At 62.2% G+C, this 55,167-nt stretch carries 61 protein-coding genes and 1 pseudogene (1 of these 62 only partly in view); 28 read left to right on the forward strand and 34 right to left on the reverse strand.

The genetic code is table 11. The annotated features are described in order from the left end of the window. The 11 genes and pseudogenes from U5O12_RS06595 to U5O12_RS06650 form a co-directional block, all read left to right on the forward strand. Positions 1-199, forward strand: a 199-nt coding sequence (locus U5O12_RS06595; protein WP_322577864.1) for a DUF86 domain-containing protein, incomplete at its 5' end; no start/stop codon positions are given. A 506-nt stretch (positions 200-705) separates the two neighbouring features. After that, entirely contained in the window at positions 706-867 is a 162-nt protein-coding gene (locus U5O12_RS06600; RefSeq protein WP_322577865.1) for a hypothetical protein, read from the forward strand. A gap of 33 nt (positions 868-900) precedes the next feature. Further along, complete coding sequence (locus U5O12_RS06605; RefSeq protein WP_322577866.1) at positions 901-1,050, forward strand: hypothetical protein; 150 nt, start codon at positions 901-903, stop codon at positions 1,048-1,050. 317 nt (positions 1,051-1,367) lie between these two features. Next, positions 1,368-1,535 (forward strand): nucleotidyltransferase, encoded by a 168-nt coding sequence (locus U5O12_RS06610; protein ID WP_322577867.1) that lies wholly within the window; start codon positions 1,368-1,370, stop codon positions 1,533-1,535. Continuing rightward, positions 1,532-1,648 carry a HEPN domain-containing protein gene (locus tag U5O12_RS06615; protein ID WP_322577868.1) on the forward strand — a complete coding sequence of 39 codons (117 nt, stop codon included), beginning with the start codon at positions 1,532-1,534 and terminating at the stop codon, positions 1,646-1,648. Before U5O12_RS06610 ends, U5O12_RS06615 begins: the two co-directional genes overlap by 4 nt. Positions 1,649-2,061: 413 nt before the next feature. Continuing rightward, positions 2,062-2,877 (forward strand): CPBP family intramembrane glutamic endopeptidase, encoded by an 816-nt coding sequence (locus U5O12_RS06620; RefSeq protein ID WP_322577869.1) that lies wholly within the window; start codon positions 2,062-2,064, stop codon positions 2,875-2,877. A 68-nt stretch (positions 2,878-2,945) separates the two neighbouring features. Further along, positions 2,946-3,922, forward strand: a pseudogene (locus U5O12_RS06625) (DUF6910 family protein). 23 nt (positions 3,923-3,945) lie between these two features. Continuing rightward, complete coding sequence (locus tag U5O12_RS06635) at positions 3,946-4,272, forward strand: hypothetical protein (RefSeq protein WP_322577872.1); 327 nt, start codon at positions 3,946-3,948, stop codon at positions 4,270-4,272. 92 nt (positions 4,273-4,364) lie between these two features. Further along, the gene (locus U5O12_RS06640; protein WP_322577873.1) at positions 4,365-4,643 is read left to right on the forward strand and encodes a hypothetical protein; all 279 of its coding nucleotides are present in this window, start codon (positions 4,365-4,367) and stop codon (positions 4,641-4,643) included. A 138-nt stretch (positions 4,644-4,781) separates the two neighbouring features. Then, positions 4,782-5,423 (forward strand): uridine kinase, encoded by a 642-nt coding sequence (gene udk / locus U5O12_RS06645; protein WP_322577874.1) that lies wholly within the window; start codon positions 4,782-4,784, stop codon positions 5,421-5,423. 10 nt (positions 5,424-5,433) lie between these two features. Continuing rightward, a complete protein-coding gene (locus U5O12_RS06650; RefSeq protein ID WP_322577875.1) occupies positions 5,434-6,549 on the forward strand; it encodes a DNA alkylation repair protein in 1,116 nt (371 codons plus the stop codon). A 166-nt stretch (positions 6,550-6,715) separates the two neighbouring features. On the opposite strand, the gene U5O12_RS06655 is transcribed toward U5O12_RS06650, so the two are convergent. The 5 genes from U5O12_RS06655 to U5O12_RS06675 form a co-directional block, all read right to left on the reverse strand. After that, complete coding sequence (locus U5O12_RS06655; RefSeq protein ID WP_322577876.1) at positions 6,716-7,261, reverse strand: hypothetical protein; 546 nt, start codon at positions 7,259-7,261, stop codon at positions 6,716-6,718. 27 nt (positions 7,262-7,288) lie between these two features. Then, the gene (locus tag U5O12_RS06660; protein WP_322577877.1) at positions 7,289-8,710 is read right to left on the reverse strand and encodes a transglutaminaseTgpA domain-containing protein; all 1,422 of its coding nucleotides are present in this window, start codon (positions 8,708-8,710) and stop codon (positions 7,289-7,291) included. After that, a complete protein-coding gene (locus tag U5O12_RS06665; protein ID WP_322577878.1) occupies positions 8,701-9,870 on the reverse strand; it encodes a DUF58 domain-containing protein in 1,170 nt (389 codons plus the stop codon). The genes U5O12_RS06660 and U5O12_RS06665 overlap by 10 nt, the downstream gene beginning before the upstream one ends. 8 nt (positions 9,871-9,878) lie before the next feature. Further along, positions 9,879-10,841 carry an AAA family ATPase gene (locus U5O12_RS06670; protein ID WP_322577879.1) on the reverse strand — a complete coding sequence of 321 codons (963 nt, stop codon included), beginning with the start codon at positions 10,839-10,841 and terminating at the stop codon, positions 9,879-9,881. Between the two features lie 83 nt (positions 10,842-10,924). Then, entirely contained in the window at positions 10,925-11,857 is a 933-nt protein-coding gene (locus U5O12_RS06675; RefSeq protein ID WP_322577880.1) for a M14 family metallocarboxypeptidase, read from the reverse strand. A 321-nt stretch (positions 11,858-12,178) separates the two neighbouring features. Here U5O12_RS06675 and U5O12_RS06680 point away from each other — a divergent pair, with 321 nt between their 5' ends. Next, a complete protein-coding gene (locus U5O12_RS06680) occupies positions 12,179-13,234 on the forward strand; it encodes an alkene reductase (protein WP_322577881.1) in 1,056 nt (351 codons plus the stop codon). 33 nt (positions 13,235-13,267) lie between these two features. Here the strand turns inward: U5O12_RS06680 and U5O12_RS06685 are convergent, their stop codons facing one another. Both U5O12_RS06685 and U5O12_RS06690 read right to left on the reverse strand, forming a co-directional pair. Beyond that, positions 13,268-13,531: a hypothetical protein gene (locus tag U5O12_RS06685; protein ID WP_322577882.1), complete on the reverse strand. Its 264-nt coding sequence runs from the start codon at positions 13,529-13,531 to the stop codon at positions 13,268-13,270. 125 nt (positions 13,532-13,656) lie between these two features. Further along, the gene (locus U5O12_RS06690; RefSeq protein WP_322577883.1) at positions 13,657-14,538 is read right to left on the reverse strand and encodes a TraB/GumN family protein; all 882 of its coding nucleotides are present in this window, start codon (positions 14,536-14,538) and stop codon (positions 13,657-13,659) included. A 281-nt stretch (positions 14,539-14,819) separates the two neighbouring features. On the opposite strand from U5O12_RS06690, the gene U5O12_RS06695 reads away from it, so the two are divergent. Further along, a complete protein-coding gene (locus U5O12_RS06695) occupies positions 14,820-15,431 on the forward strand; it encodes a DUF938 domain-containing protein (RefSeq protein WP_322577884.1) in 612 nt (203 codons plus the stop codon). A 9-nt stretch (positions 15,432-15,440) separates the two neighbouring features. On the opposite strand, the gene U5O12_RS06700 is transcribed toward U5O12_RS06695, so the two are convergent. Next, a complete protein-coding gene (locus U5O12_RS06700) occupies positions 15,441-16,445 on the reverse strand; it encodes a 2-hydroxyacid dehydrogenase (protein WP_322577885.1) in 1,005 nt (334 codons plus the stop codon). A 79-nt stretch (positions 16,446-16,524) separates the two neighbouring features. Here U5O12_RS06700 and U5O12_RS06705 point away from each other — a divergent pair, with 79 nt between their 5' ends. Then, positions 16,525-16,773: a hypothetical protein gene (locus U5O12_RS06705; RefSeq protein ID WP_105262314.1), complete on the forward strand. Its 249-nt coding sequence runs from the start codon at positions 16,525-16,527 to the stop codon at positions 16,771-16,773. A gap of 27 nt (positions 16,774-16,800) precedes the next feature. Here the strand turns inward: U5O12_RS06705 and U5O12_RS06710 are convergent, their stop codons facing one another. Continuing rightward, the gene (locus tag U5O12_RS06710; RefSeq protein WP_322577886.1) at positions 16,801-17,397 is read right to left on the reverse strand and encodes a 3'-5' exonuclease; all 597 of its coding nucleotides are present in this window, start codon (positions 17,395-17,397) and stop codon (positions 16,801-16,803) included. 44 nt (positions 17,398-17,441) lie between these two features. Here U5O12_RS06710 and U5O12_RS06715 point away from each other — a divergent pair, with 44 nt between their 5' ends. After that, a complete protein-coding gene (locus U5O12_RS06715) occupies positions 17,442-17,768 on the forward strand; it encodes a DUF6172 family protein (RefSeq protein WP_322577887.1) in 327 nt (108 codons plus the stop codon). 25 nt (positions 17,769-17,793) lie between these two features. Here the strand turns inward: U5O12_RS06715 and U5O12_RS06720 are convergent, their stop codons facing one another. The 4 genes from U5O12_RS06720 to U5O12_RS06735 all read right to left on the reverse strand — a co-directional run bounded on the left by U5O12_RS06720 (position 17,794) and on the right by U5O12_RS06735 (position 21,171). Then, a complete protein-coding gene (locus U5O12_RS06720; RefSeq protein ID WP_322577888.1) occupies positions 17,794-18,384 on the reverse strand; it encodes an NAD(P)H-dependent oxidoreductase in 591 nt (196 codons plus the stop codon). A gap of 57 nt (positions 18,385-18,441) precedes the next feature. After that, on the reverse strand, positions 18,442-18,828 hold the full coding sequence (locus tag U5O12_RS06725; RefSeq protein WP_322577889.1) for a MerR family transcriptional regulator: 387 nt from the start codon (positions 18,826-18,828) through the stop codon (positions 18,442-18,444). Continuing rightward, positions 18,828-19,517: an ankyrin repeat domain-containing protein gene (locus tag U5O12_RS06730; protein ID WP_322577890.1), complete on the reverse strand. Its 690-nt coding sequence runs from the start codon at positions 19,515-19,517 to the stop codon at positions 18,828-18,830. Before U5O12_RS06730 ends, U5O12_RS06725 begins: the two co-directional genes overlap by 1 nt. Positions 19,518-19,620: 103 nt before the next feature. Next, positions 19,621-21,171, reverse strand: a complete 1,551-nt coding sequence (locus U5O12_RS06735; protein WP_322577891.1) for a sensor domain-containing diguanylate cyclase — start codon at positions 21,169-21,171, stop codon at positions 19,621-19,623. A gap of 563 nt (positions 21,172-21,734) precedes the next feature. Between U5O12_RS06735 and U5O12_RS06740 the strand changes: the two genes are divergently transcribed. Next, a complete protein-coding gene (locus U5O12_RS06740; RefSeq protein ID WP_322577892.1) occupies positions 21,735-22,352 on the forward strand; it encodes a thioredoxin fold domain-containing protein in 618 nt (205 codons plus the stop codon). A 95-nt stretch (positions 22,353-22,447) separates the two neighbouring features. After that, positions 22,448-23,614 carry a dipeptidase gene (locus U5O12_RS06745; RefSeq protein ID WP_322577893.1) on the forward strand — a complete coding sequence of 389 codons (1,167 nt, stop codon included), beginning with the start codon at positions 22,448-22,450 and terminating at the stop codon, positions 23,612-23,614. 10 nt (positions 23,615-23,624) lie between these two features. On the opposite strand, the gene U5O12_RS06750 is transcribed toward U5O12_RS06745, so the two are convergent. From U5O12_RS06750 to U5O12_RS06760, 3 genes are all read right to left on the reverse strand, one after another. Next, entirely contained in the window at positions 23,625-24,239 is a 615-nt protein-coding gene (locus U5O12_RS06750) for a YitT family protein (protein WP_322577894.1), read from the reverse strand. A 44-nt stretch (positions 24,240-24,283) separates the two neighbouring features. Next, positions 24,284-25,117, reverse strand: a complete 834-nt coding sequence (locus tag U5O12_RS06755) for a M90 family metallopeptidase (protein WP_322577895.1) — start codon at positions 25,115-25,117, stop codon at positions 24,284-24,286. Between the two features lie 76 nt (positions 25,118-25,193). After that, a complete protein-coding gene (locus U5O12_RS06760; RefSeq protein WP_322577896.1) occupies positions 25,194-25,634 on the reverse strand; it encodes a universal stress protein in 441 nt (146 codons plus the stop codon). 177 nt (positions 25,635-25,811) lie between these two features. On the opposite strand from U5O12_RS06760, the gene U5O12_RS06765 reads away from it, so the two are divergent. The 6 genes from U5O12_RS06765 to trxC all read left to right on the forward strand — a co-directional run bounded on the left by U5O12_RS06765 (position 25,812) and on the right by trxC (position 31,671). Beyond that, a complete protein-coding gene (locus tag U5O12_RS06765) occupies positions 25,812-26,996 on the forward strand; it encodes a hypothetical protein (protein WP_322577897.1) in 1,185 nt (394 codons plus the stop codon). Between the two features lie 54 nt (positions 26,997-27,050). Continuing rightward, a complete protein-coding gene (locus U5O12_RS06770) occupies positions 27,051-27,950 on the forward strand; it encodes a hypothetical protein (RefSeq protein ID WP_322577898.1) in 900 nt (299 codons plus the stop codon). 108 nt (positions 27,951-28,058) lie between these two features. Next, positions 28,059-29,264, forward strand: a complete 1,206-nt coding sequence (locus U5O12_RS06775) for a YjgN family protein (protein WP_322577899.1) — start codon at positions 28,059-28,061, stop codon at positions 29,262-29,264. A 3-nt stretch (positions 29,265-29,267) separates the two neighbouring features. Further along, positions 29,268-30,362 carry a M48 family metallopeptidase gene (locus U5O12_RS06780; RefSeq protein WP_322577900.1) on the forward strand — a complete coding sequence of 365 codons (1,095 nt, stop codon included), beginning with the start codon at positions 29,268-29,270 and terminating at the stop codon, positions 30,360-30,362. A 38-nt stretch (positions 30,363-30,400) separates the two neighbouring features. After that, positions 30,401-31,225, forward strand: a complete 825-nt coding sequence (locus tag U5O12_RS06785; protein WP_322577901.1) for an alpha/beta fold hydrolase — start codon at positions 30,401-30,403, stop codon at positions 31,223-31,225. A gap of 5 nt (positions 31,226-31,230) precedes the next feature. Beyond that, complete coding sequence (gene trxC / locus U5O12_RS06790; protein WP_322577902.1) at positions 31,231-31,671, forward strand: thioredoxin TrxC; 441 nt, start codon at positions 31,231-31,233, stop codon at positions 31,669-31,671. 6 nt (positions 31,672-31,677) lie between these two features. On the opposite strand, the gene U5O12_RS06795 is transcribed toward trxC, so the two are convergent. Further along, positions 31,678-32,400, reverse strand: a complete 723-nt coding sequence (locus U5O12_RS06795; RefSeq protein WP_322577903.1) for an SOS response-associated peptidase — start codon at positions 32,398-32,400, stop codon at positions 31,678-31,680. Positions 32,401-32,474: 74 nt separating this feature from the next. Then, positions 32,475-33,446 carry a ribosome biogenesis GTPase YlqF gene (ylqF, locus tag U5O12_RS06800; protein WP_322577904.1) on the reverse strand — a complete coding sequence of 324 codons (972 nt, stop codon included), beginning with the start codon at positions 33,444-33,446 and terminating at the stop codon, positions 32,475-32,477. Between the two features lie 176 nt (positions 33,447-33,622). Between ylqF and U5O12_RS06805 the strand changes: the two genes are divergently transcribed. Further along, complete coding sequence (locus U5O12_RS06805; protein ID WP_322577905.1) at positions 33,623-34,156, forward strand: hypothetical protein; 534 nt, start codon at positions 33,623-33,625, stop codon at positions 34,154-34,156. A 67-nt stretch (positions 34,157-34,223) separates the two neighbouring features. Here U5O12_RS06805 and U5O12_RS06810 read toward each other — a convergent pair whose 3' ends face one another. Beyond that, positions 34,224-35,192, reverse strand: coding sequence for a sodium-dependent bicarbonate transport family permease (locus tag U5O12_RS06810; protein ID WP_322577906.1), 969 nt, complete (start codon positions 35,190-35,192; stop codon positions 34,224-34,226). A gap of 95 nt (positions 35,193-35,287) precedes the next feature. On the opposite strand from U5O12_RS06810, the gene U5O12_RS06815 reads away from it, so the two are divergent. After that, the gene (locus U5O12_RS06815) at positions 35,288-36,175 is read left to right on the forward strand and encodes a LysR family transcriptional regulator (RefSeq protein WP_322577907.1); all 888 of its coding nucleotides are present in this window, start codon (positions 35,288-35,290) and stop codon (positions 36,173-36,175) included. On the opposite strand, the gene gshA is transcribed toward U5O12_RS06815, so the two are convergent. Continuing rightward, positions 36,172-37,707: a glutamate--cysteine ligase gene (gene gshA, locus U5O12_RS06820; RefSeq protein ID WP_322577908.1), complete on the reverse strand. Its 1,536-nt coding sequence runs from the start codon at positions 37,705-37,707 to the stop codon at positions 36,172-36,174. The two genes, U5O12_RS06815 and gshA, sit on opposite strands and share 4 nt — an antisense overlap. A gap of 153 nt (positions 37,708-37,860) precedes the next feature. Between gshA and U5O12_RS06825 the strand changes: the two genes are divergently transcribed. Further along, positions 37,861-39,057, forward strand: coding sequence for a diguanylate cyclase domain-containing protein (locus tag U5O12_RS06825; protein WP_322577909.1), 1,197 nt, complete (start codon positions 37,861-37,863; stop codon positions 39,055-39,057). 9 nt (positions 39,058-39,066) lie between these two features. On the opposite strand, the gene U5O12_RS06830 is transcribed toward U5O12_RS06825, so the two are convergent. Next, positions 39,067-39,981 carry an SDR family oxidoreductase gene (locus tag U5O12_RS06830; protein ID WP_322577910.1) on the reverse strand — a complete coding sequence of 305 codons (915 nt, stop codon included), beginning with the start codon at positions 39,979-39,981 and terminating at the stop codon, positions 39,067-39,069. A 120-nt stretch (positions 39,982-40,101) separates the two neighbouring features. Between U5O12_RS06830 and U5O12_RS06835 the strand changes: the two genes are divergently transcribed. After that, entirely contained in the window at positions 40,102-40,956 is an 855-nt protein-coding gene (locus U5O12_RS06835) for an NUDIX domain-containing protein (RefSeq protein ID WP_322577911.1), read from the forward strand. 73 nt (positions 40,957-41,029) lie between these two features. Here the strand turns inward: U5O12_RS06835 and U5O12_RS06840 are convergent, their stop codons facing one another. The 4 genes from U5O12_RS06840 to U5O12_RS21150 form a co-directional block, all read right to left on the reverse strand. Beyond that, positions 41,030-41,980: a tRNA dihydrouridine synthase gene (locus U5O12_RS06840; protein WP_322577941.1), complete on the reverse strand. Its 951-nt coding sequence runs from the start codon at positions 41,978-41,980 to the stop codon at positions 41,030-41,032. 218 nt (positions 41,981-42,198) lie between these two features. Then, positions 42,199-42,720, reverse strand: coding sequence for a GFA family protein (locus U5O12_RS06845; protein WP_322577912.1), 522 nt, complete (start codon positions 42,718-42,720; stop codon positions 42,199-42,201). Between the two features lie 114 nt (positions 42,721-42,834). Continuing rightward, the gene (locus tag U5O12_RS06850) at positions 42,835-43,215 is read right to left on the reverse strand and encodes a hypothetical protein (protein WP_322577913.1); all 381 of its coding nucleotides are present in this window, start codon (positions 43,213-43,215) and stop codon (positions 42,835-42,837) included. 90 nt (positions 43,216-43,305) lie between these two features. Further along, positions 43,306-43,671 carry a DUF4288 domain-containing protein gene (locus tag U5O12_RS21150; protein ID WP_416221457.1) on the reverse strand — a complete coding sequence of 122 codons (366 nt, stop codon included), beginning with the start codon at positions 43,669-43,671 and terminating at the stop codon, positions 43,306-43,308. A 669-nt stretch (positions 43,672-44,340) separates the two neighbouring features. Between U5O12_RS21150 and U5O12_RS06855 the strand changes: the two genes are divergently transcribed. Then, complete coding sequence (locus tag U5O12_RS06855; RefSeq protein ID WP_416221458.1) at positions 44,341-45,360, forward strand: integron integrase; 1,020 nt, start codon at positions 44,341-44,343, stop codon at positions 45,358-45,360. An 85-nt stretch (positions 45,361-45,445) separates the two neighbouring features. Here U5O12_RS06855 and ahpF read toward each other — a convergent pair whose 3' ends face one another. From ahpF to U5O12_RS06900, 9 genes are all read right to left on the reverse strand, one after another. Then, positions 45,446-47,002 (reverse strand): alkyl hydroperoxide reductase subunit F, encoded by a 1,557-nt coding sequence (gene ahpF / locus U5O12_RS06860; RefSeq protein ID WP_322577915.1) that lies wholly within the window; start codon positions 47,000-47,002, stop codon positions 45,446-45,448. Between the two features lie 229 nt (positions 47,003-47,231). Next, positions 47,232-47,795 (reverse strand): alkyl hydroperoxide reductase subunit C, encoded by a 564-nt coding sequence (gene ahpC, locus U5O12_RS06865; protein ID WP_322577916.1) that lies wholly within the window; start codon positions 47,793-47,795, stop codon positions 47,232-47,234. A gap of 106 nt (positions 47,796-47,901) precedes the next feature. Next, the gene (locus tag U5O12_RS06870; protein WP_322577917.1) at positions 47,902-49,191 is read right to left on the reverse strand and encodes a DUF3422 domain-containing protein; all 1,290 of its coding nucleotides are present in this window, start codon (positions 49,189-49,191) and stop codon (positions 47,902-47,904) included. Between the two features lie 25 nt (positions 49,192-49,216). Further along, on the reverse strand, positions 49,217-50,728 hold the full coding sequence (locus U5O12_RS06875) for a tripartite tricarboxylate transporter permease (protein WP_322577918.1): 1,512 nt from the start codon (positions 50,726-50,728) through the stop codon (positions 49,217-49,219). A gap of 34 nt (positions 50,729-50,762) precedes the next feature. Next, complete coding sequence (locus U5O12_RS06880; RefSeq protein ID WP_322577919.1) at positions 50,763-51,251, reverse strand: tripartite tricarboxylate transporter TctB family protein; 489 nt, start codon at positions 51,249-51,251, stop codon at positions 50,763-50,765. A 70-nt stretch (positions 51,252-51,321) separates the two neighbouring features. Then, complete coding sequence (locus U5O12_RS06885) at positions 51,322-53,112, reverse strand: GspE/PulE family protein (RefSeq protein ID WP_322577920.1); 1,791 nt, start codon at positions 53,110-53,112, stop codon at positions 51,322-51,324. Further along, entirely contained in the window at positions 53,109-53,867 is a 759-nt protein-coding gene (locus U5O12_RS06890; protein WP_322577921.1) for a spermidine synthase, read from the reverse strand. The genes U5O12_RS06885 and U5O12_RS06890 overlap by 4 nt, the downstream gene beginning before the upstream one ends. Positions 53,868-53,873: 6 nt before the next feature. After that, positions 53,874-54,719 carry a TatD family hydrolase gene (locus U5O12_RS06895; RefSeq protein ID WP_322577922.1) on the reverse strand — a complete coding sequence of 282 codons (846 nt, stop codon included), beginning with the start codon at positions 54,717-54,719 and terminating at the stop codon, positions 53,874-53,876. A gap of 20 nt (positions 54,720-54,739) precedes the next feature. After that, on the reverse strand, positions 54,740-55,167 hold the final stretch of the coding sequence (locus tag U5O12_RS06900; protein ID WP_322577942.1) for an ABC transporter substrate-binding protein. It continues 718 nt past the right edge of the window; 428 of the gene's 1,146 nt are visible here — the last part of the coding sequence; the start codon falls outside the window, past its right edge — the gene reads right to left on this strand; its stop codon occupies positions 54,740-54,742.

Raw genomic sequence — 55,167 nt, forward strand, 5'->3', positions numbered from 1 at the left:
CGCAGGTGCCGACGTTTCAGGCTTCAAGGCCGACCGCAAGACGCAGGACGCGGTGATCCGCAACCTGGAAGTCATTGGCGAGGCCTGCAACAACGTCACCAAGAATCAGCCAGACTTCGCTGCGCAACGTACAACCGTGCCTTGGGGCTTTGCCTATGAAATGCGCAATGCACTGGCGCACGGCTACTTCAACGCGTAGACCTCGTAATCGTCTGGCAAACCATCCAGAACGATCTGCCGGAACGCACTCTTGCGGCAGATACCGGCGCTTCGTTGAATTGACGGGGTTTATAGGCCGCACCACCACCGCAAAAACTCAGCCAAGCCGCCCTGACTCCGTCGCCCAAGGCGCTGCAAAAGGCATTGGTGCAGTCAGCCCAACAAGCGCAGCGCCTGGCGAGATGCCTTTGGCATCAAAGTGCCAAAGCCTCAAGCCCAAAGCTACCCACAGCAGTTCCCGCAGAGCCGGTTAAGTCGTCTGGTGCTGCCCAGCTTGCGGCTGTTCAATCGCACCCCCATGCGGCCACCGGCGATCCTCCACTTCTAGTTCGAAGAACTGGCGAAACCAAACCAGCTTACTTCGTCAAAGACACCGCGCTGGACGAAGCGATGCGCAGCAAGATGGGCCCCACGCTGGAAGCCGCAGCGCGCTGTGAGTTGTTTGCCTGAAGCGCTACGGCTGAGGGGCGGCTGGCGGAGATATTGGTGTTGGACCAGTTCTCGCGCAACATCTTCCGCGACACACCGCGCGCTTTTTGCGCAAGACGCGCTGGCGCTGGTATTGGCGCAGGAGAGGGTGGCCGGCAGGGCTTTACGACCAACAGCTTGCGCCCGCGCAGCGCGCAGCTGCCTACATGCCCTATATGAACAGCGAGTCGCTGGTGGTGCACGCGAGAGGCGGTGCGGCTGTTTGCGCAGCCTGGCAAAGAGAACAACCTGAGCTTTGAGCTGCGCCACAAAGCCATCATTGACCGCTTGACCCGCTACCCCCACCTGCTGGCAACGCCATCCTGGGCCGCACCTCCACGCCTGAAGAACTGGCCTTTCTGAGCGAAGGCCCGGGTCTTCGTTCAAAGATTGCGGCAATCAAATTGCTGAACTCTTTTGGTAGCTTCTTGCGCATACTCCATATGGGCTAGAGGTCGATTTGACACATAAATTGCCTGCTCCGTTAAACTCCAGCCTATGCCCGTCCAAGCCATTCAATCCCCCGCCGTACTAAGCGACCGCCCGCGACTTCGCGCGACGCGTGGCTTTGAGCGGCGCAGCCGCGAACACCCTGCTGTTTAGTAGCCAAGCGCGCGGCAACGCACACCTAGGAAGCGACACCGACGTGGCCGTTCTGCTTCATGGCCAGCCAGGCGACTTTGTGGCAACCAAAGCTGGCGCTGGACGACGTGGCCTATGACGTACTGCTGGACTCCGGCATTCGCATCCAACCCCTGCCTATCTGGGAAGGCGAATGGGCGCACCCAGCGCATTACAGCAACCCGCGTTTGCTGGAGAACATCGCTCGCGAAGGACTAGCACTTTGACACCACAAGAGTTGATGGCCAAGGCAGACAGGGCGCTTGCCTCCGCCAAACTCTTGCTAGACAGTGGTGATGTGGATGGTGCCTGCAATCGGGCCTATTACGCGATGTTTTGATGCCGCGAGGGCAGCGCTGCTTTCCATCAATGCTCCTGTCCCGGCAGAAGTGGCACTTACCCACAGCGACCTGATTGCCGCTTTCAGCCTGCATCTGGTCAAAACCGGCAAAGTTGCAATAGAGCATGGCCGCTCGCTGAACAAGGTAGAAGACCTGCGCCTGATTGCCGACTACCGGGGAGGGCCCGTGACGCTGGAGAACGCAGCCTGGGCTTTTGGAGCAGGCCAGCTATTTTCTGATCGCCGTACAGTCACTGCAAAGCAAAGACCAACCTTAATCTCGATTTTCGAGCGTTTGGTTTGCTACGCTTTTAGTAGCTGCTCGGGCGGATTCCACGGGAACCAGAGCCACTCTTCTCCCATACTTCAGGCATCCTGCTTCCAAACCAGCCACCAGCCCCCCAACGCCTGCCATGCAAAACCCTCCCGCACAGCCTGGTTGGCTACAGACCGTTTCGACCGGCTGGGCGGCCAGGGCGCCGGTTCCCTTCTTCAACAACCGGCCCGCCCGCATCACGGGCTTGCAGTGGCTGCTGCTGATGGCGGCAGTGGTGGCGGGCTCGCTGGTTGTCACGCTGCCCATTCCCTGGCCTTGGTTGCCGGTGGGCAGGGTGGTGCCGGCGGTGCTGCTGGCGGTCATTCCGCTGTGGGCACTGCGGCGGGTGGCTCCTGCGCATTGGACGTGTCTGTTTGCCAAGGTCCGCGCGCGTGATGTGCTGTGGATGGTGGCCTTTGCGCTGCTCAACATCGTGGTCACGGTGCTGGTGGGTCTGGCGCTCAAGTCACAGATGGCCGAGGCGCCCAACCCGGGCACGGCGATGCTGCAGTCCGCCAGCGCCTGGGAGCGCGTTGCCATCTTTGCCAACATGGCGCCGCAGTTGCTGGGGGAAGAGCTGATCACCATCCTGCCCTTTTTGGCGCTGATGGCGCTGTTCACCCAGCGCTGGGGCGCGAGCCGCAAGGTGGCGCTGGTGGGCGCTTGGCTGGTGTCTGCCACGCTGTTTGGGCTGATGCACCTGCCCACCTATGGCTGGAATGTGGTGCAGTGCCTGGCCATCATCGGCACGGCCCGCTTGGTGCTGACGCTGCCCTGGATCATGACCAAGAACCTGTGGGTGTCTACCGGTGCGCACATCATCAACGACTGGACGCCTGTTTGGGCTGGGGCTGCTGAGCGGAGGGGCGGCTTTATTGGGTCAGCCGGGAAATTTGCTCTAAGTTTGGTCTGACTCTTGCTGCGTTTTTAGTAGCTGCCTGCGCAATATCTACGGGCGCTATAGGCATATTTCTCTTAAATATGGTAACAGCGCGCTCTATACTGGCGCATGCCTCCAGCCAGTCCCAGCGTCCGCCCACCCTCACCCCGCACCTCGTGCGCGCGCTGACGCTCAACCCGGCAGACCACCCGCGGGGGGTGGCGCACTGGAGTGCGGCCAGCGGCCTGGTGCGCGTGGGGGAGCGGCTGTTTGTGGTGGCGGACGATGAGCTGCACATGGCGGTGTTTGACAGCGGCGCAGTGGATGCGCCCGGCACACTGCTGCGGCTGATGGAGGGCGACTTGCCGCGTGACAAGGGCGCGCGCAAAAAAGCCAAGCCCGACCTCGAAACCCTGGCCCTGCTGCCGCCCCTGCCGGGCTGCTCCCACGGGGCCCTGTTGGCATTGGGGTCCGGCTCCAAGCCGCAGCGCCAAACCGGTGTGCTGCTGGCGCTGGATGCACAAGGCGCACCCAGTGGGCAGCCACGCCTGGTCGACTTGGCGCCGCTGTACGCGCCGCTGCACACGCACTTTGCAGACCTGAACATCGAAGGCGCGCTCAAAGTGGGCGACGACTTGCTCTTGCTGCAGCGGGGCAACAAGGGCCACGCGCTTAGCGCCTGCATTCGCTACGCGTGGAGCCACCTGGCCCCGTGGCTGGCAGGCCAGCAGCCCGAGCCGCCCAGCCCCCGCGAGGTGCAGGCCATGAACTTGGGCGCGGTGGACGGCGTGCCCCTGAGCCTGACCGACGGCACACCACTGCACGGCGGCGCCTGGGCCTTTGCGCCGTGGCCGAGAGCACGGACGACAGCTACCACGACGGCGCCTGCGTAGGCTCGGCCATTGGCATCGTCACCCCCCAGGGCCAGATAAGCCATCTGCACCTTCTGACCGGCGCCCCCAAGGTCGAAGGCATTGCCGCCCAAGCCACAGAGAGCGGCTGGCAAATCACCCTGGTAACCGACCCGGACGAGCCCAGCACGCCCGCGCAGATGCTGCAAACGCAGCTGGCGGCGTAGCCAAAGCCAAGACAACCCGCGACATGGCGCGCCGTAAACACCACCACGTCTATGTGATTGAGCTGCACAAAGACGTGCTGCTGGAGCCACGCTTTCGCAAGAACAACCCGGGCTATGTGGACGGCAAGCCCTGCGTGTATGTAGGCATGACCGGGCTGGACCCGGATGTGCGCTTTGACAAGCACAAGGCCGGCATCCAGGCCAACCGCTTTGCCCAGCAATACGGCCTGCGCCTGCTGCCCGACCTGTACGAAGGCTTTAACCCCATGCACTACCAAGACGCGGTGGACAAGGAGATCGAGGTGGGCATCGACCTGCGGTCTGCCGGGTTTGGGGTGTGGCAGGCTTAGGGCATTGGCCTCAGATTGCTACGCTTTTAGTAGCTGCTTGCGCATATTCCACAAGGGCTAGCAGTGCTTTTCATTCATAAACCACGTTAACCATGCCCCCAACCCCGAAGTTCATCCACCTGCCCGATGTCCGGTTGTCCGGCCCGTTGCAGCTATTGCCCGTAAACGCCGATGTGCTGGCCGTCCACACAGCAGATGGCGCACACGTGGGTTCGCTAAAAAAAATTGGCGCGGTCTGGAAGTTCAAGGCCATGGGCTACGACGAAGCTGGTGGCATGGAACCGGGCGGCGGGCCGCTGACCGACCGGCACAACACGGTGTTTGCCGAGCCCGATGCAGCCGAGGTAACGGCGCGATTGCTACATCTTTAGGAGCTGCTTGCGCACTATCCACGGCGGCCAATGCCCTTTTTGGCACATAAATCAGGCGCGCCGCTAAACTGTGCCCTGGTGTGGCCAAGCGGCCTTGTAAACTCTCGCCCTTTTGTCCGCCCGGAACCGGAAACAAGCATGCCCAAAACCAACAACAAACCTTTCGTCATCGGCGTCGCAGGCGGCAGCGGCAGCGGCAAGTCCACGGTGACGCGGGAGGTGCTGGCCTCCATCGGGCCGGAGATGGCGTCGGTGGTCTACCAGGACGACTACTACCTGGACCAGACCCACCTCTCGCCCGAAGAGCGCGTCAAGACCAATTACGACCACCCCGATGCCTTCGACTGGCCGCTGATGGTGCAGCAGGTGCAGGCCCTGCGCCGTGGCGAAGCCATCGACATGCCGACCTACGATTTTGTGAAGCACAACCGCGCGCCCACCACGGTGGTGGTGAACCCGGCGCCGGTGATTGTGGTGGAGGGTTTGTTTGCGCTGTTCGACCCCGAGCTGCGCAAGATGATGTCGCTGAAGATTTTTGTGGATACGGCGCCGGATGTGCGCTTCATCCGCCGCTTGCAGCGTGACATTTCCGAGCGCGGGCGCAGCGCCGAGAGCGTGATTGCGCAATACCTGGAAACGGTGCGCCCCATGCACAAGCAGTTCATCGAGCCCACCAAGCGGCATGCCCACGTGATCTTGCCGCACGGCGCCAACGACCCGGCGGTGGACATCATCACCACCAAGGTGAAGACGCTGATCCGCGACCTGGAACGCGGCTAACGCCCCCGCCATGGCCGAGCCGCTGGTTGCCCAATATGGACCCGATGTGCCCCGCGCCATTGCGCGCATGGTGGCAGCGGTGCACCGGCGCTTTGACACCAATGCCTTTTTGCACGATGCGCTGAACGGCTACGAGGCGCTGGCGCTCATGCCGCGTGGCAAACACATCGCGCGGGCGCTGCAGCGGCATTTGCCGCAAGACTATGCGCAGGCGCTGCCCATTGTGCTGGCATCGGCCGAGCAGCCGCACGGGCGCGATCCGGATCTCTCCCTGGCGTCATTTTTGTACCTGCCGCACACGGTGTTTGTGGCGGAGTTTGGGCTGGGGCATTTTGAGTTGTCGATGCAGGCGCAGCACGCGCTGACGCAGCGCTTTACCGCAGAGTTCAGCATTCGCCCCTATTTGCAGCAGCACCCAGATGCCACGCTGGCGCGGCTGATGGCGTGGACGCAAGACGAGAGTGAGCATGTGCGCCGCCTGGTGTCCGAGGGCACGCGGCCCCGGCTGCCGTGGGCATCACGTCTGCCCGCCTTCCAGCGTGACCCGGCCCCGGTGCTGGCACTGCTGGAAAAGCTGAAGGACGACCCGGCGCTGTACGTGCGCCGCTCGGTGGCCAACAACCTCAACGACATTGGCAAAGACCACCCCGCCCTGCTGGCCCACACGGCCCAGGCATGGCTGCAGGGCGCCACGCCCGAGCGGCGCTGGATCGTGAAGCACGCACTGCGCAACGCGGTCAAACGCGGCGAGGCCGGTGCGCTGGCGGCGCTGGGCTTTGGAGCAACGGCCAACGTGGCGGTTGGCCAGCCGGCCATCACACCACCACGTGCAGTGATGGGCGGATCGCTGAACGTGGCCTTTGACGTCACCAACACCACGGCCCAGCCCCAACAGGTGCTGGTGGACTTTGCGGTGCACTACGTCAAAGCCAATGGCCAGGCGCGGGCCAAGGTGTTCAAGCTCAAAACGCTGGACTTGGCCGCACACGAAACCCAACGCGTGGGCAAAAAAATCTCACTGGCCGACATGACCACCCGTAAACACTACCCCGGCCACCACCGGGTAGACGCCATCCTCAACGGCCGCGCGCAGGCGCTGGGCGCATTTGATTTGACCCCCGGCTAAAAAGAGTGAAGTACTGGCGCAGCCTGCGCCCAGCGGGCCTTGGATGCAGACTAATTGAGCGCTTCTTCCGGTGCAATGTGGCTCTCCATCAATGCCACAAAAGAAACGACGTAGCTCCAAACATCGGTCTTGTTCTTACACCGCGCCCCGCGTGTCCCCAATCAGATCACTGTTTCGGACTCGCTGTCCAAAAGAGGGTGCTCAAGGTCAGCGGGTTGAACGCACGACTCTGGTTCATCTCCAGATATCCGTTGTCCATGTTCCAACGCAACACTGCACCACGTTCGTCCCCCACAACACCTGCATTTTGAGAAGCGCCATATTTCAATTTGAGGGATCTCAGCCACGCGCCGTGCTTCCACCACGGGACATGCACGACCACGTGCGCGAGCCTGCCCTTGTTCAAAAAAGCCAGCAGTGCCAGGGCCGCACGACGATCTGCGCTATCAATGTTGCTGTAGCACAGGCGGTCTCCAAGTGTGCTGGTTTCCGCAACGCAATTCAGAGGAACACCTTCAAAGTGCTGGCGCAAGGCGGCCTCATCCATTTGGGAAGATAGTTCGCCAATCCGCAAACTGACATCCGGCGATTTTTCGCGGAAATAGGTCGTGTACATGTGCAAGTCTTCGCGAGCATCCAACAGCATCAGCCCCAGTGCGGCAAATGCAATGGCCAATGCAACCAGTATCCAACGGGGCATTTCCTTATCCATGGTCTTCCCTCTTCCATTCATGAATTCTTATTTGCTGAGTTCCGGCATGAGACCCGAGGAGACTTCGTATGCACCCCACACTGACTCACGCATACGGTTGGCACGTACGTATGTCGCAGGTGCGCCGCCGAAACGCACGGCACAGTAGTCCTCCATGGCATGCCGCAGCCACTTCTTTGCCAGAGGAGGCATCTCGCTGGCGCTGATCACATATTCGCGAATGGATTGCCCGGCTAGCATGTGATGCCCGTGGGTGCGAAGGCACCATTTCAGTGACCACGCGGATAGCTGCATGGACCGCAACGGATACCGGCGGGCCAGCAGTCGCGCCATGCTCAAGGTAATCACCATACCCACCCGGTAGCGCCGACGCCACAGCCAATAGCCCAGCAGGCACAGCACCAAGGCCAGCAGCAAAGCCATGAGCCAATCGAACAGCTGCTGCGCTGTGAGTTTGAATTTTTGGACTTGAATGGTCGGATCGGTGTCGGAATTTTTGGGGCCCTTGGCTCCCCGACCCGGCTCATCACCCAAGGCGCTAAGCACCCACTCGCTAGCTCCGAGCACAGCGCCCAGAGCATTGCGCTGCCACTGGGGAATAGAAGCATCTTTGAGCGACGATCGCATCTCTTTGAGCATGCCCTGCCACCGCTCCAAGGTGCCACCGGGCTGTGGCTGGCCGGAGGCGTCCGGTGCTCCGGCGGAATCGTTGCCGCCTGCCCCGTTGCCACCCCCTTGGCCGCCGTCCTGGTTGCCGCCACCTGCTGGCGTGGTGAATATGCCCGGCGTATCAGTACCCGGTGGCAGGAAGCCGAAACCCAGTGTGGATGGGCGTGGCATAAACAAAAACAACAAGGCAGTCAGCAAGAGTGCAGTGCTGAGAAAGCCACCAGTCATCCACAGCTTGATCCACCGCGAAACAGGGTTGCCGGCGGCATGCTCCCACGCCAATGCCAAGGCGCCGAAGGCCCATGCGGGGCCAAGATAGATCCACAACGTCCAGTCCGCGTTGCCGTGGGTACCGGCCATGAAGCTCACCGAGAAGATCACTATGAGGGTGAAATAAAAGTCCCGTTTGGTACGCATCACAGCTGCTCGCGCTCCCATCACCACCATCATCAGCAGACAGACCCAGCGCAGCATGTTGAACATGAGGAATCCGGGGAACACCGCCAGCAAGCCACCCACGGATCCCATGATGACCCACTGAATTTGCCCACCAGTTCCCCGAGGCTTCAGTGCATGCAAGGCACCTGCGCCGAATCCGAACAAAGCCCACATTACCCAAAGTGTGCCTTCGAGGCCAAAGTGGCCATAACGCCTGTCGAGATAAGAAAAAGACAATCCGACAAACGCATAGGAAAGTCCGGTGAGGATGAGCACGCCACGGCTTTGCAGCGGTGGGGAGTCGTCTGCTGCTGCGGGTAATGTTGGTGCGCTTACCGCCATGTGGACTCCAATACGGTGGCAAAGCCGGCCTCCGTCATGGCCTTTTGCAGTGCCAGCGCCTGGGGCATTTGAATGCCCGAAGGGCTGCGCCCGGGGGCAATGCACACCACAGCATGGCAACCGCGTGCCGCAATGGGGTGCAAGTGCGCCAACAGCTGGGCTGCCGGGTAATCACAGGCCACGACTACTGCCAATTGCTCGCCCGGCGCGACTTCTTGCGCCAACTGGTTCAGTGTGCTTTGCAGGCCCACAGTAGGCACGGCTTCGGCCAAAGCATGGCGCAGCGCCATTCCATCGTGGACTTTCATAGCCTCCGGCGACAGGTACAAAAACAGCTGCGCGCCATGGGCCAGAGCGGTGTCACCTACGCCGGTGGCTACACGCACCACGTTTTCACCGGCCGACTCGGCGTCGCCCAGAACCGGCTCACGGGGCAGGTCCATCACCAGGCGCAGGCGGATGCTGCCGCTTTGCTGGAAGTGCTGAATCACCAGCTCCCCGGCTCTGGCCGACGCACGCCAGCTCACGCGGCCGACCGATTCACCGTGCTGGTATGGCCGCAGCATGCCCAGCTCAAAAGACTGTCCCATGCGTCGGGTGGTTAACTCACCCAGCGGGTCATCCGCAATATCCCACGGCAGCGGCCACTGCACAGCTTGCGCCAAGGGCAGCACTCGGACCTGGATGTCAGGGCGCGACAGGCTGTGCTGCGCACGCATCAAGCCCAAAGGGAAACCGCTGGACATGCGCACGGCCACCAGTTCGTAATGCCCCCGGCATGGAAAACGCACCAATTGCCCCAAAGCTGCTGCCTGCTTGGCACGGATGACCGGCACCGTTTGCTTGAGGATGATGCGGCGGGACGCCCATTCCCACTCGGTTTCGATGTCCACCATGAAGGCAGGCCAAGGTGCTGTGCGCCGGACCAGCAGGCCCATGTCGCACGCCTCACCTTCTTGTACCTCTTGGTCGAACACGCCACCAAACTGAATGCTCATGGTCCGTAATGACAACCAAGGCACCAGAAAGCCGAGCATGCTCACTACTGCAAGCATCAGGAACATGCCGAAGACCATGGGTTCGTGGCGGTTGAAGGCGGCAATCAGCAGGACGCCGCACAGCCCGAGCAACACCCTCGACTTGGTAAGCCAACGTTCCATGGCGTGACTTATTGCGGAGTGGCTTGGCTCTGGAGGATTTCCTGGATCAGTGCTTCGGCACTCTTGCCCTTGGCACCCTGGGTTTGCACGATGATTCGGTGCGCCAAAACAGGCACGGCGACCTCGCGCACGATGGCGGGGTCCACATACGGCAGGCCGCGAATGCAGCTCAGTGCGCGGGCCATGCGTGCCAGCCCCAGCGTGCCACGTGGACTGGCACCAAAGCGAATCGCTGGATGCTTGCGGGTAGCCCCAACAATGGCTGCCATGAAGTTGGCAACCTCCGGAGTAACCGACACTTCGCGGGAGCCTGCGGCCAGACGCGCAAACATTCCGGGCGGACAGACGGATTGCAGGCGGCTGATGGGATGCGAGAACTGCTGCGAAGCAACCAAGTCAGCCTCAATGGCTGCATCGGGGTAGCCCAGCGACAGGCGAATCAAAAACCGGTCCAGCTGTGCCTCGGGCAGCGGATAGGTGCCCGCCATGTCGATGGGGTTTTGTGTTGCCAACACGGTAAACGGCGCTGGCAGCGGAATGGTCTGCCCGTCCAGGGTGATCTGACCTTCCTCCATGCACTCCAGCAGTGCCGACTGGGCGCGCGGGTTTGCGCGGTTGATTTCGTCGGCCAACACAATGTTGGCGAACACCGGTCCTGGGCGCAGGGTGAAGCTGCCATCCTTGGGGTTGTAAACCGGGCCACCCACGATGTCAGAGGGCATCAGGTCGGCGGTGAACTGCACCCGTTTAAAGGACAGCCCCACCGACACAGCCAGTGCGCGGGCCAGCATGGTTTTCCCCAAACCGGGGACATCCTCGATCAGCACATGCCCGCCGGCCACGGCGGCCGCCAGAGCCAGTTCTACCTTTGGCCGCTTGCCTTGCAGCACTTTTTCAATGTTCTGAACAATCGCCTGCGCGAGTTGCGCAGAATGCTTGGGCGTCCAGGCGCCCGCCATGTCTTGAGCCATTCTTCTACTCCCTGTTTTGGCAAATTCTAACGGGCGGGAGAGGGGGCCATTTGCTACTTTTTTGGTAGCTTTGGGCGCCTATATCAAGGCTTTGGATGGCTTTTTTTCGTCACAAACTCCAGCGCCGCACACACGGCAGCCACTTGCGCTGCAATACATTGCGCGGGCGTGGCGCGGGGGCTGTCGGGGTAGACCTCGGTGGTGCTGGTGTAGCGCGCGCCGCTGATGCTGGCGCACAGGCCCAGCTCGGCCATGGCGTAGTGGATGACGCCGTGTGCCACCATCGGCGAGCCAATGAGGCTGCCCTGCGCATCCGCCGGGGCGATGTGGGTGACGCGCTGCACGGCGTCGATGATGGCCTGCTGAAATGCGGGCTGCGGGTTGGCGCTGTCGTCCACCAGGTAAAAGCCGTCCGGGATGGTGCCGGGCTCAAACGGTTTGCTATCGCGCGCGGCCACGGCCGGGCGGTATTCGCTTTCGTCGGTGTCAGTGGTTTCGTGCAGGTCGATGTGGGCAGCAATGTGCCCGCGCAGCGGTGCCACCAGGCGCAACAGCGCTGCACTCTCCTGCGCGGGGCTGTCCTCGCGGAAGTTGCGGTTGGGGTCCAACGCATCAAAGTTCCAGCGCTGGATGCGCTCGTAGGCCCAGGGGCTTACACACGGCGTCACCAGCAGGTTCACGCGGCCGGCATAAGCCGCCGCATGTGCTTCCAAGAAATGCAACGCGCCGTGCACGCCACTGGTCTCATAGCCATGCACACCTCCGGTCACCAGCACGGTGGGCAAAGTAGCATCCCACGCGCGGCTGCGGATGGCCATGAGCGCAAAGTGCTCGTCTGCATACGCTACCTGGCCGTAGGTCTGCACATCAAACCGGTCGCGCAAACGATCCACCACCGTCAACACATCGTCGGCATAACTGCGCTGGCGCACCTGGCGCGCACGCCACTGGGCGCGCTCGGCGGGGCCCCACGCCTGACCGGGGCTGCCTATTGGGTAAAAGTAGGAGGTTTGCATAGGAGCAGCATGGTACATGGGCCACAACTTGCTCCTGTATTTGTAGCTGCTTGCGCAATATCCATAAGCACTCTAGGTACTTTTAATGCACAGCCTTTAACAGAAACCTGCTGCCCGATTGGGACTGACTTCTACCGCCACATGCTGGCCATGGCCATGGCCATGGCCATCCACCACCGGCGGCCTGTGGATCAGCACCGATGCGGCACTGTGATCTGTGTCTTGACTTACCCCACTTTCCAGTAACCCCACCGCCGGCGGTGTATTCAGCGGGTGGTAACGTCCCGCCCCTTGTTGTCTTACTCTCTGGAACCTGATCCCATGTTGTTTACCCCCCTGCAAGTTGGCGCGCTGACCCTTCCCAACCGTTTTGTACTGGCCCCACTCACCCGCACCCGTGCGGGCACCGAGCACCTGCCCAACGACCTGATGGCTGAGTACTACGCGCAGCGTGCCAGCGGCGGCCTCCTGATTACCGAATGCACCATGGTGACTGAGGGCACCTCGGCCTTCGTCGCCGAGCCTGGCGTCTACTCCGCAGAACAGATCGAAGGCTGGAAGAAAACGACAGCAGCCGTGCACGCCAAGGGCGGGCGCATCTTCATGCAGATCTGGCACGCCGGCCGTGCCGCACACCCCGACATCAACGGCGGCCAGCGTACTGTGTCCAGCAGCGCTACCGCCATTGAAGGCGAGATCCACACGCCTGCCGGCAAAGTGCCGCACGCCGTTCCCCACTCGCTAAGCACCGATGAGATTGCCACCATCGTGGCGGCCTTTGCCCAGGGCGCGAAGAACGCCATCGAAGCCGGGTTTGACGGGGTAGAAGTGCACGGCGCCAATGGTTACCTGATTGACCAGTTCTTGCGCGACGGCTGTAACCAGCGCACCGATGGCTATGGTGGCTCCGTGGAAAACCGTGCGCGCTTTTTGTTGGAGGTGCTGACGGCGGTGAGCGCCGCCATTGGCTCGGAGCGTGTGGGCCTGCGCCTGTCGCCACTGAACAGCTTCAACAGCATGAAGGACAGCGACCCCGTGGGACTGACCGGCTACCTGGCCGAGAAGCTCAACCACTTCAAGCTGGCCTATCTGCACCTGATGCGCGCAGATTTCTTCGGCGTGCAAAAGGCCGACGTGATGGCGGTGGCCCGCGAGAAATACAAGGGTGTGCTGATCGGCAACATGGGCTACAGCGCTGAAGAGGCTGAGCAGGCGATCAAAGAAGGCAAACTGGATGCGGTGGCATTTGGCAACAGCTACATCGCCAACCCCGACCTGCCAGAACGTGTGAAGGCCGGGGCGGCACTCAATGTGCCTGACAGCAGCACCTACTACACGCCCGGTGCCAAGGGCTACACCGATTACCCCACGATATAAGGGGGGAGCGGCTGGGGCCGCCCCTGCGAAGGCTTACAGGCCTTCGTGGCGGTCGGCAGCGGCGAACAGGTCGTTCGCAAATTCAGGGTCGGTGCTCTGGATTTGTGCTGCATAGGTGCGCAACTCTTCGGCTTCTTGGTACGCCGTCTTGGCGACAGCGGTCTTGGTGCCCAAAGCCGCTTGCCACAGAGCCACAGCCAAGGCCTGACCTGCTGCCAGCAGGGCTTGCAGAGACGCACCCACGGTGGGCTGGCTACTGGAAGGCAGGGTGAGGCGGTTCAGAGTGGTGCTGGCCATGGTGGGCTCCTTGAAAGTAAAAACAACTGATGTTGCACTGCAGTATAGGGTAAACCCTATACATCAATCAAGGGTTTACCCTAGCTCCATGTTGCTTTAGTTAGACAGTCCGCCCTAAGTCGGCATCAGCGCAAGCGCTCCACCCGGTAACCTTTGTCGGCCAGCATACGCACCACGCCGTCGCTGCCCACCAAGTGCAGCGCGCCCACCACCACCAGGGCCCGTGCGCCAGCCTTCTTGCCATCCAGCAGGGCCTGCAACTGGGGCAACCAGGCACGGTTGCGGTCCACGATAAGGCGGGTGTAGAGCGCTGGAAACCGCGCCCGCAAATCGGCCAAGCTCTCGCGCTCCAGCGCATTGGCGTCCCCCTCGCGCCAGGCGCGGTGCAGGGTGTCGGTTTGGCCCGGCATGTCCTGCAGGTCGATCAAGGTCTCCGCCAGAAAATCTCCCTGGGTGGCGGTATCCAGGCCGTCGAGCAGCTGGATTTGCGCATCCGCCGTCTCCAGACCCCAGGTCGGTTTTTGGCTGCGGGCAGCGGCCTGCATCAGGTGCTGGTCCAACCCCAATGCGGGAGAAAAGCCCAGTTTCTGGAACTCCGCCAGCGTCAAGGCCAGGGCAACAAACCAGGGCTTGAAAGGCTGCAGCGGCTCCAACGGCATACCGGTCTTGGCCGCATAGGCACGCAACGCAGCCCAGGTTTTGGGGGGCAGCGCCTGCTGCAAACTCCGGCCATCGTTGCGCAGGGCGGCGCGGCTCATCCGGTCGGCCAGGTCGGCCGACTCCATCTCCTGCGGCGACACCTCGAAGTACAGCTGCTGTACGTCCGCAAACGCGGCATCCACGCTGGGCGCCAGCGGATAGTCTGTGGGCTTGAGCAGGTGAAAGGAGCCCAGCAGGTACATGCTGTTGGAGCCACTGCTCACCTTCCACAGCAGCGGCACGGGGGCCTGGGCCCATGCCAGGCCCGCGCACAACACCAGCCACCAGGTCAACACCAGTTTTTTCATCTCTCTTCCTTGGGTGGTTCAAAACGCAAAGGCTGCACTGTAGTACGGGGCGCGTCGCCCCCGGCCTGCAAAAAAAACTTACCCCGTGCGCCTGTGGGCTGCTTTGTGGATAAGCGTGTTCACAAGCCCGCAAAGCCCCACCAGCATTGGCTCTGCACACTGCGCCTATTTTTTAGGCAGTCGATGAGGCGTCCATTTGACTGGCTGAATCTTGTGGTAGCGGGAGTGCAAGCTGGGTTAATCTCGCGGCCTTTGTCACTGAGCGCGCGCGCCTTCAACCCATGGCCCAACCCGATTTCAGCCCCTCTGCCGACCGCAACAAACACCCGATCCTGGAAACGCTACAGACCTTTCTGCCTGCGCAAGGCTCGGCACTGGAGATTGCCTCGGGCACTGGCCAGCATGTGGTGTGGCTGGCGCAACATATGCCGCTGTGGACTTGGCAGCCCACCGAGGTACACCCCGGCGCGCTCTACAACATCGAGGTGCGCGCCACTGAGGCCGACCTGGCCAATGTGAACGTGGCGCTGCCGCTGGACGTGTGCAAGACGCCCTGGCAGCTGGAAGACACGCCGTTTGATTTGATTTTGTGCATCAACATGCTGCACATTGCGCCCTGGTCCGCCTGCGCCGCGCTGATGCAGGGCGCAGCCACGCACCTCGCGCCGAGCGGAGTACTGGTCACCTACGGGCCTTACTTCGAGGCAGACGTCGTGCCCACACAAAGCAACTTGGACTTTGACCAGAGCCTGCGCACGCACGACCCCAGTTTTGGCATTCGCCAGCTGGCCGATGTGCAGGCACAGGCCGCCTTGGCAGGCCTGCACCTTCAGGCGCGCCATGCGCTGCCAGCCCACAACCTGCTGCTGGTCTGGGGCCGCACCGCCGCCTGAGCCGAGGCGCTAAACCAGCTTCTCGACCGACACCGGATGGCGCGGCTGCCCGGTGGCGGCAAAGTGGTCGATGTTGTCCAGCGTGGTGGCCGCAATGGCGGCCAGTGCATCTTCGGTAAAAAAGGCCTGGTGCCCGGTGACCACCACATTGGGAAAGGTGAGCAGGCGCGCAAACACATCATCCTGAATCGCCGCGCCCGAGAGATCGCGGAAGAACAGGTCGCCCTCTTCCTCGTACACATCCAGCCCCATGGCGCCCAGTTGACCGCTTTTCAGGGCCTCAATGGCAGCCCGCGTGTCCACCACGGCGCCACGGCTGGTGTTGACCAGCATGGCACCGCGCTTCATGCCGGCAAAGGCCGCAGCGTCTATCAGGTGGCGGGTGTGTGGCGTGAGTGGGCAGTTCAGGCTCACCACGTCGCTGCGCGCCAGCAGCTCGGGCAGCGGTACGTACTGCACACCCAGGGCCACACAAGCCAGGTTGGGCTGCGGGTCCGTCGCCAGGAGCGTGCAGCCAAAGCCGGTCATCATGCGGCAAAAGGTCTCGCCAATGCGGCCCGTGCCGACCACGCCGATGGTGCGGCCATGCAGGTCAAAGCCCAGCAGGCCGTCCAGCGCAAAGTTGCCTTCGCGCACCCGGGCGTAGGCGCGGTGGATCTTGCGGTTCAGCGTGAGTAGCAAGGCCAGCGTGTGCTCTGCTACGGCATAGGGCGAGTATTCGGGCACGCGTCCTACCGCCATACCTAGCTCGGCCGCGGCTGCCAAGTCCACCTGGTTAAACCCTGCGCAACGCAGCACCACCAAGCGCACGCCCAGCGCATGGAGGGCCTGCAGCACATCGCGCGGCAGCTGGTCGTTCACAAACACACATACCGCATCCGCCCCGGCTGCCGTGGCCACAGTAGTCGCGTCCAGCCGCACATCCAGAAAAGTCCAGCGGTGCGGCGTGCCCTGTGCGGCAGCGCTCAGGGCGGCACGGTCATAAGGGCGGGTGCTGTAAACAGTGATGTGCATGGCAGGCTCAGTGGCAGGGGTGTCATCCATCTTACGGCGGGCTAGGTTAACCTCGCCGCCTCAGCAACCAAGGAAACCCATGAAAAAACTCCACGTCACCATCAAGCTCGAAATGTCCGTCCCCGACGAATGGGAGTTGGTCGAAACCTCTGAGGGCACGCCCGTCCTGAGCCTGCCCAACGGCCAGTTTCTGGACATGGCCATCGAACCCCTGTTTGCCACCAACCCCGAAGAAACCTGGGCCAGCACCGAGAGCGAAGACGAGCTCAACGACATCCTGGACATGGTCGAGAGCGAGGAAGTGGCCTACGAATTCGTGGTGCACTAAGCACCACCAACCCACCGGGCCTGAGCTTCAGGCCAGATCCAGCGCGTGGAACACGCGAATGGCCGCATACGCGTCATTCGCGGCGTACACCAGCTGCGACTCACTCAGCCGCGCATTGGCCCAGTTGCTGGTGGCGGCTTTTTTGGACTTCATGAAGCGCTGGTTGAACAACACGGCCACCGCGCCCTTCACGCCCATGTCCTTGCGGTAACCGCGCTCGCGGAACACCGTGTTGAGCTCCAAAATGCCCTGGGGCTGCACGCCCAGCTTGCTCACAATCCGTTTTTTGTCGTCACCCAGACCAAATCCGGCCTTGGCGATGCCGCCCAACGCCAGTAGCTCGGCCGCAACGGCGCTGCAGGCTGGATCCATCAACTGGAACACCCAGGCGCGGTCCAGCGTGGCCAGTTGCAGAATGTGCGGTCCATCGGACACGTCACCCACCTTGAAGGTGGGTTTGGACTCGGTATCAAACCCCCAGGCGGGGGTGTCGGTCAAGGCAGCATAGGCCTCTTTGGCCTCTGCGCCGGTACTTACCAGGGTAATGCGGTCCAGCCCCAGCCGCTCGAATGGCGGCAATAGGGCGATGGTCTCTTTGTCGGGGGTGGGGTGGCGTTCCTGCATGGGGCGTATCATCGGCCACCCGCCTTTGTTGGCCCAGGACCCCCATGAAAAAGACATTTCCCCTTGCCGTAGAAGGCAAACACCCTGAGCGCCTGCTCGAAGCCACCAAGCACGAAATCCGCAAATACGTGAAGCGCGAGCGTCGTCGTGACCTGCCCGAAGGCGTCGATTTTTGGGACTTTGACTGCCGCTTTGGCCCCACCGAAGACGCCGCCCAGACCGCCCATCTGGCAGAAATCACCAAGCTGATTGATGCCGTGGTGCAAAGCGGCGGCACGCAGTTTTACGTAGAAATTCTGGCCAAACACGGCGTGCGCAAGGCACGTGACCCGAGCGAAGCACCCACCGCGGGCGACTTTTTGGACGCCTGAAGCCGCGCCGCGGGCTGCGCTGCCGCTAAATGCGGCCGGCCAGCGCCCCCGCCTGCGCCAGCCAGCGTGCGCGGTTCGCGGGCGTAGAGCTGACCACGGGGCCCAATGACAGCGTCTTGCGCACCCGGATGCCACAAAACTCCAGCGTGGTCTTGCGCATCTGGTGAATGGCCGGCATGCGGTAACACCAGCGGAAGTACCAGGGCGGTGTGTCCATGGGCACCAGCAGGTGCGCGGTGCGCCCTTTCAGCAGCGGCACCGGAAACGGTGACCCGGCGTTGAACTTGAAGGCATAGCCTGAGATGAAGGCGCGGTCCAGAAAGCCCTTTAGCAGCGCCGGCACCCCGCCCCACCACACCGGAAATACCCAAGCCATGTGCTGCGCCCAGGCCATGCTGTCCTGCGCGGCAAGCAAGTCGGGCTCCAGCGGCTGGTGGTGCGGGTTGCTGCCGTGCAAAAGCGGATCGAACGCCAGATCGGCCAGATGCAAGACACGCACCGTGTGGCCCGCAGCACGCGCGGCTGCGGCATAGGTTTCGGCCAGGGCTGCGCTAAAGGTATTGCGGCCTGAGTGGCCCACGATGACGAGGACGTTTTTGCCAGTGGGCAGGGACATGGTTGCAGTTCCGGTAGTGAAGGAACGACGACCCTAAGTCTGCCCCCGGGGGCAGAGTCAAGCGCAAGCGGTCAGGGGCACGGGCAACTGCGTCTCGGTGCAGGCAGTAATCTCGGTGTGGATGGCCTGCAGCTGGGCATCCAGTGCCTGCAAGCGGGCCACGTCCCGCGCAATGTCCGTGCGGCGCTGCGCCACCTGGCGCAACAGCGCGGCCCAATCGGGCTCGGCCGTGCGCCCCCGCAACACGGGCACCACCTCGGCCAGGCGCAGCCCCACAGCCTGGGCCTGCTTGATCATGCGCACCAGCATCAGGTGCTGTTCGGTATAGACGCGGTACTTGCCCAAGCGCTGCACGCGGCCCAGCAGCCCCAGCGATTCATAGAGGCGAATGGCTTTGGCGCTGGCACCGCTCTGGGCGGCCAGTGCCCCGATGTACATCACCATTAGCGCCCCCCTGCCGCACGCAGCAGCTCGGCCACATGGACCTGCTTGCGCGCCAAGGCATGCTGCAAGGGGGTCACACCTTGGGCGTCGGCCAGGTTGACATTGGCTTTGGCGGCAATCAGCAAGCGCACAATTTCTGCATGCGCCAGCCCGCCGCCACCCAGAATCACGGCCTCCAGCAAGGCGGTCCAGCCCAGGTTGTTGATGTGATCGACCGCAATACGGGTGGTGAGCAGCAGCCGCACCGTCTCCACATGGCCGTAGTGGCACGCAGGAATCAGGGCAGTGCCGCCATAACGGTTGGTGCTGGCCAGATCCGCCCCGGCAGCCAGGGTGATTTGCACAATATCGGTATAGCCGCTGGCACTGGCCAGCAAGAAGGCACTGTCTTGCTGCGCGTCCTGTGCATTCACATTGGCCCCGCGTGCAACCAGCAGGCGCACCACATCCACGTGCTTGCCCTGGGTCGCGGCCAGCACAGGGGTGACGTTTTTGCTGCGCGCCGTGTCAGCCCTCGACTCGATGGGCGCACCGTCATCCAGCAAGGCCAGCACCTTGGCCAATTGCCCACGTGCCGCAGCATCGACCAACTCGGGGTTGTTTCCCGTCAGATGCACGGGCTGGGCCAAGGCGTTGCTGCCCAGCAGATACAGGGCGGTCAGGGTGGCGTGGCGGCGGTTCAGTGTCATGGTGCTCAGTTCTTATCCTGGGGAAGCCGCTGTTGTAACAGCTGCGCAGGTTCCCTCCGCGCAAGTGTCGTCTTGGGAACGTGGAGCCGACGATGCCACGGTGTCAGGCCAGTACCGCCCGCCGCTTGCCAGCTTGTTTGGCGCGGTACAGCGCCTGGTCGGCAGCAAGTGCCAAGGTTTTGGTGTCAGCGCCATGGCGCGGAAACAGGGCTACGCCCGCGCTGGCCGACACCGGAGCCAATACCTGGGGGTAAGGCTCCGAGAGAGCCTCCACGATGCGTTCGGCCGTGTCCATGGCCGCCGCCTGGTCAACCTCGGTCAGCAAGAGGATGAATTCGTCCCCGCCGATGCGGGCCACGATGTCGGACGCGCGGATCGCCGCCTGAATGCGCTGTGCTACCGTTTTCAGCACGTCATCCCCCGTTGCATGACCTTGCGTGTCGTTCACGGTCTTGAATCCGTCCAGGTCGATCGCCACCACCGCCAAGGTGTGGCCTCGCCGGTGGGCAAACGCCAGATTCCGGTCCGCCACTTCGTCAAACAATAAGCGGTTAGGCAACGCAGTCAGCGCATCATGCTGGGCAAAAAACTTGACTTGCTTCATGGCCTGCGAGGCCTGCAACAAGGCGGCACCCACGGCTTCCGTTTCTTGCAGACGGATGGTGGGGAGAACGACCTCCTCCCCCCGGCTCAGTGCCTGGGCTGCATCATTGAGTTCGCGCACCGAGGCCAGCACGCGCAAAGAGATGGTGCGCGCCAACCACAAGCCCAAGCCATAGGCTGCCACAACACCGCAAAGCACCCAACCCAGATGGGCGAGAAGGTCCTCCAACAACACCGCACGCGGGGCTCCCACCACCACCCGCCAACGCCAAACCTTGGAGGTGGTGTAGGCCGTAAACACAGAAACGTCGTCCTTGGTCTTTGACAGCAAGGTATCGTTGTCCCGCAGGGCTATGGCCGCTATCAGCTCGGGCACTGCCGGCTGGCCCAGGTAACGCTCGACATCGCGCGAACGGCCCACAATCTGGCCACTGCTATCGAGCACCGCCACCAGCCAGCCCGGCGGAAGGTGCTGCTGATCCAACAATGCCTGAACCCGCGCAGGGTCCAGCCCGATATTGAGGCTGTAAACCACTTGCTCACCGACCTTCACGGGCACCCCCATGGCCACGGCGGGGCGCCGCACGACGGGGCCCATAAACACATCGGTCAACACGCTGGTCTGTTCGGTAAATACGCGTGCTATCTCTGGCGGAGTCCCGGTCATGGGCAAGGGGGATCCCCAAGGGCGCAGTGTGTTGAGCAATTGCCGCCCCTGTGCGTCGGTGAGGATGTAGTTGTAGGCCAAACCGGTGGGCAGGGCATCAGTGGCGCGCTGGTGAAAACCGCGCAAATTGCCTGCTGCCAATTCAGGCGCAGTTGCCATGACCTTGAGACCGGCTTCGATGGAAGCCAAATCACGCTCCAAATCTGCCAAGATGGATTGGCCCAGCAGCACCGTTTGTTGCTCGACCTGCGCACGGCGCAATTGGTAAGTGGAAAACGTGAGCAGGCCGCTTACCAGCGTGGCGGGCAGCACACACACGAACACCAAAAGCCTCAGATTGCTACGCAATGAGTAGGAGCGATCTGACAGCTTGAACAGCAGCATGTAGTGTGGTGCCTGACGCTTGGTTTCCCTGACCTGCACACTATGGCAGATGCTGGAGCCGCGCGCAATCCGCACCTGCACACCGCTGCATAAATGATAGTGGTACGCATTGCCGCCACGGGCCCGGCGGTGCTATTTCTTAAAAAAATTCAAAAAAAACTTACCCCATTTTCATGGAGACAACGCTGTGGATAACCCGCAGGACAAGCCGCCAAAACCGCGCCAGCTGTGGCTCGCCACACGACGCCTTTTTTTTAGGCAGCTCGCACAGTCAGCGGAACGAGAAACCGCAGATTTGTCAATGAGGGAAAAATCTGTGCTAGCAAAAGTGAACGGTTTGTGAAAAGTTAGAAACCGTTTTCCAGCTGCCACAAGTTGCACCCGAAAACTGTGTGTGACTTTGTGGATAACTATGTTCACAAGCGGCAAAACCCGCGCCAACAGGGGCTTTGCCAGGGTTGCCTGCTAAATGACCAGTCCGGGAACCTTTTGCTTGCTGGCACACTCCACCCACGCTGCGACTTTGGTCGCACAGGTCTGTTATCCAAACTCCCCAATTACCTATGCCGAAAGCTACCCCAACACCCCGCGCCCAACGCCAACGCTTGCACCTGCTGGCCCTGCCCTTGGTGGCGGCTGTAAGTGGATTGGCTGCCTGCTCCAAAACAGAAGATGCCGCCACAACAGCGCCCGCCGCCAGCGCCCTGCCCCCCGCACAGGCCTATGAAAAAGTGGCCACTACCGGCAAGGGGTTCACCGTGGGGGCCTTGATGAGCGCCAACCCGGTGTTTGTCTTGTTCGACCCCCAGTGCCCGCACTGCGGCCATTTGTGGCAAACCTCGCAGCCCTTGCTGGGCAAAGTCAAGTTCGTTTGGGTACCGGTGTCTTTCATCAACGGAAAGAGTGCGCCCCAAGGTGCAGCCATCCTGGCGGCCGGCAACCCGGCCGAATTCATGACGGCACACGAGGCCTCCCTGCTGGCAGGCACGGGCGGCGCCCCCCTGCCCGCCAGCATGTCACCCGAGCACGAGGCCACCATCAAGGCCAACACCGAGTTGTTCAACAGCCTGAAAGTGGAATCGGTGCCCTACATCCTTGCCAAGAACCTCAAGACTGGCACCGTGGTGACCAATGCCGGCGCCATGGAGACCGCCGCCTTGGCCGATTTTCTGGGCGTGTAAACCCTGAGCAGCGTATTTTGCTATGTTTTTGCTAGCTGCTTGCGCATAATCCATGGGGGCTTAGGCCCCTTTTTCATGGATTTTCGGGAGACAACATGCGACGCAAGATAGGCATGGCAGCCGCCGTAGTGGCCGCACTGGGTTTGGGAGGGTTCTTTACCCTGCCACGCATCCTGGACCAGCGGATGAACAGTGTGGCCCTGGCCGGACCTTACACCGCAAACGCACGCGTCACTGCGCTGCACAGCACCCTGTTTGTGGCGGACCTGCACGACGATGCGCTCTTGTGGTCGCGCGACCTGCTCAAGCGCTACGACTACGGCCACACGGACCTGCCGCGCCTGCAAGAAGGCAAGGTAAGCCTGCAGGTCTTTAGCACCGTGACCAAGACGCCCAAGGGCCTGAACTTTGAGCGCAATGCGGGCGATACCGACAGCCTCAACGCCCTGGTGATGGCCCAGCGCTGGCCCGTGGCCACCTGGAACAGCCTGCTCGATCGCGCCCTGTTCCAGAGCGAAAAATTACACCGGGCGGCTGCAGGCAGTGCAGGTGGAATGCAGATCGTGCGCAGCCAGGCCGAACTGGCCGCCCTCACCCAGGGGCAGCCCCCTGCTGGAGGCACACTCATCGCGCTGCTGGCTACCGAAGGCCTACACCCGCTGGAGAGCAAGCTGGAAAACATCGACACGCTGTTTGATGCAGGCTTTCGCATCACCGGGCTGACGCACTTCTTTGACAACGAAGTGGGCGGCTCAGCCCACGGACTGGAGAAAGGCGGACTAACACCGTTTGGCAAACAGGTGGTCGCGCGCCTGCAAGAGAAAAGCATGCTGGTAGACCTGGCCCATGCCTCGCCCCAACTGATTGACGACGTACTTGCCATCACCCGGCGCCCGGTGCTGGTGTCCCACACCGGCGTGCAAGGCACCTGCCCCGGCCCACGCAACCTCAGTGACCGCCACATCAAGGCGATTGCCGCCACAGGTGGCGTGATGGGGATTGGCTACTTTGAGGGTGCAGTCTGCGGCCTGAGCACGGCGGCCATCGTCAATGCTATCCGTTACACCGCCGACCTCGTGGGTGTGCAGCACGTGGCGCTGGGCTCGGACTTTGATGGCGCCACCAAAACCGCCTTTGACACCACAGGCCTGATTCACCTCACGGCGGGCTTGCTGGACGTCGGCTTTTCGGACACGGATGTGGCCGCAATCATGGGTGGCAATGTGCTGCGCCTGCTGCAGGCGCAGCTCCCGGCCAAGTGAACCAAGGGCGCTACAGCACCGCGTAGCGCCCGGGCCGGTGGTTGATGGCGATGAAGAGACTCATCACCACCGCCGCCAGCACCGAATAGGCCACGCGCACCGGGTCCACCACGGTCAGGGCCAGCAGCACAATGGTGCAGTCCATGCCCATTTGCACCACACCGGCGCGCCAGCCGCGCGACTGCTGCAGGTACAGCGACACGATGGTGGCACCGCCCAGACTGGCCCGGTGCCGCGCCAGAAACAGGCAGCCAGAACCCAGCAGCAGTCCGCCCAGCACCGCGGCATACGCAGGGTGTAGCCGCTCGATGGCAAACAGGCGTGGCGACCACTCGGCCATGGCCGACAAAAACGTGATGGCCACAAAGGTCTTGAGCGTGAACTCGCGCCCCATGCGCCGCCAGGCAAACCAGTAAAACGGCAGGTTGATGAGGAAAAACAGCTTGCCCAAGCTCACGCCCGTGGCGTAGTGCAACACGAAGGCCACCCCCGCCGTGCCGCCAGTCAATAGGCCGGCCTGCGCAAACAGGATCAGTGCTAGGCTGACGAATAGCGTGCCGGTGAAGATGGCCTGCGCGTCTTCGAACAGCGTGTGGGTGTGCACCGGGGCAGTGAGGGGATTCATATCGGGCATGGAGCAAACATTGTGCCGCGCCACTGCGCCACGGTTCACCAACTCGCCGGGTCGACCCTGAAAAAGCCGCGCAGCTCCACATAGACCTGCGGGTACTCGGCCGCCAGCGCGCGGCCCTGCTCAAAAAACACTTCAGTCACCACGGCAAAAAATTCCGCCGGATCTTGCGCACCGTAGTGGTTCAGCAGGCCCTGCTCCCCCATGAAGACCTGTTGCCGCAGGTGTTCGTAGGCGTCTTCAAACACCCGCTGCCAGCGCGCGGCGTTGTAGCGCGCGTCGCCCACCGCTGGCAGCGGTGCACCCACGGCACGACCATTCTCCTGATCCAGCTGGTGGGCAAACTCGTGGATCACCACATTGCGGCCATCATCAGGCGTGGCGGAGCCGTCCAGCGTGTCCTGCCAGGACAGAACCACCTGCCCCTCGCCCCAGGATTCGCCGGCCAGCGCTTCGCGCTGCTCCAGCTGCACGCCCGCAGCATCGGTGTGGCGGCGGTTTACCACAAAGGCGCCGGGGTACATCAGGATTTGCCGCACCTTGGGGAAATACGCCGCAGCGTCGGGGCGGTTGAGCAATAGCAGGCAGGCGTTGGCCGCCACCACCACCCGCATCTCTTCGGTGACCTCCAGGCCGGCGCAGCCAATGAAGGTCTTCTCGGCCACAAACACCTGCATGTGCTGCTTGAGCTGCAGTTGCAGGTCGGCCGGCAAACGGGCCACCAACGGTACACGGCGGCGCAGCAGCGTGCGCCAGTGTTTGGGAAACGGCTGCGCCTGCAATCGGCGGCGCTGTCGGCGCTGCCACCAGGGGTAGCCCAGCAGCCAAGCCAAGAGCCCGGCGGCGGCCAGGCAAAACACAACAAAGGCCACAGGGCTCCCATCCAATGCGTTGCAGGAACGCCGTAGCTGGAGGCCCAAAGGCCTTTTTCAAGCGATGAATCGCCCCCTATCGCGTGACCAGCACCGGCACCGGGCTTTCGGCTACCACCTTGGTCGCCACGCTGCCCAGCATGAGCCGAACAATACCGGTTCTGCCATGGGAGCCCAGCACGATCAGGTCGGCCCCAACCTCGGTCGCCGCTTGCACGATGCCGCTGGCCGCAGTCACCCCCTCCACCAGTTTCACCTGCAGAGCCACCGCCGGGCCCCCTTCTTGGCATTGGGCTTGGGCCTGCGCGTGGGCCTGGGCAGCCAACTCTTGGGATGCGGCCGCGTAAGCCTGGTAGCCTAAGGGGTTGGCCTCGCCCACGCCCAAGTAGGGGTAGGGGTCTGCCACGTACACCGCAGTGAGCTGGGCGCCATGCGCACGGGCCAGGCCCACCGCCAGGGTGCCCGCATGGGCCGACGCCGTGGAGCCATCGGTGGCCAAAAGAATGTGTTTGAACATACGCACCTCTCCTTCCAAAAAAATACACCAGACACCATGCTGCGCGCGGGCTGCGCTACAGTCATTGATATAGATCAGGCACGGCAGAGATGCAAGCCCGGCTACTGAATTGCTACTATTTTTATAGCTAATGGCGCACACCACACGGGGGCCAAAGGCCTATTTGACTTAAAAACCATGACACATACACCCTTCTGGCGTCTGGGCCTTGGCGCTGCCCTGCTGGCCGGTGCGACTGCGGCCCTGGCCGTGCAGGACTGCGAGTTCAACGGCAAATCCATCAACACCAACAATGGCGCCGAGACCGCAGGCAAGAGCGGCATGGTGCGCTGCAAGGACCGCGACAGCGGCCTGATGGAACGCGAGTACGAACTGCGCAACGGTGACTCGGTGGGTCTGTCGCGTTACTTCCGCAACGGCAAGCTGGCCAAGGAGTTCACCATCACCGCCAATGGCCCGCACGAGGGCCTGGAACGCGAGTGGGCAGCCAATGGCCAACTGGTGCTGGAATTCACCAACGTCAAAGGCAACGCACGCGGCCTGCGCCGCAGTTGGTATGAGGATGGCAGCCCCAAAGCGGTGGAATGGGTGGCCGATACCGAGCGCGAGGGCGCCAGTGTCCAGTTCACGTCCGGCAAACAGCTCGCCAGCCTGCGCTGCGGCCCCAAGCCCTTGCTGGCCCCACACGTGAATGACGCAGCACTGTGCGGCTTTGGCGGCAGTGCCAGCACGGTGTCCACCTACAGCAGCAGCGGCAAGTTGCGCGGCACCCAAACCCTGCTCGCCGGAGTAGTGCAAAAACAGGCCGTGCTGATGGACAACGGCAAGCCACAAGAGGAGATGGAACGCCAGGGCAGCAACCTTTTCGAGCGCTTTTATGCAGAGGACGGTAGCAAGCGCCGCGAGAAGCTCTGGACGGAGGCCGAGAAGCCAGCCGCGCTGCTGCGCGACTCGGAATACCACGCCAGCGGCACCTTGGTGCGTGAGCGTCTGTACGCGCTGGTGGAGGCGGGTGGACGCAAGCGTAGCCGCCTGGCCAGCGAGGCCACCTACTACCTGAATGGCCAACCCAAGAGCAAAGACATCTACACGCAAGAGGGCAACGCTGAGCTGCGCGACAGCCAGCGCTTCAGTGACAAAGGCACGCTGCGCGCCCAAGGGCGGTATGCACTCGATGGGCGCTACGGTGAACGCACCGTGGGCGTGCACCAGTTCTTCTTTGACAACGGCAAGCCCGAACTGGAAGAGCACTACGACAACAAGGGCACCCTCAAACGCCAGCGTGAGTGGGACGTATCCGGAAAGCTGCTCAGTGATGACGAGTTGTTTGAAGACGGATCACGCAAAGCATTCGCCCGCTGAGTAGCTGTCACACAAGGGAACTACACTGGGGCCAAAAAGGCACACAAGGCCCCCATGCCCCCGTCGTTGAGACAACTATTCGCCGCGCTATTGCTGGTCTGTCCTTTGTGGGCACAAGCCCAGCCGATGCGGTACGTGTACCCGCCACCCGAGAGCGGGTCTGACGTTCGTCTGAACTACTACTGGGAGCTGTTGCAAGCCGCGCTGGACGAGACCGCCGGCAAGTGGGGCCCTTACGCCCTCCAAGCCAGCCCCAAGGTCATGAATGCAGGGCGGGCCGAGCTCTTGCTCGCTGCCTCCTCGGATATCAGTGTGATGGCGCGCACCACCAGCATCGCACGGGAAAACGCACTACACCCCATCCGGATTCCGCTCGACAAAGGATTAACCGGCTACCGCTTGTTTCTCATCAAGGCCGATACGCAAGCGTGGACCGATCCCGTCCGCACGCTGGAACAGCTACAACAACTGTCCATTGGCCAGGGCGCCACCTGGGTGGACACCGACATCTTGCGTGCCAACGGATTCACGGTGGTCACGGCTCCCAGCTATGACTTGCTGCTTCCCATGCTGAACTCCAACCGGTTTGACCTGTTCTCGCGCGGGGTCAACGAAATCAGCCAGGAACTCGCCAGCGGAAGCCGCACATACCCGGCATTGGCGATTGAGCGTAAGTTGCTGCTGTACTACCCGCTCCCCCGTTACTTTTTCTTCCCGCGCACCGCCGAAGGTGAGCGCCTGGCCCAGCGTGCCGAAGAGGGTTTGCGCCTGCTGATGAAAAACGGAAAGTTCGAAAAAAAGTACCAAATTTTCAAAAAATCCATCTTGAGCGGGCTGCAACTCAGCGGACGGCGCGTCTTCAAGATTACCAATCCCCTCCTGCCCGCGCAGACCCCTTTGGCAGACCGTGATCTGTGGGATTCCTTGGAGACAGAGTTGCGCGCGAAGCCCTGACGGTGGCCTGGCGCTGCAGGGCAGGCAAAAAGCAGCCCACTCCGCTATATGATCGTGGCCACAAACAGAGGGCTACAGGCCCCACCCCATTTCAAGGAGGATCCCCGCATGCAGCATGCAGACACTGCCACGCCCGGCGCAGCCGACCCACTGGACGCACCCGACACCCAGGTGCAAGTTCCCCCATCGACCCACCAGATCACCATTGCCTTCACCGGCTCTGGCAGCGAGTACTTTCGCATCTGGATCGTCAACCTGCTGCTCATGCTGGTAACACTGGGCATCTACTTCCCTTGGGCCAAAGCACGCCGCCTGCGTTACTTCATGGGCAATACCTTGGTAGGTGGCCAGCCACTGGGCTTCCATGGCGACCCCAAAAAAATGTTCAAGGGTTATGCCTTAGTAGGTGTCCTGTTCGTCCTGTACTCGATAGCCGGCGAGTTCTCCAGCGTTGCCGGCCTGGTAGCCCTGGTGCTGGTGGCCGGCTTGTGGCCTGCCTTGTTCAAATCGTCCATGCAGTTTCGCCTGGCCAACACCAGTTGGCGCGGTCTGCGCTTTCGTTTCACGGGTGATTTGCCGAGTGCGTACCGCGCGGTGCTGCCCCTGTTCATTCCGGGTCTGGTCCTGGTCGGCGGACTGGCATTTGTCAATGATGAATCGGCACCGCCCGCCTGGTTCGGGTTCCTGGCTTTGGGGGTCATGCTGACCACGCTGGCCATCGCACCTTGGCTCACCTGGAACCTGAAGCAATACCAACACAACCACTACAGCCTGGGCCACTTGCAAACCAGTTTCCGTGCCACCGTAGGTTCGTTTTATTTGCTGACACTCAAAGTCATCGGCATATGGCTACTGGCTGTCATGTTGCCGCTTGGCATCTTGGTGGGTGTGGCGGTAGGGCTGGATGACTTCGAAGCACTGCGAAAAAACACGGGCATCTGGATGATTGCCGCCGCCATGCTGCCGGCGCTGCTGGGCATGTTTGCCCTGCTGGTGTGTCTGAAGCCCTACGTGGTGGCACGGATGCAAAACTTGGTCTGGACCAAGACAGGAAACGCTGAGCTGCGTTTTGTGAGCAACCTGCGCGTGCGCTCTTTGCTGTGGGTCACCATTAAAAACTGGGTATTGATCATTCTCACACTGGGCTTGTACTGGCCCTTCGCCGCTGTGGCGCTGGCACGGGTTCGGCTGGAAGCCGTGAGCATCAAATCCCGGGCCAACCCAGAGCTGCTGGTTTCGCAGGTGCAACCCCGTGAGGGCGATGCGGCAGGCGACGCCGCGGGCGACTTCTTTGGCCTGGATGTAGGGCTCTAAGCCGTGCACAGCGCTGGCAGCACACTGCCCGCCACGTACTTTGACGGCCGCACGGCCCGCGCCCAAGCCGTTAGCCTGCGGTTTGTTGGCGAGGGGCGCCAGCGCAGCTTGCATATTCTGGGCGATGGCGTGGACCTGCAGATTCCCGCCCACCAGGTCCAGTGGCCGGAGCGCACCCGCCATGGCCAAAGGCTGGCCCATCTTGCCAGCGGTGGCCACGTGCAGTGCGAGAACGCAGAGGCCTGGGACCGCTGGGCCCAAAGCCAGGGCCAACACGAATCGCTGGTAGTGAAGATGCAACAAAGCTGGCGCTGGGTGGCCGGCAGTGTGGCGGTGCTGGCCATGATGGCGGTAGCGCTGCAACTGTGGGGCCTGCCACTGCTGGCACGCGCTGTGGTTGCGGCCACACCACCAGGCATTGAGCAAAGTCTGGGCGACAGCACGCTGGCGGCCGTGGACGAAGCCCTGATGCGCCCCAGCAAACTTCCGCTGGCTGAACAGGCACGCATCACCCAAGCGTTTGCCGACGCTATGGCGCACCAGGATGCGGCCAGCCAGCGCTCCTGGCGACTGGTGTTTCGCCAAAGCAAGATTGGTCCCAATGCCCTGGCTCTGCCAGGCGGCACCATCATCATGACCGACGAAATGGTGGCGCTGGTAAACGCAGACACCCAAGTGCTGACCGCGGTACTGGCCCACGAACTGGGCCATGTGCAGCAGCGCCACGGCCTGCGCATGCTGGTGCAAGCCACCGTGCTGGGCGCACTGGGCGCGGTGGTGTTGGGCGACTTCAGCACCCTGCTGGCGGCCGTGCCTGCGCTGCTGGGCCAGGCCCACTACTCGCGCGAGGCCGAGCGTGAGGCCGACGCCCACGCGGTAAAGGTGCTCAAAGACGCGGGCATGTCGCCCCTGCACATGGTGACGCTGTTTGAAGCGCTGGAGCAAGAGCGGCAGAAAAAGGCCAACAAGGCCAAAGACAGCCAGGACGCACCGGATGCAGAAGACGACGAAGACAGCCCCTCATGGCTCGGAATTGCCTTCGCGTCACACCCGTCCGACGCGGACCGCATTGCCTACTTTCGGGCTGCAGCCCAATAAATAACTGCGCGAGCAGCTATATCTTTCATAGCAACTGCATGAGCCAACACAGCTTCTACGTCCACGACACCGAGGTCTTCCTGGAGGGCCGGGGCAGCCAGACGATTGTCATGATGCATGGCTGGCCCGATACCCACCGGCTGTGGGACGGCATGGTGGCGGCCCTGGCGCCGCAGTACCGTTGCGTGCGCTTCACGCTGCCCGGTTTTGAAACTCCGACCAGTGGCAAAACCCGCTCGCTGGCAGAGATGACGGCACAGCTGCTGGCGATTGTGGACACCGTCAGCCCCGGCCAACCGGTCACCCTGCTGATGCACGACTGGGGCTGCATCTTCGGCTACGAACTGGCCATGCGCCACCCCGAACGCATCAACCGTATCGTGGGCATCGACATTGGGGACCACAACGCCGGTGCTTACCGCAAGACGCTGAGTGCCAAACAAGTGCTGCAGATCCTGGGCTACCAGTGGTGGCTGGCCGCCGCCTGGGGCATGGGCATGTTGGGTGCAGAAGGCTTGGCAAATGGCATGACCCGCTGGATGGCGCGTGCCATGCGCTGCCCCACCCCGCCTGCGGCCATGCATTGGCGCATGAACACCCCCTACGCCATGGCCTGGCTGGGCACGGCCGGTGGTCTGCGCGGCACGCTGCCGGTGCGCCCGCACTGCCCCTTCTTTTACGCCTACGGCACGCGCAAGCCCTTCATGTTCCATTCGCCGCGCTGGCTCAGCACCCTGGCCAAGCAACCCGACAACCTGGTACTGGGCTTCCAGTCCGGCCACTGGGTCATGGTGCAGCAGGCTGACGCCCTGCACACGGCTGTGCGGCAATGGCTTGAAAGTCCGCGCAACCGCCCCAGCTAAGGGGCATGACCGACGCCCTGCACATTGTGTGCCCCCACTGCCACACCACCAACCGCGTGCAACACGCCCAGCTGGCCAGCGCGCCCGACTGCGGCAGCTGCAAAAAGCCCCTGTTTGTGGCCCAACCGGTGGCGCTGGACGAAGCGGCTTTTGACAAGCACATTGCGCGCAGCCAAATCCCGGTGTTGGTCGATTTTTGGGCCCCATGGTGCGGGCCTTGCCGACAAATGGCACCGGCCTTTGCCCAGGCGGCCGCCCAACTGGAGCCCCAGCTGCGCCTGGCCAAGGTCGACACCGAAGCGGTGCCCAATCTGGCCACACGCTTTCAGATCCGCAGCATCCCGACGCTGGCACTGTTTGTGGGTGGGCGTGAGATCGCACGCCAGCCTGGCGCCATGGGCACCGCTGACATCGTGCGCTGGGCACGCAGCCACTTGGGGCGCTAAGGGGCTTTAAAACAATGAAAGATTGGGCGCCTCCGGGGTTGAGGCCCGGACCAGCGGATCGGCAGCAGCCACCAAGTCTTCAGCTGGCGCTGCGCGCATAAAGTCCATGGCCTGCTGCGGGCTGACCTGCAGCCAGTCGGCGTAGTACGCGGGCGGCACGATCACCGGCATGCGTTTTTCCTCATCGGGCCGGTGCATACGGCCCATCACCGTGTGGCCATCGGCATTCACCGTGAGCACGGTAAAGCTGCCCTGCACGCTGCCCGTCGCCGGATCGGTCCAGCGGTCCCACAGGCCCGCCACGGCAAAGGGCGCTCCGTCAGCCCGCGCAATGCGCCATCGCGTGGGGCGGCCGCCGTTCGCTGGCGCGTCTTCCCAGCTGGGTTCAAAAAAGCACTGCATGGGCACCAGCACCCACTGGCGGGCGGCCCAGGCCGTGCGAAAGCTGGGCTTGCTGGCGGCGGTTTCGCTGCGTGCGTTGTAGGTCTTGCGGCTGATGTCGCGTGCCTGCGCAGCATCGGTGCACCAGTGCGGCACCAGTCCAAACTGTGCGGGGCGCAATACCGCGAGACCTCCGCCTGCTGCGCCACGGCGCAGCACTACGGGAGCGCTGTAGCCCGGAAAAACCTCAGGCACGTGCGCCAAGGCTGACACGTCCGGGGCCGCCAATACACCCAATCGCGCTTCCAGGTAGGAAGCCTTGGCGGAAGGAACGTAATTGGTACACATGGCAGCGGCTCAGATTGCTATCAACTAAGGAGCAATTTGCGCAGTATCCACGGGGTCCAGAGGCCTATTTGGCTCTATTCCTCGGCCCCGATATCTTCCACACGCGGTGGGCGGGGCACTTTCTTGAAACGGATCTTGCGGTCCAGCTCGATCGCATCCTTCTTGAGCTGGCGCTCGGCATCCAGCTGCTGGCCGGCGGCCAGCCAGTCGGCAAACTCGGTGGGAGTTTCCAGCGTCATGCGGCCGATGGCGCAGGCGCGGAAGTCGTGGATCACGATCTCTGCGGCCTTTTGCAGGTTGATCTTGCCGCCACTCTGCAGCGCACCGCGCTTGCGGCCAATGGCTGCGAGCAGTTGCTCGTCGGTCATGTCTGCCACACCGGTGAGCTTGTAGCGCGCCTGCAGCGGCTCGGCGTAATGCTGGCGCAGGTAGTCCAGCAGTTCCAGCGCCACCTCTTCTTCGTCAAACGCGTTCTTGCCAATGGCGCCGCTGGCGGCCAGGTTGTAGCCGCTCTTGGCCACGATGATGCGCGGCCACAGTACACCGGGTGTGTCGTACAGGTAGAAGTCGTCGGCAATGGTGATGCGCTGCTCCAGCTTGGTCACACCAGCCTCGTCGCCGGTCTTGGCGGCGCGTTTGCCCTTCAAGGTGTTGATGAGCGTGGACTTGCCCACGTTGGGAATGCCGCAGATCAGCACCCGCATGGGCTTGGCCATGCCGCCGCGGTTGGGGGCCAACTCGTGGCAGGCGGCGACCAGGGCCTTGGCGGGCGTGGTCATGCTGGCATCCAGCGGGAGCGCGCGCACGCCGGGCATGGCGTTGTAATGAGACAGCCAGAGTGCGGTGCGCGCGGGGTCGGCCAGGTCTTGCTTGTTGAGCACCTTGAGCGCGGGCTTGCCAGCCGTCATCTCGGCCAGCATGGGGTTGGCGCTCGATCCGGGCAGGCGCGCGTCGAGCAGCTCAATCACCACATCAATCGCCTTGATGCGCTCCTGAATCGCTTTGCGCGTCAGGTGCATATGCCCCGGGAACCACTGAATTGCCATGCCGTGTCGTCTTTCTGCCTGTGCGCTAAACCCTGCATTGTCCGGCATGTGGCACCTTGCACTCGCTTAGGCATGCGCCTCTAGGAAAGACGCGGGATTTAAGGTGCCTTCACTAGGGTGGGTTTGGAGAATGCGCTGTATCGATTTCCGATTCATCCACTTTGCAGGAGTTTTCCATGGCTAACAAGAAGCTGTCCACCGTGACCACCGAACTGATCGAGTCCTATGGCAACACTGCCAAGAATGTGATCAACGCCTACCGCGTGGGCAATGCCCGTGCCGTGAGCTATGTGGACCAGTCCTGGGCGGCAGCCGTCAAGAAGGCTGGCAACCGCATCAGCGCCGAAGTACGCACCAACGCCGTGGCCGCCCAAAAGAAGGTCACCTCCCTCTACACCCAGGGCGTCACGCTGACCACCGACGGTGCCGACAGCGCCGTCAACAAGGCCGTGGAACTGGCTGGCAAGGGACTGGAGCAAGTGGCAGCCAACGCCAGCCGTTTTGAGAAGAGCACAGGCCTGACTACCCTGAACACCATCGCCGTGGCGGCTGTTCCGGCTGCAGTGGCGGTGAGCCATGTGGCTGCCAAGCTGGAAGCCCAAAGCGACGCGCTGGTGAGCAAGATTGCCGGCTCCAAGGCGAAAGCCAAGGCTGCGACTGCCAAACGCGCAGTGGCCAAAAAAGTAGCACGCGTCCGCAAGGCCGCTTAAGCCTCAAGCGCCGCAAGGCGCAGAGCCTGAGAAGCGCCAGCTCCGCAAGGAGCTGGCGCTTCTTTTTTTAAGCGCCCAGCACGCGCCGGGCTACCTCGGTATAGACCGGAATGCCGAGCAAAATGTTGAGCGGAAACGTGAGTCCCAGCGACATGCCAAAGTACAGCGAAGGGTTCGCCTCGGGAATGGTCTGGCGCACCACGGCGGGCACCGCGATATAGGACGCACTGGCTGCCAGCACCATCAAGAGCGCGGTGTTGCCCACCGACATGGCCAAGGCCCAGCCCAGCAAAAGTGCCAAACCGGCGTGCACCAAGGGTGCCACCACCGCATACACCAGAAGCCAGGCGGATTGGCCCCTCAGACCGCCCATGTTGCGGGCCGCTTGCAAGCCCATGTCGAGCAGGAAGAAGGCCAACATGCCTTTGAACAAGTCCACCGAGAAGGGTTTCATGACCGCCTCGCCCGCCGCACCGGTAGCGATGCCAATGGCCATGGCCCCCAACAACAAAAGCTGCGCACCGTCCGTCAGCGACTCGTGTAACACCCGGCGCAAGGTGCCGGGCACCGGCATGGCCCCGGCAGCAGACTGGCGGCGCACGTAGTTGGCCAAGACCACCGCCATCACGATGGCCGGGGACTCCATCAAGGCCATGGCCGCCGCCATGTGCCCACCGTAGGCCACACCCAGGTTGTCCAGATGCTGCACAGCGGTGATGAAGGTCACGGCACTGACCGAGCCGTAGGTGGCCGCCACCGCTGCCGCATCAAACCCATTGAGGAAGCGGCGCAACAAATAGTAGGCAAGGGCAGGAATGGCAAACGCCAAGGCCAGTGCGGCCCCCAGGGTGATGGCCACCTCCGCGTTAAAGCCCGACTTGGCCAAAGCAAACCCGCCCTTGAGGCCCAGCGCCATCAACAAGTAAAGCGACAGGAAGCGCGAGATGGGCTGCGGAATGTCCAGGTTGGACTTGAGCAGCCCCGCGGCCATGCCAAAGACAAAAAACAGAATGGCCGGATCGAGAAAACCTCCCATGTGCACCTCTTGCTTGAATGAGGGGGGAGATTACTGCCTTTTATATTTCTGATAAAGCAGATAATTGATGAATAACATTTCCGCTTTTACAGAATATGCTCCCTCCATTCAGCTACCGGCACTTGTACTATTTTTGGGTGGTGGCCAAGGAGGGCGGCATGTCCCGGGCTGCAGAGCGCCTGGGCACCGCCGTGCAAACCGTGAGCACGCAGGTGCGTGAGCTGGAGCGTTCGCTGGGGCATGTGCTGCTCAAACCCGCGGGGCGCGGGCTGGAGCTGACGGAGGCTGGCAAAGCCGCGCTGCAGCGGGCGGACCAGATTTTCCAACTGGGGGAGGAACTGCCTGCGCTGGTAAGTGCAGCGGGTACCGAACCCGGCATGCGCCTGGCCTTGGGTATTGCCGACAGCCTGCCCAAGCTGGTGATTCACCGCTTGCTGGGCCCCATCGAACACGAGTCCAAGCTCCGCATGGTTTGCCACCAGAATGCCTGGGAAACCCTGTTGGCCGATTTGGCCTTGCACAAACTGGACCTGGTGCTGGCCGACCAGCCCGCGCCCACCAACCCCAACATCAAGCTCTACAGCCACCCTCTTGGCGCGTCACCCTTGTCGTGGTACGCAACACCGACGCTCGCCAGCAAGGCACGCAAGACTTTTCCCGCCAGCCTGGCAGAGCTTCCGGTGTTGCTGCCCACCCACCATTCGGCCGTGCGCGCGCGCCTGGACCAGTGGTTTGAGCAGCACGGGCTGCGGCCTCAGGTGCGTGGAGAGTTTGAAGACAGCGCCCTGCTCAAAACCTTTGGGGCCAGCGGCATGGGCATTTTCCCGGCGGCGGACTGGGTGCATGCCGACATACTGGCGCACTACAAGGTGCAAAGAATCGGGCCGTGTGAGGGTGTGCAACAGCACTTCTTCGCCATTGGCACCCAAAAGAAAGTGCAGCACCCGCTGGTGCTGCGCTTGCTGCAGCAAGATGCCGCTTAAGAAGCTTTGACGGCTCGCGCCTGCAAACGATGCGGAGCGAGGTATTCCTTCAGGTACACCTCAAACGGCATGGTGTCTGCGGCCTCGATGGCACGCTGCGCGTCCCAAGACGCTTGGGACTCTTGAGCGAACCGTGCAGCCACCTCAGGCGCCACCGGGGCCTGCAACATGGCTGCCCGCGTTTGCTCTGACTGGGCGCGTGCAAAGGCCACAAAGGAAGCTTGGTGCTGCTCGGTGATGGCACGCAGCACACGGGCCGAGGGCAAGGTGTCGGGGTGCTGCAGCGCATGCTGCGCGGCTTGCACGGCGCGGCTGTAGGCGTCGGTGCCATGCGCGGCATCGAGCGCTTGGGCAATGCCTACCATGCCGTCCACAAGCTCTTGGCCCCACGTAGTCAGGGTGACTTGGGTATCGCCGCGCTCCAGCAGCAAGCCGGGCTCGCGGCCGCGCTCGGCCACGGCGTGCTGGTTGCGGCCTACGGCGGCAATTTCCTGCGGTGTGTCGTCTGGGCTGGCGGTGTAAAGGCAGTGCAGCAAAAACACGTCCAGAAAACGCATGGTCTGGCTGTTTATGCCCACCAGCTCAAACGGATCCAGGTCCATCAGGCGCACTTCCACGTACTCCACACCGCGCTCACGCAGCGCATGCAGCGGGCGCTCGCCCGCAAAGGTCACGCGCTTGGGGCGGATGGTGCCGTAGAACTCGTTTTCGATCTGCAGCAGCGTGGTGGCCAGTTGCTTGTAGACGCCATCAGCACCGCGCACGCCCACAGCCTCGTAGGGCGCGTAGGGTTGGGTCAGCGCACCGTGCAGTGAATGGGCATAACCCTCCAGGCTGTTGTAGCTCACGGCCAGGGAGGCCTGCGCATCACTCTGGTAGCCCAAACGGCCCATGCGCAGCGACGTCGCATAGGGCAGGTACATGGTGCCTTCGCTCAGCGGCTGAAGCTGGTGCTGGCGACCCGCCACAAACGATGAACACACCGCAGGCGAGGCGCCAAACAAATACAGCAGCAAAAAAGCGTGGCGGCGGAAGTTGCGGATCAAGCCGAAGTACTGCTCGCTGCTGACATCGGGCAGCGACCAGTTGTAGTGGATGCCGGAAATGGTTTGCATGCGTCGGCCGTAACGGTGGCCCAGGCCACGGCGGTACACGGTCTTGGACTGCGCCACATTGGACGAGCCGTATTGGCCCAGGGGGATCTCATCGTCGCCCGGCAGACAACAGGGCATGCTGGACACCCACAGCCGCTCATCACCCATGGCGCCCAGGGTGAACTGCTGCACATCGGCCAGCTCCTGCAGGCACACATCGGGGTCGGCATGCACGCCGGTGATCAGCTCGACCTGCGATTCGCTGAAGTCGGTGGTGATGTGGGGGTGCGTCAGGGCCGAGCCCAGCGCCTGGGGGTGCGAGGTCAAGGCCAACATGCCGCTGGGCAACGCGCGCAGGCTTTCTTTTTCCACACCACGGCGGATACCGCGCAGGCGTTCTGCTGTCAGGGCGCTCAGGGCCGTTTGTCTACTGTCCATGCCAAAGGGCCCTTCAAAATTTCTTCGGGGCGCAAAGTTACCACAGCCGGGCATTTGGTGCAGGCGCCGGGCCAACTTTGCGAATTTGAACTAGCTTGGGACAACCTGCCAAATTTCAACGGCACAGAAAAGCGCCTGGTGAATAATGGCCCCGTGGAAACCTCCGAACTGATGGTCTGGTCCTGCATGCTCGGCGGCCTGTTGACACTGGCCACCGTAGCGCTGGCCGACGTTCTCATGAACCGCAGCGTCGCCTCGTGGCGGGGGCTCGTGTTTGTGCTGATGCTGGGCAGCTGCGCCATGCTGTTGACAAGCCTGCCCGCCCTGTGGTTTCCCGAGCTCTCGGCGTCCGTTTTACTGACGCTCAAAGCCAGCATGGGCCCCTTGTGTGGCGCCCTGTCCCTGATTTACCTGGGCCTGTGGTTGGGGGCGGCGGCCGAAGATCGCATGGTGTATTACAGCCTGGCCTGGGGGGCCACGGTGTTGGTCGGCGCCGCGGTGCTACTCGCGTTTTGGGCGCTGAACTACGAGGGCTCGAACCCCGAGCAGGTGATCAAGGTCGCCGCAGGTTTCAGTGGCGCAGCCATGCTGTTGGCGTTGGGCGCTTCGGTGCGCGCTCACGTGCTGGGCGATGAGTTGGCGCGCTGGATGGTGGTGGCCTGCTTATTTCTGGCAGGCATGACAATGGGCTTGTACACCTACACGCTGCACCCCACCTGGTTTGGCTGGCAGGGCATGGCGCTCACGGCCTTTTGCACAGTGGGCCATTTCTTGTTGACCACTGCACTTGCCGTGCGCCGAAACCGGCAAAACCGCCGCCTGCTGCGCCTGGCGGGCCTGGCCCAGGGGGCAGACCCAGCCACCGGCCTGCCCACGGGCTCGGTGCTGCTGTCCAAGGTGGACGACACGTTTTGGCGTGCAGCGCGCCAGCAGGGCCAATGCACCGTGGTGTGCCTGCATTTGCACAACCTCTACGAGCTGGGCGAATCCGCGGGCCACCGCGTAGACCAGCAAATCTTGACCTCCATCACCGCGCGTATCCGCCGCGCGGTGGGCTTTCGCTGTGTGGTGGGTCTATACCACCCGCGCTGCTTTGTGGTGGTGATCTCTGGCATCAAACACGAAGAGTTGGTCGAGCGCACCGTGCTGCGCCTGCGCATGGTGCTGTCCAAGCCGCTCAGTGTGGTGGGCCTGGACGAGGCCTTCCACACCTTCATGCCGCGTTACGGCATGGGCGTGGTCACCGTACGTGCGGCCAGTGCAGACCCGGTCGCCGTGGTGGATGAGGCGGAGCGTCGCTCTTGGGAAAACGCGGGCAGCACACCGCCCGCGCCCGCCACCACGTTCTGATGGCCGGACTTAGCGCCCGCCCAGCTGGGCCAGGGCGCGAGTCACTTCCTGGCTGCCTTGCGCAGCGCCACTCTCCGGCACCATGTCACCCGCGCGGGCCAGCACCTGGCGCAGGTTCGCAGCCAGTGTTTCAGGCGCCAGTGCATCCAAACCAATCCATGTGCCTTGCGTGAGCGTGATGTGCGCAGCTTCCACACTGCCAGCACCGGCGCACAGCGTGGTGCGGGTGGGCGCATCTTCAGACACCAGCACCAACATGGCAGGCACCACCGCCTCGGGCTTGAGGGCTTCGAGCACCTGGGGCGGCATCAGGCCTTCGGTCATGCGGGTGGCAGCCGTGGGCGCCAAGCTGTTAACGTGGATGTTGTTTTTGGCGCCCTCCAGCGCCAGCGTTTGCATCAGCCCCACCAGCGCCAGTTTGGCCGCACCGTAGTTGCTCTGGCCGAAGTTGCCATACAGGCCGGAGCTGGACGTGGTCATCAAAATACGGCCGTACTTTTGCTCATTCATGTGCGGCCACACGGCCTTGCAGCAATGCACGGCGCCCATGAGGTGCACGTCCACCACGGTGCGGAAGTCGGCAATCTCCATCTTGGCAAAGCTCTTGTCGCGCAGGATGCCGGCGTTGTTCACCAGAATATCCACTCGCCCCCAGGCATCCACTGCCTGCTGCACCATGGCCTGCACGGCCTCAAAGTCGGTGACGGAGGCGCCGTTGGCCATCGCCTCGCCACCTGCTGCGCGGATCTCGGCCACCACCGACTCGGCCGCAGTGAGCGAGCCACCGGAGCCATCGCGCGCGCCACCCAGGTCGTTCACCACCACTTTGGCGCCGCGTGCGGCCAAGGCCAAGGCGTGTTGGCGACCCAAGCCGCCGCCTGCGCCGGTTACGATGGCCACGCGGCCGGTGAAATCTAGTGCCATGGTGTATCTCCAGAAGTGATGAGGTCAGGCCAAGGGCAAATCCGTAGGCCCCCAGTCAGCTGGTGGTACTTTAATTCAAGCAATTGCTCACCAAAAAACAAAAAGAGAAAAGACAGTCCCATGCAAGACATGCTCGAAGCCGCCAGCGGCGCACCACGCGATGCCTCCACTGTGGTGCTGCTGCGCGACAGCCCACAAGGGCTTGAAGTGTTTTTGATGAAGCGCAGCGGCCTCTCAGACACCTTTGGTGAGACCTATGTGTTCCCCGGCGGCAAGCTCGATGCGCACGACAGCCACCCCGGCGCGCTGGCCTCCCTGAATGAACCGGCAGCCGCCCTCGCCCACCGCTTGGGTGAACCTGAGCTTCACCCAGACAACGCTGCTGCGCTGTATGTGGCCGCCCTGCGCGAGCTGTTTGAAGAGGCCGGCGTGCTGATGAGCCCTACCGCACACCGCCCGGCCGGTGTTTCGGCTACCGACTGGCAAGCGTGGCTGGCTTCCCCCGACGCGAATCTGGATGCCACAGCCCTAGTGCCATGGAGCCGCTGGATCACCCCCAAAATGGCAGCACTGAGCAAAAAGCGGTTTGACACCCGCTTCTTTCTGGCCCTGGCCCCTGCCGACCAAGTCGCCAGCCACGACAACTACGAGACCACCGCCAGCACTTGGCTGGCGCCCAAAGAGGCCCTGCACCGCTACCACCGGGGCGAGATTGAAATGGCACCTCCCCAGATCATGAGCTTGGGCCACTTGGCGCGCTACACCACGGCAGCAGAGGCGCTAGCAGCAGCTCGCGCGCAATTGCCGCCATGCATTTGCCCCGAAAACTTTGAAGAAGACGGCATGGTGGTGCTCAGTTATCCGGGTGACCCGCGCCACTCGGTGCCCGCACGCGCCCTGCCCGGCCCCACCCGCATGGTGGTGCGCAACAAACGCTTTGTTCCGGTGGACGGACTGGAGAGTTTGTGGGCTTGACGCCCACAATATTTGCTATTAAATAAGGAGCTGCTCGCGCAGCATCCATGTGGCCCAGAGGCCAATTTGATGCTTAAACTGGAATGGACCGGCGTATCCACGCATGCACATCACTGGGCTTGACCAAGGTGCGCATCTCTTCAAACGCGACCTGCGCTTCGGGGTAGTGGCGGCGCAGCAGGTTCAGCCATTGCTTCACACGACCAGCCTGCTGCTTTCTCTCCAAATGGGTGCTGACCACCTGCCAGAAAGCGTGCATCTGCGGGCCTAGTTGCTCCCACGCCCAGTCTTCGCCCGGCTCACCTAAGTTGCCCGGCGCGGTGCCCATAGCCGCCAGAATGCTGCGGGCCAGTGCCGGGCGGGCCACAATGCCGCGGCCCAGCATCAGCGTGTGGCAGCCGCTTTGCGCCACTGCGGCTTGGGCGTCTTGCACATTCCAGATTTCACCATTCACCACCACCGGCACCTGCACCGCGCCGCGCACATCAGCCACGCGGTCCCAGTAGGCGGGCGGGCGGTAACCCTGGGCTTTGGTGCGGGCGTGCACCACGATTTCTGCCGCGCCACCGGCCTCCAGCGCGCGGGCACAGTCCAGCGCCAAACTGTCGTCGTTGTAGCCCAGGCGCATCTTGGCAGTCACAGGAATGTGGCTCGGCACCGCCGCACGCACGGCAGCCACGATGGTGTGAAGAATCTCCGGGTCTTGCAACAGCGTGGCGCCGCCGCCATGGCGGTTCACCACCTTGGCCGGGCAGCCGAAGTTCAGGTCAATGCCGGGAGCGCCCATCTCGGCCAGTCGGGCGGCGTTCTCGGCCATGCAAGGTGCATCGGACCCCAGCAGCTGCGGCCACACCGGCACACCCGCATGGGTGCGCGCACCGAAGGCTAGCTCGGGCACGGTGCGTAACAGGGCCTTCTCGGACATCAGCGAGTGCGTGATGCGGATGAATTCCGACACACACTTCTCCACCCCGCCCACACGGGTCAGGATGTCGCGCAACACAAAGTCGAGAAGCCCCTCCATGGGGGCAAGGTAGATACGTACGGGCACGGGAATGGAGGAATGCGGCTGAAGAGGAATCAGGGGCGCATTGTCACCGCAATCCAATAATCAGCATGCGCTTATCGCTAGCCGGCATTGGCGGGCACAGCGCCGTCAATCAGATTCCAGTGTGCAGTGACGCCCTTGCCGCAGGCCAGTTGGGTGACCTACCCCGTGCGCTCGGGAGTGAGACGGCGTGGTTACGCGTCGCCACGCAGCGCAGCTTGGTAGGCCTCGATGTGAGGTCGCAGCGCCTCACGTCTTGCCAAGCTTTTCTGTGACCACACTTCTTCACGTTCGTAGTATTCGGAATAGACACGTACCGCGGCTGAAAGATCGACCCACGGCTGTTTGGACTGGGTGAAGATATGCACGTCCGGCGGGAGCAGGTCCGGGTTGTCCATTGTGCCGACGCGAATGAATGTGGTGATGGGGCCGGCGCCCGCGTAGTGGCTCCAGACGGCGACCTTACAGGCAGGACATATGGCGATCTTCTGCCCCATCCCACTCTCAGATGGTGTGTTGACGATCTCTGGTTCCACGCCCAAATTCGTCACTCGGTCCGATTCAATCATCGCGTTTAGCGCGAATGCAGAGCCCGACTCTCGCTGGCACCAGCGGCAATGGCAACAGTTCACAACCAGTGGCGCTGATTCCATGCGGTAGCGAACAGCCTTGCAGTCGCAGCCGCCTTCGGCTTTGAATTGAGATGTGTGCGGCATATGAGTGTTGATTGCGACGCCTGACGTTGGCCGTGAGTGGACCACAACGGCGCACTCGCCATTGAAGAATGGCGGAAACGCGCCCCGCCGTTGCGGGTCCAATCGACGAACCGGTTAGGTGCGGCCATTTTTAAGAAAAAAATTGGTTCCACAATGAATGCAGGTGAATTCGCTTCGGCGCACAACGCTCACCACCACACCAGCCCAGCCGGTGAACTTTGATTGTGTTTGGGAGTCCGGGTGCGGTGGTTTGAAACCTTGGACAGTAGGGCGTTTGCCACAAACAGGGCACTTGTGTGTGAATGCCAACGCGACATGCACTGCCGCCGCACCTAAGAATGCCTTGCCAGCAAAACCAAGCAAACAACCAAAAGGAAGCTTCAGAAAAACCACCAACGCCCAGAGAATTACGCAGGCAACAGCGAGCGCCCAAGCGACGAAGACGGAATAGGCGTCCATACGGACGGCGAAAGTACTTGGATAGATCTGGCGCATGCCGTAAGCACCTAACGTTGGAGGCCACCGGGGCGCAACTCGTGCCGCGAAGCGGCAGCCTTTGGTTGCGTGTCCGTGTGGGCCGAAAGGTTAGATTGCATTGGGCGGGACCGGCGGTAGAAACAATGAAAGCTCGTTGCGGGTTCTCATTGCAGGAATTTCCGTGGAGGGCCACTTGGTCCAAAGCAGATGCGTGCCATGCTTCATTTCGTCCTCTTGGAGCGTGTCGAGGTCAGCTAGACCCAGACACTCATGGCGCACAACTGTGCCTTTGCCATCTCTAAAGCTGTCTCCAAGCGTTCTCGCCAACGCCTCCGCCTGCAAGTAGGCCTCTTCGGCCCCAATTGCGCGTATGAGATACGTGCTCAAGGCGTAGGATTTCGGTAGGCCATCAGTTCGCTCGGCGATGACGAACGTCGCAACATACCAAGGCCATTCCGCGCGCCAAATGCTCATTTCATGCGATCTAACGTTGGAAATGTGCGGCGCTCGCGAAGCGAGTGTCCGTACGGTTGACCTGTTCCGTTTCGGCCAACAACACTTCTTGGGGCTTCACCTGTCGGATCAAATCACGCCCCTTTTTCGTCATCAGCTCACATAGCTGTGGCACTGCGTCCGTACGAAAAGCTTGCTTTTGTCCGCGCGCTGTGACGCAGCTATGCACGCTACCAGAAAATGAACGCTGTATAAATACACAGTTCATGCGCTAGCGCCACTGTTTTAGCCGTGAACGGAACGTTGGAAATGTGCGGCACTCGCGAAGCGAGTGTCCGTACGGTTGACCTGTTCCGTTTCGGCCAACAACACCTTTTGGCGCTTCACTTGGCCCATCCAACAACGTACCTTTTTGGTCATCAGCTCACATAGCTGTGGCACTGCGTCCGTACGAAAAGCTTGCTTTTGTCCGCGCGCTGTGACGCAGCTATGCACGCTACCAGAAAACGAGCGCTGTATAAATACCCAGTTCATGCGCTAGCGCCACTGTTTTAGCCGTGAACGGAACGTAATGTCCAGAGCAATTCTTGCTCTATAAGTTGGGAACTGCTCCATAAGCTGGACATAAACACCTCCTGAGGATGGCTTGCAGTCTGGCTACTTGCTGAATATACTGTACAAAAAACCAGCATTAAAAATTCCATGAAACCCGGCACCCCTTCGCTGCAATCCATCCGTGTGTTGGACCAACTGCGCGAGCGCATACGGTACATGCACTATAGCCTCAGTACCGAGCAGGTTTACGTCTACTGGGTGCGGTTCTTCATTCGCTGGTCAGCACACAGCGGCCAAATGCGACATCCGCGCGACCTGGGTGCACCGGACGTAGAGGCATTTTTGTCCATGCTGGCAACTGAACGCAAGGTATCGGCCTCCACGCACAACCAAGCACTCAGCGCAGTTTTGTTTTTGTATCGTGAAGTATTGGGTATTGCGTTGCCCTGGCTTGACAACATCAACCGTCCAACCCAGAAGCGGCGCATTCCCAGCGTGCTGACCAAGGACGAAGTTGCTGGCCTGCTGGCGCATATGGATGGACAAACCGCGCTGTTGGCGCGCTTGCTGTATGGCACCGGTATGCGGTTGATGGAGGGCATGCGACTTCGCATCAAAGACGTTGACTTTGACCGCCACGTCATCCTCGTACGTGAGGCAAAGGGGGGCAAAGACCGAGTCGTAATGATGCCGCATTCGCTGGCACCCGCCTTGCGTCAGCAATTGTTGGCGTCGCGCGCCCAGTGGGAGGCGGACCGCCAGGTGCAGCGAGGCGGAGTGGAACCCCCGCACGCGCTGGAGCAGAAATACCCCAAGGTCGGGCACACTTGGGGCTGGTTCTGGATGTTTCCTTCACCGACACTGTCCATTGACCCTCGCAGTGGTGTGGAGCGGCGGCATCACCTGTACGAAGACCGGTTACAGCGATCGCTCAAGAAGGCCGTCGTACTGGCAGGCATTCACAAACCGGTATCCGTGCACACCCTGCGCCACTCCTTCGCCACCCACCTGCTACAAGCGGGCACCGACATACGCACGGTGCAAGAGCTGCTGGGCCACAGCGATGTGTCCACCACCATGATTTACACCCATGTGCTCAAGGTGGCGGCGGGTGGCACCGCCAGCCCGCTGGACACCTTGCTGCCCGCGCACTAGCCAAACACTATCAAATTCATAGCTGCTCGCGCAATAAAAAAGAGGGCCGCAGCCCTCTTTTACTTGTAACACCAGCTCAAAAAACTCAGTGCCGGATCAAGTGGTCAAACGCGCTCAGCGCGGCCTTGGAGCCTTCGCTGGCGGCAATCACGATTTGCTTGTAAGGCACGGTGGTGCAGTCGCCTGCAGCAAACACGCCGGGCACGTTGGTGTGGCCTTTGGCGTCCACCACGATTTCGCCGAACTTGCTCAGGTCCACCACGCCCTTCAGGAACTCGGTGTTGGGCACCAGGCCGATTTGCACGAACACGCCTTCCAGCGCCACGTGGTGCTCCACGCCGGTGGCACGGTCTTTGTACTTCAGGCCGTTGACCTTGCCATCCGCACCGGTGATCTCGGTGGTTTGGGCGTTGGTGTGCACCGTCACGTTGGGCAGGCTGAGCAGCTTTTTCACCAACACGGCGTCGGCCTTCAGCTGGTCGGCAAACTCGATCACGGTCACGTACTTCACCACGCCGGCCAAGTCGATGGCAGCTTCGATGCCGGAGTTGCCACCGCCGATCACGGCTACGTCTTTGCCCTTGAACAAGGGGCCGTCGCAGTGCGGGCAGTAGGCCACGCCTTTGTTTTTGTACTCGGCCTCCCCGGGCACGTTCACATTGCGCCAGCGGGCGCCGGTGGACACGATCACGGTCTTGGCCTTGAGCGAGCCGCCGTTGGCCAGCACCACTTCGGTCAAACCACCGGCTTCTGCGGCGGGCACGATTTTGTCGGCGCGCTGCAGGTTCATGATGTCCACGCCATACGAGCGGGTCTGGGCTTCCAGCGCGGCGGCGAACTTGGGGCCGTCGGTTTCTTGCACCGAGGGGTAGTTCTCAATGGCCATGGTGTCGTTGGTCTGGCCGCCAAAGCGCTCGGCCGCCACACCCACGCGGATGCCTTTGCGGGCGGCGTACACCGCAGCCGCAGCGCCAGCTGGGCCACCGCCGACGATGAGCACGTCATACGGGTCTTTGGCAGACAGCTTGGCGGCGTCTTTGTCGGCTGCGCCGGTGTCGAGCTTGGCCACAATTTCTTCCACCAGCATGCGGCCGTTGCCGAACAGCGCGCCATTCAGGTAGACGCTGGGCACGGCCATGATTTCACGGGCGTTGATTTCGTCCTGGAAAGCGCCGCCTTCAATCACTGTGGTTTTGACCTTGGGATTCAGAATGGCCATGAGGCTCAGGGCCTGCACCACGTCCGGGCAGTTGTGGCAGGTGAGGCTCATGTAGACCTCGAAGTTGAAGTCGCCATCCAGGCCTTTGATCTGGTCGATCACGTCCTGCTCGACCTTGGGCGGGTGGCCGCCGCTCCACAGCAGGGCCAGCACCAGCGAGGTGAATTCGTGGCCCAGGGGCAGGCCGGCAAAGCGCAGAGAAGTGTCGGTGCCAGCACGCTTGAGGGCGAACGATGGCTTGCGGGCATCGGTGCCGTCAAAGGACACGGTGATCTTGTCGCTGCGCAAACTCTGAATGGTTTGCAGCAGGTCGCGCATTTGCACGGAGTTGTCGTCATCACCCAGGGACGCCACCATCTCGATCGGCAGCGTGACGCGCTCCAGGTAAGCGCCGAGTTGGGATTTGAGGGTGTCGTCGAGCATGGTGATTCCTTTTTGCTATCGATTTACTAGCTGCTTGCGCACATTTTGTGTGGGCTACAGCCATATTTTGGGTAAAAAAAAGCCGGACGGCCTGCTGCACACGCAGCAGGACGCTGTCCGGCGTTCCGTGTAGCCAAATGTTTTGCCGCCGGGCCGTCCCAAGGCAAAACGCAGCCCCCTCGGGGGGCAGGAAGCTACACGCAGTGAGCGACCGTGGGGGTCTTGCTCTTTAGATCTTGCCGACCAGGTCGATGGAAGGAGCGATGGTCTTGGCGCCTTCGTTCCACTTGGCGGGGCACACTTGGCCGGGGTTGGCGGCGGTGTACTGGGCAGCCTTCAGCTTGCGCACGGTTTCCTTGACGTCGCGGGCGATTTCGTTGGAGTGCACTTCGGCAGTCTTGATGACGCCTTCGGGGTTGATGATGAAGGTGCCGCGCAGTGCCAGGCCTTCTTCGTCTATATGCACGTCAAAGGCGCGTGTCAGGGCGTGGGTGGGGTCGCCAATCAGGGGGAACTTGGCCTTGCCCACGGCGGGGGAAGTTTCATGCCACACCTTGTGGGCGAAGTGGGTGTCGGTGGTCACGATGAACACTTCAGCACCGGCCTTTTGGAATTCAGCGTAGTTGTCCGCTGCGTCTTCCACTTCGGTGGGGCAGTTGAAGGTGAACGCTGCAGGCATGAAGATGAACACGTTCCACTTGCCCTTGATGGACTCGTTGGACACAGTCACGAACTTGCCGTTGTGGAAGGCTTCGTTCTTGAAGGGAGCGATGGTGGTGTTAATCAAAGACATGGTGATTTCCTCTTGAATTGCTTGTTCGATAAGTGAACGGGGTGAATCTTAGAGCGATTGCGCCATGTTTTGGGTTGATTGATCCAATCAACCACATTGACTTTGCCTATGACGACCGAAACACCCGGTGGTGCAGGCGGCGCAAGGACCACCACACGCTGACAGCCACCACCGGAATGGCGGCTGCCGCCGTCATTTCGGGGCTCCAGGGCCAACCCCAGTGCTGGGCACCCTTGGCCAAGTAGCTGGCCAGGCCCACGATGTAGTAGGTGATCGCCGCCACCGACAGGCCTTCCACCGTGGACTGCAGCTTGAGTTGCATGCCCTGGCGGCTGTTCATGGTGGCCAGCAGGGCCTGGCTGCTTTGCTGCTGCTCGATTTCCACCCGCGTGCGCAGCAAGTTGCTGATACGCGAGACGCGCTGCGACAAGGCATCTTGCCGGCGGCTGGACCAGGCGCAAGTGCTGCGCGCGGGCGTCAGGCGGCGCTCCATGAATTCACCAATGGTCTGCATGCCGGCCAGGCGCGACTCGGCAATGTCTTCAATCCGTTTGTCCACCAGCTCAAAGTAGGCGGCGCTGGCCGAGAAGCGCGAGTGCGTCGCCGCGTGCTGGCTTTCCACCTGGCCCGCCAGGCGGGTGAGGCGGTCCAGCAGCTGCGGCTCATCGTCGCGCGTGGCAGTGCGGATGGCCTCGGCCAATGCAGCCAGTTCGCGCTCGGCGCTGGCCAATACCGCGGATGCCTCGCGCGCAGCCGGCAAGCCCAACAGGGCGGCCATGCGGTAGGTTTCAATCTCCAGCAGGCTTTGCACCAGGCGGCCCAAGCGGCGCGACGTCATGCCACCGGCCAGCAACACCATGCGCGAGAAGCCGTCGGCATGGACCGCAAAGTCGGTGTAGACCTCCCCAAAGCCATCAGCCACCGTCGAGGCCACCAGCGTCTCTTCGTGCAGCACCTGGCGAATCCAGGGAGCGGTATCCACGTCTTGCGTAGGCTGCACCCACAGGTGCAGGCTGGCCAGGCACTCCCCTGGCAGCGCTGCAAACCATTGCTGCGGCACCGCATCCAGCGCCAGTTCGAGTTCACGCTCGGCCCCACCTTGCCCGGCGATCGGACGCATGAAGGTCCAGGTGACAAACTCGGTATGCAGCTCCCAACGCACCCGGTACAACCCAAAATCCATCCGCAGGTGGATGGACCCGACATCCGGGGCCGGCAGGTGGTGGTCGCGCGCCAGCGCGGCCATGTGGGCGCGGCTGGCATCACGCTGCTGCGCATTGCACACCATCACCACATGGGACAGCGCCATGGGCAAACCCATGGGCTCTGGCGGGCGGGCGTGGACCTCGTTATGCAGCGACAGGCGCTGGGCGTGTTGTGCAGGTAAAGGATTCAACGCGGGGTCCTGATTTCAGGGAGGATCAGTCCTCCACAAACGCCTCTTCGCGCTTGGCCTTGATAGACGGCATGAGAACGACGACGAGCAGCAAGATGGCCGCTGCGAGCAAGCCCGCCGAGAGCGGCCGGGTGATGAACACACTCCAGTCCCCACGGCTGAGCAGCAGTGCCCGGCGCAGGTACTCCTCCATCATCGGCCCCAGAATAAAGCCCAGCAGCAAGGGAGCAGGCTCCGTGCCCAGCTTGATAAAGATGTAACCAATGATGCCAAACAGCGCCACCATCCAGATATCCCAGGTGTTGTTGTTGGTCGAATACACCCCAATCGCACAGAACAGCACGATGGAGGGGAAGAGCCAGCGGTAGGGAACGGTCAGCAGCTTGATCCAGATGCCAATGAGCGGCAGGTTCAGCACAATCAGCATCAGGTTGCCAATCCACATCGAAGCAATCAGGCCCCAGAACAGTTCCGGGTTGGCCGTCATCACCTGGGGACCAGGCTGGATGTTGTGGATGGTCATGGCCCCCACCATCAGCGCCATCACGGCGTTGGGCGGAATACCCAGGGTCAAGAGCGGGATGAAGGAGGTCTGGGAGCCAGCGTTGTTGGCGGCCTCAGGCGCTGCCACACCGCGGATATTGCCCTTGCCAAACGGCACTTCACCGGGATTGAGCTTGGTCTTCTTCTCCAGGGTGTAGGCCGCAAAGGCCGCCATCACCGCACCACCACCGGGCAAGATGCCCAGCAGCGAGCCCAGGGCGGTACCGCGCAAGACGGCCGGCACCATGTTCTTGAAGTCTTCCTTGGTGGGCATCAGGCCGGTCACCGAGGCGGCAAACACTTCGCGTTCGCTCTCGTGTTTGGAGAGGTTGTGGATGATTTCTCCATAGCCAAACACACCCATGGCGATGACGATGAAGCCAATGCCGTCGGTGAGTTCTGCGATGTCAAAGCTGAAACGGGCCACACCCGAGTTCACGTCGGTACCCACCATGCCCAGCAACAGGCCCAGCACGATCATGGCCACGGCCTTGATGAGGGAGCCCGAAGCCAGCACTACGGCGCCAATGAGGCCCAGGATCATGAGGCTGAAGTATTCGGCCGGGCCGAACTTGAAGGCCAGCTCGGTGAGCGGCGCTGCAAAGGCCGCCAGGATCAGGGTACCTACACAGCCGGCAAAGAAGGAGCCCATGCCGGCAGCCGCCAGGGCCGGGCCAGCACGGCCATTGCGGGCCATCTGGTAGCCGTCGATCACGGTCACGACAGACGAAGACTCGCCGGGCAGGTTGACCAGGATGGCGGTGGTGGAGCCACCGTACTGGGCGCCGTAGTAGATGCCGGCGAGCATGATCAATGCCGCCACGGGGGGCAAGGCATAGGTGGCGGGCAGCAGCATGGCGATGGTGGCCAGGGGGCCAATGCCGGGGAGCACGCCGATCAAAGTACCGAGCAAACAGCCGATGAAGGCGTAGATCAGGTTCTGGAAGGTGAAGGCAACGCCAAAGCCCAGCGCGAGGTTGTTAAAGAGATCCATGGTGTTCTGTCCTGGTATCGATGTCTGGGGTGACTCAGGCCGTGAAGTAGGCGGGCCAGACCGGGAACTGCAGTTTGAGCAGCACGATGAAGGCCAGGTAGCTCAACAGGGCCAGCAAGGTGGCCAGGATGAGTACGGGCTTGAAGGCGAATTCTTCGCCGGCGTTGCTGGCGATGAAGGTGAGCAGGTAGATGCCCACGATCAGGCCCAGGGGCTTCAAGCCAATCAGGGGCAGGCCGCCAATGCAGGCGCCAAACACGAGGTTGGCCAGGATGATGAAGAACAGGGGCTTCCAGGCGATCTTGCCGATCTTGTCGCCGTCGGCGGTTTCCACCACCAGGGCTTTGAAGGTGATGATGCTGCCCAGGAAGGCCAGCAGCACGCCCAGGGCCAAGGGGAAGTAGCCAGGGCCCATGCGGGCTCCGTCTCCCAGGGTGTAGCCTGTGGCGCCCCAGGCAAAGGCTACGCCTACGCCCATGAACATCAGTCCTGAGAAAAAATCTTTTTGGCTTTTTATGTTCACTGTCTGTCTCCTGCTATCAAACGGTCACGCATTCTGCCTGCATTTTTAGGGGCTTTGTTTTCAGCCTAGCTCACCCGTGCAGCGGGGGCGTTGAGGTCAGCACCTCTTCCATGACCGTCTGGCCCTCGGCCACCCGCAAGGCACCGGCCAGTCGCAGCGGACGCATGCCGTCAGTGACAGCCTGGCGGCGCAACGCATCGATGCTGGGGTCGGCACTGACACGCGACTTGAAGCCTTCGGTGACTACCAAGAGCTCATACAAGCCCATGCGCCCCATAAATCCAGTCATGCGGCAGTCCACACAGCCCACCGGCTTGAAGGGTTTGTAGCCGCCATTGATCTGCCAAGGCTTGACCATCTCACTCAGGGCTTCGCGGCTGGCCTCGTCGTCACGCACCTTGCATTGTTTGCACAAAGTGCGCACCAGACGCTGCGCCAACACGCCCAGCAAGGTGGCGTTGATCAGATACGGAGGAATGCCGAGCTCCATCAGGCGTGTCACCGCAGACGGAGCGTCATTGGTGTGCAAGGTGGAGAACACCAGGTGGCCGGTGAGTGCGGCCTGCACCGCCATCTCGGCGGTCTCCAGGTCACGGATTTCGCCGACCATGATGATGTCCGGGTCCTGCCGCATGAGGGCGCGCAGGCCCTGCGGGAAACCAAAGTCCAGCTGTGGCTGCACCTGCGTCTGATTGAAAGACGGCTCGATCATTTCGATCGGATCTTCCACCGTGCTCACATTCACCTCTTCGGTGGCTACGCGCTTGAGCGTGGAGTACAGCGTGGTGGTTTTGCCCGAACCGGTGGGGCCGGTGACCAAAATGATGCCGTGCGGGCGCTGCACCAGCTGCTCCCAGCGTGTGGCATCGTGGCTGCTGAAGCCCAACGCGTCCAGGTCTTTGACCGCGTTGTCGGGGTCAAAAATCCGCATCACCATCTTCTCGCCGAACGCGGTGGGCAGCGTGGAGATACGCATTTCAATTTCATCACCACGCGGGTTGCGCGTCTTGATACGGCCGTCTTGCGGGCGGCGCTTCTCGATCACGTCCATGCGGCCCAGCAGCTTGATACGCGCCGTCATGGCGTTGAGCACGCCCATGGGCATCTGGTAGACCGGGTGCAGCACGCCGTCGATGCGGAAGCGAATCACGCCCTGCTCGCGCCGAGGCTCCAGGTGGATGTCGCTGGCGCGCTGGTCAAAGGCGTATTGCCACAGCCAGTCCACCACCTGCACCACGCCCTGGTCGTTGGCATCGAGCTGTTTGTTGCTCTTGCCAAGCTCCACCAGTTGCTCGAAACTGGCACCGTTATTGGCGCCATTTTTGCTGGCGGCGCGCACACTTTTGGCCAGCGCATAAAACTCGGCGGTGTAGCGGGTAATTTCTTGCGGGCTGGCGACCACACGCTTGACGCTGCGCCGGCTCTGGCGCTCTACCTCGGCCACCCAGTCGGTAATAAAAGGCTCGGCCGTGGCCACCGTGATTTCGCTGGGCGTGACCACCACAGGCAGGATGCGGTGGCGCTCGGCGTAGGCCGCGCCCATGGCGTCGGCCACCTTGCCCACATCCACTTTCAGCGGGTCAATACGCAGGTAGTCCAGCCCGGCACGCAACGCCAGCCACTGGGTCAACATTTCCATGTCGAGCGGCTTTTGGTCTGACGCCCGGCGCATGGACACGCTGGCCAGACGCACCAGCGGGTGCTGTGCACTCTCGGCCTGGGCACAACGGGCAGTGGTGCGCTGGGCCTCTTCATCGCTAATCACCTTGTCAGCTTGCAGCCACTCCACCAAACGGCGCCAGTCCAGTGGGCCGATGTGCAATGCAGGACCATGTACGTTTTTTTTGGACGTTGTGCTCATGCTTGCACCGGTTTGAAAACACGCACCCACTTGTCTGCGGGCAGCCCCCAGTGGGACTGGATGAAATCGGCACGCTCCATAAGCAGCGCACGCTTGGGGCGGCTGGGGGTGCGCTGGGCCAGCACTACCGTGTTGCCTTCGCGTGTGGCCTTGAAGGCCCAGATGGCATCGGCGCCAAAGGCTTGGGCAATTTTGTCCACACTGGCCTGGAAGCTGGAGCTGCGGCCAAACAGGTTGACGGTCATGCAGCCCTCCTCGGTCAGCGTGGCGCGGCAGTCGGCGTAAAAGTCGGCGCTATCCAGCACCGGCGCTGCGGCCTCTTCGTCGTACAGGTCCACTTGCAGCGCGTCCACTGCGCCCAGCCAATGGGCTTGCTTGATTTCCTGCGACGCATCAGCCAGCACCACCTGCATGCGGCTGTTGTCGGCCGGCAGCTTGAACCAGCCGCGGCAGGCATGCAGCACCTGCGGGTTGAGCTCAATGGCGGTGGTCTTCATCTTGAGCGCTTTGTGGCAAAACTTGGTGAGCGAGCCCGCACCCAAGCCCAGCTGCAGCGCTTGGCGTTTGGGCACGGTGACCGGGTCCACAAACAGCAGCCAGGCCATCATGCGCTGGATGTATTCGTGCACCAGCGCAGTGGGGTCGTCCACCAGCATGGAGCCCTGAATCCACTCGCTGCCCAAATGCAGGTGGCGGATCGGGCCTTCTTCAGAAAAATTGACTTCGGGGAGAACGGGGGATGCTTTTCGGACCATGGGGATTTATACCAGCAGCGCAGCCAGCCTCGGCAAGGCTTTACAGGCGTTGTGTGTGCTGGCTTGCGCCAAGTCTTCCAGGGCCATGCCACGCAGCTGGGCCACGGTGTGGGCAATGCGCGGCAACTCGGCCGGTGTATTGCGGCCCTGCGGTGTGCCAGCCTCCCGCTGCGCCGCTGTTGTGTAGAGCCAGTGTGGCGGGATGTCGGGCGCATCGGTCTCCAACACCAGGGCGTCCAGCGGCAGGGTTTGGGCCAGGCGGCGCAGCTGGTGCGCCCGCTCAAAGGTCACCGCGCCGCCAAATCCCAGCTTGAAGCCCAGTTTGATGAACTCCTGCGCCTGCACCTCACTGCCGTTGAACGCATGGGCAATGCCTTGCCAGCGCCCACCGGGGCCTGCCACCTCGCGCAGGTGTTTGAGCAAACGGTCAGCGGATCGGCGTACGTGCAGCACCACGGGCAAACCGTACTGGCGCGCCAGCTTGAGTTGCGCGCGGTAGATGGCCTCCTGCTTTTCACGCCAAGGGCTTTGGGTGAGCTGAGGTACAAAGTAATCCAACCCAATCTCCCCCACCGCCACCAGGCGCGGGTCGGCATGGTGGGCTTGCAGCTCTTGGGCCAGCACTGCCAGTACGTTGTCTTGCGCGGTGGGCACATACAGGGGGTGAATGCCCAGACAGTAGCTGTAGTTCTGATGGTGGGCCAGGTCGCGCACCACGTGCAGATTGGCCACCTCGACCGCAGGGATGACGCAGTGCACCACCCCCGCTTGCCGGGCAGCCAGGCACACGGCGTCCACCTGTTGGTCTGCCTCAAAGGCATCCAGATGGCAGTGGGTGTCTATCCAGCGCATGGGGGTGTGGGGTGGTGGTGTCAGCGTTTGCGCTGCACAAACAGGTTGCGGGTGCGGTCTTCGGGGTAGGCGAAGGTTATCGCACCATTCCTCACCAAGCCCATGACCAGCATGTTGCTGGTAATGGCATCTTTGTCATCTTTGCTAAAGGGGCGTTCGTGCGTGGCAGTCACGCCATAGTAGACGCGGGGCATGTTCTCCAGCGCGTTCTTGACGGAGGAGCCGGAGAGATTGCCGTCACGGATGGACAGGATGGCATAGGTCAGCAGGTAGACCGTGTCGTAGGCCTGGGCCGCGGCCATGGGCACGGTGATTTTCTTGGTGTTGAATTTGCGGGCGTAAGCACTCAGGAAGGAGATGCGCCGCTCGTTGCTCGGCTCCGCGATAAAGGTTTGCGCCATCAGCGCACCCTCGGCGGCGTCCTTGGCGCCATCGATGAAGAAGGGAA

This window comes from Rhodoferax sp. (assembly GCF_034519335.1).
Lineage (GTDB): Bacteria > Pseudomonadota > Gammaproteobacteria > Burkholderiales > Burkholderiaceae_C > Allorhodoferax.

Coding starts and splice junctions, on each gene's coding strand:
- U5O12_RS06620 (WP_322577869.1), top strand. CDS start 2,062: ATGCAAAACCCTCCCGCACAGCCTGGTTGGCTACAGACCGTTTCGACC.
- U5O12_RS06635 (WP_322577872.1), top strand. CDS start 3,946: ATGGCGCGCCGTAAACACCACCACGTCTATGTGATTGAGCTGCACAAA.
- U5O12_RS06640 (WP_322577873.1), top strand. CDS start 4,365: ATGCCCCCAACCCCGAAGTTCATCCACCTGCCCGATGTCCGGTTGTCC.
- udk (WP_322577874.1), top strand. CDS start 4,782: ATGCCCAAAACCAACAACAAACCTTTCGTCATCGGCGTCGCAGGCGGC.
- U5O12_RS06650 (WP_322577875.1), top strand. CDS start 5,434: ATGGCCGAGCCGCTGGTTGCCCAATATGGACCCGATGTGCCCCGCGCC.
- U5O12_RS06655 (WP_322577876.1), bottom strand. CDS start 7,261: ATGGATAAGGAAATGCCCCGTTGGATACTGGTTGCATTGGCCATTGCA.
- U5O12_RS06660 (WP_322577877.1), bottom strand. CDS start 8,710: ATGGCGGTAAGCGCACCAACATTACCCGCAGCAGCAGACGACTCCCCA.
- U5O12_RS06665 (WP_322577878.1), bottom strand. CDS start 9,870: ATGGAACGTTGGCTTACCAAGTCGAGGGTGTTGCTCGGGCTGTGCGGC.
- U5O12_RS06670 (WP_322577879.1), bottom strand. CDS start 10,841: ATGGCTCAAGACATGGCGGGCGCCTGGACGCCCAAGCATTCTGCGCAA.
- U5O12_RS06675 (WP_322577880.1), bottom strand. CDS start 11,857: ATGCAAACCTCCTACTTTTACCCAATAGGCAGCCCCGGTCAGGCGTGG.
- U5O12_RS06680 (WP_322577881.1), top strand. CDS start 12,179: ATGTTGTTTACCCCCCTGCAAGTTGGCGCGCTGACCCTTCCCAACCGT.
- U5O12_RS06685 (WP_322577882.1), bottom strand. CDS start 13,531: ATGGCCAGCACCACTCTGAACCGCCTCACCCTGCCTTCCAGTAGCCAG.
- U5O12_RS06690 (WP_322577883.1), bottom strand. CDS start 14,538: ATGAAAAAACTGGTGTTGACCTGGTGGCTGGTGTTGTGCGCGGGCCTG.
- U5O12_RS06695 (WP_322577884.1), top strand. CDS start 14,820: ATGGCCCAACCCGATTTCAGCCCCTCTGCCGACCGCAACAAACACCCG.
- U5O12_RS06700 (WP_322577885.1), bottom strand. CDS start 16,445: ATGCACATCACTGTTTACAGCACCCGCCCTTATGACCGTGCCGCCCTG.
- U5O12_RS06705 (WP_105262314.1), top strand. CDS start 16,525: ATGAAAAAACTCCACGTCACCATCAAGCTCGAAATGTCCGTCCCCGAC.
- U5O12_RS06710 (WP_322577886.1), bottom strand. CDS start 17,397: ATGCAGGAACGCCACCCCACCCCCGACAAAGAGACCATCGCCCTATTG.
- U5O12_RS06715 (WP_322577887.1), top strand. CDS start 17,442: ATGAAAAAGACATTTCCCCTTGCCGTAGAAGGCAAACACCCTGAGCGC.
- U5O12_RS06720 (WP_322577888.1), bottom strand. CDS start 18,384: ATGTCCCTGCCCACTGGCAAAAACGTCCTCGTCATCGTGGGCCACTCA.
- U5O12_RS06725 (WP_322577889.1), bottom strand. CDS start 18,828: ATGGTGATGTACATCGGGGCACTGGCCGCCCAGAGCGGTGCCAGCGCC.
- U5O12_RS06730 (WP_322577890.1), bottom strand. CDS start 19,517: ATGACACTGAACCGCCGCCACGCCACCCTGACCGCCCTGTATCTGCTG.
- U5O12_RS06735 (WP_322577891.1), bottom strand. CDS start 21,171: ATGCTGCTGTTCAAGCTGTCAGATCGCTCCTACTCATTGCGTAGCAAT.
- U5O12_RS06740 (WP_322577892.1), top strand. CDS start 21,735: ATGCCGAAAGCTACCCCAACACCCCGCGCCCAACGCCAACGCTTGCAC.
- U5O12_RS06745 (WP_322577893.1), top strand. CDS start 22,448: ATGCGACGCAAGATAGGCATGGCAGCCGCCGTAGTGGCCGCACTGGGT.
- U5O12_RS06750 (WP_322577894.1), bottom strand. CDS start 24,239: ATGAATCCCCTCACTGCCCCGGTGCACACCCACACGCTGTTCGAAGAC.
- U5O12_RS06760 (WP_322577896.1), bottom strand. CDS start 25,634: ATGTTCAAACACATTCTTTTGGCCACCGATGGCTCCACGGCGTCGGCC.
- U5O12_RS06765 (WP_322577897.1), top strand. CDS start 25,812: ATGACACATACACCCTTCTGGCGTCTGGGCCTTGGCGCTGCCCTGCTG.
- U5O12_RS06770 (WP_322577898.1), top strand. CDS start 27,051: ATGCCCCCGTCGTTGAGACAACTATTCGCCGCGCTATTGCTGGTCTGT.
- U5O12_RS06775 (WP_322577899.1), top strand. CDS start 28,059: ATGCAGCATGCAGACACTGCCACGCCCGGCGCAGCCGACCCACTGGAC.
- U5O12_RS06785 (WP_322577901.1), top strand. CDS start 30,401: ATGAGCCAACACAGCTTCTACGTCCACGACACCGAGGTCTTCCTGGAG.
- trxC (WP_322577902.1), top strand. CDS start 31,231: ATGACCGACGCCCTGCACATTGTGTGCCCCCACTGCCACACCACCAAC.
- U5O12_RS06795 (WP_322577903.1), bottom strand. CDS start 32,400: ATGTGTACCAATTACGTTCCTTCCGCCAAGGCTTCCTACCTGGAAGCG.
- ylqF (WP_322577904.1), bottom strand. CDS start 33,446: ATGGCAATTCAGTGGTTCCCGGGGCATATGCACCTGACGCGCAAAGCG.
- U5O12_RS06805 (WP_322577905.1), top strand. CDS start 33,623: ATGGCTAACAAGAAGCTGTCCACCGTGACCACCGAACTGATCGAGTCC.
- U5O12_RS06810 (WP_322577906.1), bottom strand. CDS start 35,192: ATGGGAGGTTTTCTCGATCCGGCCATTCTGTTTTTTGTCTTTGGCATG.
- U5O12_RS06815 (WP_322577907.1), top strand. CDS start 35,288: ATGCTCCCTCCATTCAGCTACCGGCACTTGTACTATTTTTGGGTGGTG.
- gshA (WP_322577908.1), bottom strand. CDS start 37,707: ATGGACAGTAGACAAACGGCCCTGAGCGCCCTGACAGCAGAACGCCTG.
- U5O12_RS06830 (WP_322577910.1), bottom strand. CDS start 39,981: ATGGCACTAGATTTCACCGGCCGCGTGGCCATCGTAACCGGCGCAGGC.
- U5O12_RS06835 (WP_322577911.1), top strand. CDS start 40,102: ATGCAAGACATGCTCGAAGCCGCCAGCGGCGCACCACGCGATGCCTCC.
- U5O12_RS06840 (WP_322577941.1), bottom strand. CDS start 41,980: ATGGAGGGGCTTCTCGACTTTGTGTTGCGCGACATCCTGACCCGTGTG.
- U5O12_RS06845 (WP_322577912.1), bottom strand. CDS start 42,720: ATGCCGCACACATCTCAATTCAAAGCCGAAGGCGGCTGCGACTGCAAG.
- U5O12_RS06850 (WP_322577913.1), bottom strand. CDS start 43,215: ATGCGCCAGATCTATCCAAGTACTTTCGCCGTCCGTATGGACGCCTAT.
- U5O12_RS21150 (WP_416221457.1), bottom strand. CDS start 43,671: ATGAGCATTTGGCGCGCGGAATGGCCTTGGTATGTTGCGACGTTCGTC.
- ahpF (WP_322577915.1), bottom strand. CDS start 47,002: ATGCTCGACGACACCCTCAAATCCCAACTCGGCGCTTACCTGGAGCGC.
- ahpC (WP_322577916.1), bottom strand. CDS start 47,795: ATGTCTTTGATTAACACCACCATCGCTCCCTTCAAGAACGAAGCCTTC.
- U5O12_RS06875 (WP_322577918.1), bottom strand. CDS start 50,728: ATGGATCTCTTTAACAACCTCGCGCTGGGCTTTGGCGTTGCCTTCACC.
- U5O12_RS06885 (WP_322577920.1), bottom strand. CDS start 53,112: ATGAGCACAACGTCCAAAAAAAACGTACATGGTCCTGCATTGCACATC.
- U5O12_RS06890 (WP_322577921.1), bottom strand. CDS start 53,867: ATGGTCCGAAAAGCATCCCCCGTTCTCCCCGAAGTCAATTTTTCTGAA.
- U5O12_RS06895 (WP_322577922.1), bottom strand. CDS start 54,719: ATGCGCTGGATAGACACCCACTGCCATCTGGATGCCTTTGAGGCAGAC.